This is a genomic window from Methylophilus sp. Leaf408 (assembly GCF_916856905.1).
Classification (GTDB): domain Bacteria; phylum Pseudomonadota; class Gammaproteobacteria; order Burkholderiales; family Methylophilaceae; genus Methylophilus.
Map to the genome: position 1 here is coordinate 1,785,778 of NZ_CAKASK010000001.1, position 56,216 is coordinate 1,841,993.

Here is a 56,216-nt window from a genome sequence, read left to right on the forward strand (position 1 = left end):
AACCACTACCAGCCGCCTGTTTTTGAATTCGCATTCAAAAACACGTTACGGCCAATAGACCACGGTCAGTATTGGGGTGCCAGCTACATGCCATCTAAGGCGGGCACCGAAAAGTCCAACATTATACAACTAAAAAAACGCTTGTGACAAGCGCTTTTCCAGTTATATTTGAAGCCTTACTTAGCTTCGATTTTGCTTACTACCCAAGACTTAGTCTTGGAGTATGGGCGTGATTCAGTAATTGTGACTAAATCGCCTTCTTGACATGCATTACTTTCGTCATGTGCATGAAATTTGTTCGATTTAGAAACCACTTTACCAATCAGAGGGTGTTTTACTTTACGCTCGACAAGCACAGTCACGGTTTTATCCATCTTGTTGCTTACCACGCGACCAGTCAAACTGCGTACAACTTTCGCCTTTTCAGTCATCATGCTTGTTTCGCCTTCTCAGCCAGCACGGTTTTAACGCGAGCTACATCTTTACGCACTTTACCCAGCTGATCTGCTTTGTTCAATTGTTGAGTCGCCAGTTGCATGCGCAGTGAAAACTGTGCGCGACGCAATTCAACCAACTCGGTATTCAGCTCTTCAGCTGATTTTGCTCGAAATTCTGAAGCTTTCATTTCACTACTCCTTAACTACCGATTTGACGGGTCATGAATGTAGTTTCAATTGGCAACTTAGCAGCAGCCAGTTTGAAAGCTTCGCGAGCCAACTCTTCGCTCACGCCATCCATCTCGTACAACATTTTGCCTGGCTGAATTTGAGCGATGTAGTAATCAACACTACCTTTACCATTACCCATACGCACTTCAGCAGGTTTTTTAGAAATTGGCTGATCAGGGAATACGCGGATCCAGACGCGGCCACCACGCTTAATGTGACGAGTCATCACACGACGCGCAGCTTCGATCTGACGTGCGGTCAAACGACCGCGACCAATCGCTTTTAAACCAAATTCACCAAAGCTTACCTTGTTACCAGTAGTCGCAATACCTTTATTGCGACCCTTTTGCATCTTGCGGTATTTCTGTCTAGCTGGTTGCAGCATCTTTAGCCCTCGGCTTTCTTACTTTTTTCTCTGGTTCAGCATCAGCAACAGCAGCATTAGCCGCGTTATCACCGAAAATCTCACCTTTGAATACCCAAACTTTAATCCCGATAATACCGTAGGTGGTAGAAGCCTCTGCCACACCATAGTCGATATCAGCACGCAGTGTATGGAGAGGCACACGGCCTTCGCGATACCACTCGGTACGTGCAATTTCGATACCATTCAAACGACCGGAACTCATAATCTTGATGCCTTGTGCACCCAAACGCATTGCATTTTGCATTGCGCGTTTCATGGCACGACGGAACATCACACGCTTTTCCAATTGCTGAGCAATGGATTGCGCAATCAACGTGGCGTCCAGCTCAGGCTTACGCACTTCTTCAATGTTCAGATGAACTGGAACGCCCATCAAACCTTGCAGAGAAGAACGCAAAGACTCAATGTCTTCACCTTTTTTACCAATCACCACACCTGGACGGGCGCTGTGAATAGTAATTTTTGCATTTTTAGCTGGGCGCTCGATAATGATTTTGCTTACAGCAGCGCTCGCCAGTTTCTTGTTCAGGAACTCGCGCACTTTGATGTCGCCTTGCAACATCGCAGGGAAGTTCTGGCTATTTGAGTACCAACGTGACGCCCAGTTTTTCTGGACGCTCAAACGGAACCCAATTGGATGAATTTTCTGTCCCATATTATTCCTTTGAGTCACCGACTGTCACATGAATATGACATGTTGGTTTCGTAATACGACCAGCGCGACCTTTTGCACGTGCACGGATACGTTTCATGACAATGCCTTTATCAACGTAAATTGAAGTCACCTTCAATGCGTCAATATCAGCCCCATTGTTATGCTCGGCATTGGCAATCGCAGACAGAACCACTTTTTTGATGATCTCGGCACCACGCTTAGGCGTGAATTCAAGAATATTCAAAGCGTGATCTACTTTTTTGCCACGCACCAAGTCGGCCACCAGACGCGCTTTTTGCGGAGAAAGGTGTACGCCTTTTAAAACTGCAGTAACTTGCATATCAGCCCCTTACTTCTTCGCTTTTTTATCAGCCGCGTGCCCTTTGAATGTGCGGGTTAACGCAAATTCGCCAAGCTTGTGACCAACCATGTTTTCAGAAATCAGCACAGGCACATGTTGTCTACCGTTGTGCACTGCGATGGTTAAACCAATAAAGTCAGGCAATACAGTCGAACGACGAGACCAAGTTTTGATTGGCTTTCTATCGCGGTTCGCTGACGCAGTTTCGACTTTCTTAGCCAAGTGAGCGTCCACAAATGGACCTTTTTTAACAGAACGTGCCATAGCGATTACCTTACATTTCTCGGACGACGACTTACGCGCATGTTATCAGTACGCTTATTCTTACGTGTACGATAACCCTTAGTTTTCTGACCCCATGGTGAAACCGGGTTCATACCTGCAGCAGTACGGCCTTCACCACCACCGTGCGGGTGATCAACCGGGTTCATCACCACACCGCGAACGGTTGGGCGAATACCACGCCAGCGCATAGCACCAGCTTTACCGATAGAACGCAGTGAATGCTCTTCGTTACCCACTTCACCCAAAGTTGCTTTGCAGTCAACGTGCACACGGCGAACTTCACCGGAACGCAAACGCAACTGAGCGTAAGCACCTTCACGTGCCAGCAACTGAACAGAAGTACCGGCTGAACGTGCAATCTGCGCGCCTTTGCCTGGCTGGATTTCGATACAATGAATCGTGCTACCGACAGGAATGTTGCGTAATGGCAATGCATTACCAGCACGGATAGGCGCTTCAGAACCGCTCACCAGTTGTGCACCGGCAGCAATGCCACGTGGGGCAATGATGTAACGACGCTCGCCATCTGCGTAGCACAGCAACGCAATGTTAGCTGTACGGTTTGGATCGTATTCGATACGCTCTACAGTCGCAGGAATACCATCTTTGTTACGACGGAAGTCGATCACACGGTAATGCTGCTTATGACCGCCACCTTGGTGACGGGTTGTGATGCGGCCGTTGTTATTACGACCAGCATTTTTACTTTGACTTTCCAACAGCGGCGCGTAAGGCTTGCCTTTGTGCAAATCAGGTGTAACAACCTTCAATACACCACGACGACCGGGGGAAGTTGGTTTGACTTTAACTAATGCCATGTCTTCTCTCCTTATTCGCCAGCTGCAAAATTAATTTCTTGACCTGGCTTCAGGCTAACATAAGCCTTTTTCCAGTCACTACGCTTACCCGTACGACGGCCAGCACGCTTTACTTTACCTGCGACGTTAATCACAGACACAGAAGCCACTTCAACCTTGAACACCAATTCAACTGCCGCCTTGATTTCTGGCTTGGTTGCATCAGTACGTACTTTAAAAGCGATTTGCTGATGTTTGTCAGCAATGAAAGTCGCCTTCTCGGTAATTTGTGGTGCCAAAATCACTTGCAATAAACGATCTTGAGTTTTGGTTGCTGCGGTAATCATGCCAAGATCTCCTCTAGTTTCTTCACTGCGCCAGCAGTTACTAAAACGTTAGGGAAACGCACTAGGCTAACTGGATCAGCAAACTGCGCTTCAACTACCAATACATTTGGCAGGTTACGGGAAGACAAGTACAAGTTCTCATCAAAACCGTCAATCAACAGCAATACACCGCCGTCAACGCCCAGAGCATTGATTTTTTGTACCAGTTGTTTTGTTTTTGGCGTATCAACAGTAAATGTGTCTACAACCTTCAAACGATCCTGACGCACCAACTCAGACAAAATAGTCTGCATACCAGCACGGTAAGCCTTGCGGTTTACTTTGTGGCTGTAGTTTTCGTTAGGGCTATTAGGGAATGCACGACCACCTCCGCGCCAGATCGGGCTGGAAGTCATACCAGCACGAGCGTTACCAGTACCCTTTTGCGCATATGGCTTGTGGGTAGTATGGGCAACGGTAGCACGTGTTTTTTGTGCACGGGTTGCTGTACGGGCATTCGCCATGTAAGCAACGACAACTTCGTGCACCAGGGACTCGTTAAACTCACGACCAAAAGTTACGTCAGACGCATCAACGCCTTTTTTAGCAACCTTGCCGTTCAGATCAATCAGTTTTAATTCCATTATGCAGCCCCTTTCGCTTTGATGGCTGGACGTACAACAACATTGCCACCTTTGGAGCCAGGTACGGAACCTTTAATCAATAACAGATTACGCTCAACGTCTACACGAACGATTTCTAGGTTTTGGGTAGTAACTTTAATGTCACCCAAATGACCAGGCATGCGCTTACCAGGGAATACTCGACCCGGATCCTGCGCCATACCGATAGAACCAGGTACGTTATGTGAACGTGAGTTACCGTGAGAAGCACGGTTAGAGGAGAAGTTATGACGTTTAATCGCACCGGCAAAACCTTTACCGATGGATGTACCTGTCACGTCTACCAATTGACCAACAGAGAAAATATCAACAGTGACATTTCCGCCTACTTGGAAATTGGCCAGAACATCTTCAGCCACATTGAATTCTTTGATACCAGCACCGGCAGTTACGCCAGCTTTGGCAAAGTGCCCAGTCAACGCCTTGTTGATACGACTAGCACGACGCTCGCCGTATGCAACTTGCAGGCCTGTATAGCCATCAGTTGCAACTGTCTTTACTTGTGTCACGCGGTTAGGGATCACTTCCAGCACTGTTACAGGAACGCTTGCGCCTTCATCTGTAAAAATGCGGGTCATGCCCACCTTGCGACCAATAAGCCCTAAGCTCATGATCAGTTCCTTATAATAGTTTAAAGCGGACGATTACAATTGACCGTCCACCGAAGAGCGCGGATTATACCGAACTATTCTTGGTTTGACAACAGCCTTTTGTTTTAAAAGGCCATTCCCAGAATAACAACTTTAGAATTAAAGCTTGATTTCTACATCCACACCAGCTGGTAGATCCAGCTTCATCAATGCATCCACTGTTTTATCAGTAGGGTCAACGATGTCCATCAAACGTTGATGGGTACGGATTTCGAATTGGTCACGTGAAGTTTTGTTCACGTGTGGGGAACGCAGAATATCAAAGCGCTCAATACGCGTCGGCAATGGTACCGGACCTTTTACTACAGCACCCGTACGTTTCGCAGTTTCAACGATTTCCAGAGCAGATTGATCGATCAGACGATAATCAAAAGCTTTAAGACGGATACGAATTTTTTGAGCTGCCATGTTTTTTCCTTTAAAGAGCAAAAGCGGCAGGAAATTCCTGCCGCCTGTATAAATTAATTACTCGATGATTTTAGCGACGACGCCAGCACCAACGGTACGACCACCTTCACGGATAGCGAAGCGCAAGCCGTCTTCCATCGCGATTGGCGCAATCAGCGCTACCGAGATAGAAACGTTATCACCTGGCATCACCATTTCGGTACCTGCTGGCAATTCAACTGCACCAGTCACGTCAGTCGTACGGAAGTAGAACTGTGGACGGTAGCCGTTGAAGAATGGTGTATGACGACCACCTTCATCTTTACCCAACACGTAGATCTCTGCTGTGAATTTAGTGTGTGGCTTGATTGAACCTGATTTTGACAATACTTGACCACGTTCGATATCTTCACGTTTTGTACCACGCAGCAATACACCTACGTTGTCGCCTGCCTGACCTTGGTCCAGCAGTTTACGGAACATTTCAACACCGGTACATGTCGTCTTAACAGTTGGTTTGATACCAACGATTTCGATTTCGTCACCGACTTTAACAATACCACGCTCGATACGGCCTGTTACTACAGTACCACGGCCTGAGATAGAGAATACATCTTCTACTGGCATCAGGAAGGTACCGTCGATGGCACGCTCTGGCATTGGGATGTAGCTGTCTAAAGCTTCAGCCAGTCTGAAGATGGCTGGTTCGCCGATCTCTGATTGGTCGCCTTCCAAAGCCAGCTTAGCTGAACCGTGGATGATTGGTGTGTCATCACCTGGGAAGTCGTATTTGCTTAGCAATTCACGCACTTCCATTTCAACCAACTCTAACAATTCAGCATCATCAACCATGTCTGCTTTGTTCAGGAACACGATGATGTATGGAACACCAACTTGGCGTGCCAACAGGATGTGCTCACGTGTTTGTGGCATCGGGCCGTCAGCAGCTGAACATACCAGGATTGCACCGTCCATCTGGGCAGCACCGGTAATCATGTTTTTTACATAGTCGGCGTGACCTGGACAGTCAACGTGGGCGTAGTGACGGTTAGCTGTCTCGTACTCAACGTGCGCTGTGTTGATGGTAATACCACGTGCTTTTTCTTCTGGCGCCGCGTCAATCTGATCGTAAGCCTTCGCTTCACCACCAAATTTCTTAGTCAATACAGTGGTGATAGCCGCTGTCAATGTTGTCTTACCGTGGTCAACGTGACCAATCGTACCAACGTTCACGTGTGGCTTGGTACGTTCGAATTTGCCTTTTGCCATGATGTTTTCCTTTTATTTAATACTTTAATTTAATCAATTATTTTTTGTTGATGATTGCTTCAGCAACGTTTTTCGGTGCGTCAGAGTAGTGCTTGAATTCCATGCTGTATGTGGCACGACCTTGTGACAAGGAACGTACTACAGTGGAATAACCAAACATCTCAGACAATGGCACTTCTGCTTTAATCGCTTTACCGCCACCAGGCATGTCATCCATACCCTGGATGATGCCGCGACGGGATGACAAGTCACCCATCACATCACCCATGTAGTCTTCAGGCGTTTCAACTTCAACCGCCATCATTGGCTCAAGCAACACTGGATCCGCTTTACGCATACCGTCTTTGAAACCAATAGAAGCCGCCATTTTAAATGCGTTTTCGTTGGAGTCAACGTCATGGTATGAACCATCAAACAAGGTAACTTTTACGTCAACTACCGGGAAACCAGCCAGGATACCTGCAGGAATGGTTTCACGCAGACCTTTTTCAACCGCCGGAATAAATTCACGCGGCACAGTACCACCTTTGATCTGGTCAATGAACTCAAAGCCTTTACCAGCTTCGTTAGGTTCCATTTTGAGCCATACGTGACCGTATTGACCCTTACCACCGGATTGCTTAACGAATTTACCTTCAACTTCAACTGATTTGCGAATCGCTTCACGGTAAGCCACTTGTGGCGCACCCACGTTAGCCTCAACATTGAATTCACGACGCATACGGTCTACCAGAATTTCCAGGTGTAACTCACCCATACCGGAAATAATTGTCTGGCCAGACTCTTCATCTGAACGCACGCGGAATGAAGGATCCTCTTGTGCCAAACGGCCCAACGCCAAGCCCATTTTTTCCTGGTCACTTTTGGTTTTTGGTTCAACAGCCACGTGAATCACTGGCTCTGGGAATACCATACGCTCAAGAATGATAGGCTTGTCTGGCGAACATAAAGATTCACCAGTGGTTACATCTTTCAAGCCGATACAGGCGGCGATGTCACCAGCCAACACCTCTTCAACCTCTTCACGGTTGTTAGCGTGCATCTGAACGATACGGCCGATACGCTCTTTTTTATTCTTGATAGAGTTAAGAACTGTATCACCCTTGTTCAAAACGCCAGAGTAAACACGGATAAACGTCAATTGACCAACGAACGGATCCGTCATCAACTTAAATGCCAGTGCAGAGAAGCCTTCTTTGTCGTCAGCTTTACGGCTTGCAGGCTTACCGTAGTCATCCTCACCGGTCACATCATCAATATCAATCGGTGATGGCAAGAAATCAACAACCGCGTCCAACATACGTTGCACACCTTTGTTTTTAAATGCTGAGCCACACAACATAGGCTGAATTTCGCCAGCAATGGTACGTGTACGCAGACCTAAAACGATTTCTTTCTCTTCCAGCTCACCGTTTTCCAGGTATTTGTTCATCAGGTCTTCGCTAGCTTCAGCAGCTGACTCAACCATTTGCTCACGCCATTTATTAGCAGTCTCAACCAAATCAGCAGGAATGTCACCGTATGTGAATTTCATGCCTTGAGAAGCCTCATCCCAGATGATGGCTTTCATTTTAAGCAGGTCAACCACACCAGTGAATGTATCTTCGCGACCAATAGGAATCACCACCGGCACAGGGTTAGCGCGCAGGCGCGTTTTCATTTGCTCTACGACTTTGAAGAAATCGGCACCGGAACGGTCCATTTTATTGACAAAGGCCAGACGAGGCACTTTGTACTTGTTGGCCTGACGCCATACAGTTTCTGATTGTGGCTGTACGCCACCTACTGCACAGTAAACCATGCAGGCACCATCCAGCACACGCATGGAACGCTCTACCTCAATGGTAAAGTCCACGTGCCCCGGGGTATCAATAATGTTGAATCGATGCTCAGGCAATGAAAGGTCCATGCCTTTCCAGAAACAGGTTGTCGCAGCTGAAGTAATGGTAATACCACGCTCCTGCTCTTGTTCCATCCAGTCCATGGTGGCTGCACCATCGTGCACCTCACCAATTTTATGGTTTACACCTGTATAGAACAGAATACGTTCTGTAGTGGTTGTTTTACCAGCATCAATGTGCGCTGAAATACCAATATTACGGTAGCGTTCAATAGGGGTTTTGCGTGCCACGGTAGTTTACCTTTGCTATCAATTCAACTAATTATTAAAGAACGAGTCGTTTAATTAAAAACGGAAGTGTGAGAACGCTTTGTTAGCTTCTGCCATACGGTGAACTTCTTCACGCTTCTTCATTGCTGAACCACGGCCTTCAGAGGCCTCGATCAACTCAGCAGCCAAACGCAGGCCCATAGATTTTTCGCCACGCTTACGCGCTGCATCGCGCAACCAACGCATTGCCAACGCACTGCGACGGCTTGGGCGCACTTCTACTGGCACCTGATAGTTTGCACCACCAACACGGCGGCTCTTAACTTCAACAACAGGACGCAGATTATTCAACGCTGTGGTGAATAATTCCAGCGGGTCCTTACCGCTCTTGCTGGCCACCTGATCAAAGGCACCGTAAATGATACGTTCAGCAACAGATTTCTTACCACCTGTCATCAGCACATTTACAAACTTGGACACTTCCTGGCTACCAAATTTTGGATCCGGCAAGATAATACGTTTGGGGACTTCTCTACGTCTTGGCATAACATTCTCTTTTCAATTAAATTTTTGCTAGCAATTACACTCGCAAGGCATTTCAGCCGCTATAAAAAATGGAAATAACTTGAGCAAGCTTAAAAATTAAGCTTTAGCTTCTTTAGGACGCTTAGCACCGTATTTGGAACGTGACTGTTTACGGTCTTTAACACCAGCCGTATCCAAGCTACCACGCACCATATGGTAACGCACACCTGGCAAGTCTTTTACACGACCACCGCGCAGCAATACCACGCTATGCTCTTGCAGGTTATGGCCTTCACCACCGATATAGCTAATGACTTCGTAACCATTGGTCAAACGAACCTTAGCAACCTTACGCAAGGCGGAGTTTGGTTTTTTTGGTGTTGTGGTGTACACACGAGTACATACACCACGCTTTTGTGGGCAAGCTTCCAAAGCTGGAACCTTGCTCTTGGTAACCACTTTAACGCGTGGCTTACGTACTAACTGATTAATGGTTGGCATTGCCTTAACCTCTTCACCTTTTTTTAAGAACCACCATTTGAGCAGGAAGACTCAGGTATGGTGGCATATCAACAACAATGCCTTATTGAGACAATAAGGCCATTCTGAGAAACCCAGCATTTTAGTAAATGAGTCAAGGGGTGTCAAGCATTATTCATGCGAGACACCCCTTGAGAACAGGGACAACAGTGATCGAATTACTCGGCCGCGCTATCGTCTGCAGCAGTCTCTTCTACCGCCACTTCAGGTGCAAACATCGCTTCAGCCGCCAACATGGCTTGTGAAGGTTCTGCCACGTTTGGTGTCAGTGATGCAATCGCTGCACGCTTGCGGGACTCATGATAAGCCAAGCCCGTACCTGCAGGAATCAGACGACCCACAATGACGTTTTCCTTCAAGCCACGCAGATCATCGCGTTTGCCCAGGATTGCTGCTTCCGTCAACACGCGTGTGGTTTCCTGGAAGGAAGCTGCCGAGATGAATGAATCTGTAGACAACGAAGCTTTAGTAATACCCAGCAAAACGTACTCGAAAGTTGCCGGACGTTTATCTTCAGCCACTACGCGTTCATTTTCTGTCAGCAGATCAGCGCGCTCAACTTGCTCACCCGTAATGAAACCGGTATCAGCAGCATCCGTCACTCTGACACGACGCAACATCTGACGCACAATTACTTCGATGTGCTTGTCGTTAATCTTCACGCCTTGCAAGCGGTAAACGTCTTGCACCTCGTCGATGATGTAACGTGCCAGTGCTTCACGACCTTGCAGGCGCAAGATATCTTGCGGATCTGCCGGGCCGTCAACAATTGACTCACCTTTAGTGACCACTTGACCGTCATGCGCGGTTACGTGCTTGTCTTTAGCAATCAGGAATTCGCTGGTAATACCATCAAGATCAGTAATCACCAGGCGTTGTTTACCTTTGGTATCTTTACCGAACGAAACAGTACCAGTCACCTCAGCCAGCATGCCGGCATCTTTCGGTGAACGTGCTTCGAACAGTTCAGCTACGCGTGGCAGACCACCGGTAATATCACGGGTTTTGGAAGATTCTTGCGGGATACGTGCCAGCACTTCACCCACGCCAACTTCCTGACCATCTTTGACCGTAATAATGCAACCCAGCTGGAAAGTCACGTTAACTGGCGTATCAGTACCAGCAACTTTCACTTCCACACCGTTAGCATCCAGCAATTTAACTTGTGGACGCAGGCCTTTTGACGAACCAGCACGCTGCTTAGGATCGATAACCACCAGTGATGACAAACCGGTTACTTCATCCACCTGTTTGGCAACGGTCACACCCTCTTCAACGTTCTCGAACTTCACATGACCAGCGTACTCGGTAATAATCGGGCGGGTATGTGGATCCCATGTCGCCAATGCCTGGCCGGCTTTCACTGTTTTACCATCAGTGATGGTCAGTGTCGCACCGTAAGGCACTTTATGGCGTTCACGTTCACGGCCATTGTCTTCAGAAATCACCACTTCACCGTTACGAGAAATCACGATTTGCTCGTTACGTGAGTTAGTCACATAGCGCATGGTTGACGTAAAGCCAGCCACACCATTCGACTTACTCTCAACCTGTGACACTGAAGCCGCACGTGATACCGCACCACCGATGTGGAAGGTACGCATAGTCAACTGAGTACCTGGCTCACCGATAGATTGCGCTGCGATCACACCAACGGATTCACCGATGCTGATCAGCTTGCCGCGACCCAGGTCACGACCGTAACACTTGGCACAAATACCGTAACGTGTGTCGCAAGTCAGTGCTGTACGTACTTTGACTTCGTCGATACCCAGGGCATCGATTTTTTCAACTTCGTCTTCACCCAGCAATGTACCGGCTGCGTAAACCACTTCCTGCGTTTCAGGATGCAATACATCCAGCGCTGCAGTACGGCCCAGGATACGGTCATGCAATGGCTCAACGACTTCACCGCCTTTAACCAGCGCTTTTGTCACCAAGCCATCAACGGTGCCGCAATCGATCTGTGTGACTACCAGATCTTGTGTCACGTCTACCAGACGACGGGTCAGGTAACCTGAGTTCGCTGTTTTCAATGCCGTATCAGCCAAACCTTTACGGGCACCATGGGTAGAAATAAAATACTGCAACACGTTCAGGCCATCACGGAAGTTCGCCTTAATTGGCGTTTCAATGATAGAGCCATCAGGTTTCGCCATCAGGCCACGCATACCAGCCAGCTGGCGTACCTGCGCCGCAGAACCACGGGCACCGGAGTCGGCCATCATGTAAATCGCGTTAAATGATTCCTGACGGACAACTTTGCCGTCTTTCTTCACTACGTTACCGTCAGCGTCTTTCACATCTTCTTCGCGTAGCTGTTTCATCATGGCATCAGCCACTTTGTCACCGGCACGGCCCCAAATATCAACCACCTTGTTGTAACGCTCGCCTTGGGTTACCAGACCGGAAACATACTGGTCTTCAATTTCCTTCACTTCAGCGTCAGCAGCAGCAATCAATTGCTCTTTCTCTGGCGGCACCAACATATCGTTAATGCTGATAGAAATACCTGCTTTAGTCGCGTAGGAATAACCTGTGTACATCAGTTTGTCAGCAAAAATGACTGTCTCGCGGATGCCCACTTTACGGAAGCTGGCGTTGATCAGGCGTGAAATCTCTTTCTTTTTCAGTGCCTTGTCAATGTAGCTGTATGGCAAGCCAGGCGGCAGGATTTCAGACAGCAATGCACGACCAACCGTGGTATTGTAACGATTGATTTTTTCGGTTTTTTCACCGGCAACATCCAGCTCAAACTCTTTAATACGCACAGTCACCTTGGCATGCAGATCAATCAGACCCTGGTCGTACACACGTTGTACTTCCTTGATATCACTGAAGATCATGCCTTCGCCACGAGCAGCCACTTTTTCGCGGGTCATGTAGTACAGACCCAACACGATATCCTGTGACGGCACAATGATTGGTTCACCGTTGGCTGGAGACAGCACGTTGTTAGATGCCAGCATCAATGTGCGTGCTTCCATTTGCGCTTCCAGGCTCAATGGTACGTGGACAGCCATCTGGTCACCGTCAAAGTCGGCGTTAAAGGCTGAACACACCAATGGGTGCAGCTGGATCGCTTTACCTTCGATCAATACCGGCTCAAATGCCTGGATACCCAGACGGTGCAGAGTAGGCGCACGGTTCAACAGCACCGGATGTTCGCGAATCACGTCTTCAAGGATATCCCAGACTTCTGGTCCTTCCTCTTCAACTTTCTTCTTCGCCGCTTTAATCGTTGTCGCTAAACCTAGCACTTCCAGTTTGTGGAAGATGAATGGTTTGAACAGTTCCAGCGCCATTTTCTTAGGCAAACCGCATTGGTGCAATTTCAACTGTGGACCAACCACAATCACGGAACGACCGGAGTAGTCCACGCGTTTGCCCAGCAAGTTTTGACGGAAACGACCGCCCTTACCTTTGATCATGTCAGCCAGTGATTTCAGCGGACGCTTGTTAGCACCCGTCATCACTTTACCGCGACGGCCGTTGTCCAGCAGTGAATCCACCGCTTCTTGCAACATACGTTTTTCGTTACGCACGATGATTTCCGGCGCTTTCAGCTCCAGCAGGCGTTTCAAACGGTTGTTACGGTTAATCACGCGACGATACAGGTCATTCAGGTCAGACGTAGCGAAACGGCCACCATCCAGCGGTACCAACGGACGCAATTCTGGCGGCAATACCGGCAGGATTTCCAGGATCATCCACTCTGGCTTGATGCCGGATTTCTGGAACGCTTCCAGCACTTTCAGGCGCTTGGCGATTTTCTTGATCTTGGCTTCAGAGCCAGTCGCAGACAATTCGCTACGCAGGGTTTCGATTTCACGGTTGATGTCCATCGTGCGCAACAGCTCACGAATCGCTTCAGCACCCATTACGGCGTTGAATTCGTCGCCGTATTCTTCCACCTTGGCGATATAGTCATCTTCTGTCAGCAATTGACCACGTGTCAGCGGTGTCATGCCTGGGTCGATCACGATGAATGCTTCAAAGTACAATACACGCTCGATATCACGCAGGGCAATATCCAGCACCATACCCAAGCGGCTAGGCAAGGATTTCAGGAACCAGATATGCGCGACTGGTGAAGCCAGCTCAATATGGCCCATACGCTCACGACGTACTTTGCTCAAGGTGACTTCAACACCACACTTCTCGCAAATCACACCACGGTGTTTCAGGCGTTTGTACTTACCGCACAAGCACTCGTAATCCTTGATAGGACCAAAGATTTTGGAGCAGAACAAACCGTCCCGCTCAGGTTTGAAGGTACGGTAGTTGATAGTTTCTGGCTTTTTAACCTCGCCATAGGACCATGAACGGATTTTTTCAGGTGAAGCTAACGCGATCTTGATCGCATCGAACTCTTCTTCTTGCGTAACCTGTTTAAATAAATCTAATAACGCTTTCATAGAGACTCTCCTTAATGGCGGGATTAATTACGGTCTAAATCGATATCAATGGCCAGTGAACGAATTTCTTTCACCAACACATTGAATGATTCAGGCATACCCGCATCAATTTTGTGCTCACCCTTGACGATGTTTTCGTACACTTTAGTACGACCATTCACGTCATCCGATTTCACAGTCAACATCTCTTGCAAGGTGTATGACGCACCATACGCTTCCAGTGCCCAAACCTCCATCTCACCGAAACGTTGGCCACCGAATTGCGCTTTACCGCCCAATGGCTGCTGTGTGACCAGGCTGTAAGGTCCAGTAGAACGTGCATGCATTTTGTCATCAACCAAGTGATGCAGTTTCAGCACGTGCATGTAACCCACAGTGACCGGACGCTCGAAAGCATCACCGGTACGGCCATCAAACAATTTGACCTGTGTTTTGCCAGCATGGAATTGCAGTTTCTTGGTGTGCTCGTCTTCATCCGGGAAAGCCAGATCCAGCATGGCACGAATATCAGACTCTGCTGCACCGTCAAATACCGGGGTTGCAAATGGCACGCCGTGTTTCAGGTTAGTAGCCAGGTCGATTACTTCCACATCTGTCAGGCCAGCAATATCTTCTTTCTTGCCAGTGCTGCTGTTGTAGATCTTATCGAGGAAGCTACGGATTTCGGCCACTTTCGCTTCAGCTTGCAACATGTCACCCAGGCGTTTGCCCAGACCTTTAGCAGCCCAACCCAAGTGGGTTTCCAGAATCTGGCCAATGTTCATACGTGAAGGAACGCCTAGTGGGTTCAACACGATATCCAATGGGGTACCGTCAGCCATGTGCGGCATATCTTCAACCGGACAAATTTTGGAGATCACGCCCTTGTTACCGTGACGACCCGCCATTTTGTCACCAGGCTGAATACGACGCTTCACTGCCAGATAGACTTTAACCATTTTCTGTACGCCTGGTGGCAATTCGTCACCCTGCGTCAGTTTACGTTTTTTCTCTTCGAACTTGTTATCAAATTCGACACGCGCCTGGCTCAAGCTGTCTTTCAACTGCTCCAGCTGACGTGCGGCTTCTTCGTCGCTCAGGCGGATATCAAACCAGTCATAACGGCCAACTGTTTCCAGGTATTCAGCAGTCACGCTGTCGCCTTTTTTCAGTTTGTTAGGACCACCGGTAGCCGCTTTGCCATTTAACAAACGGCTGATACGGCCAAAGGTATCGTCTTCCACAATACGCATCTGGTCGCCCAGATCTTTTTTGTAGTGAGACAGTTGGTCATCAATAATCTGCTGTGCACGGGTATCACGGTCAATACCTTCACGTGTGAATACCTGAACGTCGATCACCGTACCGGTCATGCCTGAAGGCACGCGCAGTGAAGTGTCTTTTACGTCAGAAGCTTTTTCACCGAAAATCGCACGCAGCAATTTTTCTTCTGGGGTTAAAGTGGTTTCACCTTTAGGTGTCACTTTACCAACCAGCACGTCACCGGCTTCGACTTCAGCACCGATATAGATAATACCGGAGTCATCCAAACGACCCAGCATACGCTCGGACAGGTTTGAAATATCACGGGTAATCTCTTCAGGTCCCAGTTTGGTATCACGAGCCACTACTGACAACTCTTCAATGTGAATTGAAGTGTAACGGTCATCAGCCACCACGCGCTCGGAAATCAAAATCGAGTCTTCGTAGTTATAACCGTTCCAAGGCATAAAGCCTACCAGCATGTTTTGACCTAAAGCCAATTCACCCATGTCAGTTGAAGCACCATCTGCCACCACGTCACCGCGAGAGATAACATCACCGACTTTAACCAACGGACGCTGGTTGATATTGGTGTTCTGGTTAGAACGTGTGTATTTGGTCAGGTTGTAGATATCGACACCGACTTCATCCGCTTGCGCTTCAGCATCGTGTACACGAATCACAATACGGCCTGAATCTACATAATCGACGATACCGCCACGACGGGAAGTAACTACAGTACCCGAGTCAATCGCAACCGTACGTTCAATACCGGTACCAACCACTGCTTTTTCAGCACGCAGGCAAGGAACAGCCTGGCGTTGCATGTTGGCGCCCATCAATGCACGGTTCGCGTCATCGTGTTCCAGGAATGGAATCAGTGAAGCCGCCACAGATACAATCTGTCCTGGCGCCACGTCCATGTACTGTACGCGCTCCGGCTGCGTCATCGTAAATTCATTGTGGAAACGCGCAGAGATCAGGTCTTCTTTGAAGCTGCCATCTTTTGCCACTTCAGTGTTTGCCTGGGCAATCACATATTGGCTTTCTTCAATCGCAGACAGGAAGTTGATCTGATCACTGACTTTGTTGCCTTCAACCAAACGGTACGGTGTCTCAAGGAAACCATAGTCATTGGTACGTGCATACAAAGCCAAAGAGTTGATCAAACCAATGTTTGGACCTTCTGGCGTTTCAATAGGACATACACGGCCATAATGGGTGGTATGTACGTCACGCACCTCGAAACCTGCACGTTCACGGGTCAAACCGCCTGGGCCCAGGGCTGAGATACGGCGCTTATGCGTGATCTCGGACAATGGGTTGGTCTGGTCCATAAATTGTGACAACTGGCTGGAACCAAAGAACTCACGGATCGCGCTAGACACTGGTTTAGCGTTGATCAAGTCATGCGGCATCAGGTTTTCAGATTCCGCTTGTGACAAACGCTCCTTAACAGCACGTTCAACACGCACCAGACCGGCACGGAACTGGTTTTCAGCCAGTTCACCCACTGAACGGATACGACGGTTACCCAGGTGATCAATATCGTCAATCTCGCCACGACCATTGCGCAACTCAATCAATACACCAATCACTGCCAGGATGTCTTCGTTTGACAACACATTGGCACCAGTGTCACCTTGTGGACCTACTTTTTCATAGAAACGGCGGATCCAGGCAGCAGAGCGATCTTCCAGCTTGGTTGGGTAAGCACGACGGTTAAATTTCATGCGGCCAACGACAGAAAGGTCGTAACGATCTTCAGAGAAGAACAAACCGTTAAACAAGGCTTGAACTGCATCTTCGGTCGGTGGTTCACCAGGACGCATCATGCGGTAAATCGCTACACGGGCGCTGTACTGATCTGGGATTTCATCACTACGCAAAGTTTGCGAAATGAAATCACCGTGATCCAGGTCATTAGTGTAAATGGTATCAACCTCACTGATTTTGGCAGCCACCAGTTTTTCCAGCAAAGCCGGAGTGATTTCATCATTTGCGTTAGCAATCAATTCACCACTGTCTGTATCGATAATATTTCTGGCAATCGCACGACCCATAATGAAGTCAGTCGGCACAGCCATCGCTTTAATGCCGGCTTTTTCAATGTCGCGTATATGTTTAACTGTTACGCGCTTGTCTTTAGCGACCAGCACGTTACCGTCTTTATCAGCGATATCAAATTTAGCCATTTCGCCACGCAGACGATCAGCTACCAACTCAAATTCCAGGCCTTTAGGACCAATATGGAAAGTGTCAGTATCGTGGAATGTTTCCAGGATTTGTTCAGGGTTGTAACCCAATGCTTTCAGCAGAATCGTCACTGGCATTTTGCGGCGACGGTCAACGCGGAAATACAGGTAATCTTTAGGGTCAAACTCAAAGTCTAACCATGAACCACGGTAAGGAATAATACGTGCCGAGAACAGCAGTTTACCGGAGCTGTGTGTTTTACCACGGTCATGTTCAAAGAACACACCCGGGCTACGGTGCAATTGGGACACGATGACCCGCTCAGTACCGTTAATGACAAAAGAACCGTTTTCGGTCATGAGTGGCAATTCACCCATGTACACTTCTTGCTCTTTCACTTCTTTCACCGTTGGTTTGGAAGCTTCGCGGTCCATGATGGTCAAACGGACTTTAACGCGCAATGGCACGGCATAAGTCAGGCCGCGTTGTTGACATTCTTTGACGTCAAACGGCTCTGCACCCAACTGGTAGCTCACATAATCCAGACGTGCATTCTCTGAATGGCTGACGATAGGGAAAATGGAACGGAAAGTCGATTCCAGACCTTGGTCTTTACGTTGGTCTACTGCGACATTTTCTTGCAGGAATGATTTGTAAGATTCCAGCTGCATAGCCAGCAAGTACGGAACCTCTTGAACACTGTCGCGCTTAGCAAAGCTTTTGCGGATGCGTTTCTTTTCGGTAAAGGAATAGCTCATAGCGTCTCCTGAGATTTTGAGGGTAGAAGACAAAACACTTTTCATCCACTGCAATGTTTTGACATCTAACTTCGCATTTAAAAACAGCCACTTAATTAACTACGCTAGCTTAACTATATGCGGCCACATCACTACTTTTACAACACCTGTACTGACAATGACAGCTATTAATAATCTGTAACGCCAGAAACGGCGAAGGCCGACGGTTGCCCGTCAGCCCTGCCAGTAGCACAATGATGAATTATTTCAATTCAGCAGTCGCGCCAGCTTCGATCAATTTCTTAACAGCAGCTTCAGCGTCAGCTTTGCTTACGCCTTCTTTAACTGCTTTAGGTGCGCCGTCAACTACGTCTTTAGCTTCTTTCAAGCCCAGACCAGTCAATTCACGAACCGCTTTAATCACGCTAACTTTGTTGTCGCCAGCGCTGTTCAAGATAACATTGAATTCAGTTTGCTCAGCAGCAGCAGGTGCAGCAGCACCGGCAGCAGCGCCACCAGCAACTGCAACAGCAGCAGCAGAAACACCAAACTTCTCTTCGATTTCTTTAATGAATGCGGTCAGTTCTAATACGGTTTTGTTACCGATTGCATCCAAAATATCAGCATTTGAAATTGCCATGATAATAATTTCCTAAAATAAATTTGATTAAAATTAAGCCGCTTGCTTTTCTTTGTCGTCGCGTACTGCTGCAACGGCACGAGCAAACTTGGTTGGGATTTCGTTGAGCATACCAGCCAGTTTGGACAGCAACTCTTCGCGGCTCAATGTAGACGCTAATGCTTGCACACCGGCAGCATCCAGACGCTCATTAGGCATCGCACCTGCTACTAGCTTGAACTGATCATTGCTTTTGGCAAAGTTGCTCATCACTTTAGCAGCGGCCACGGCGTCTGCAGAAATACCATAGACGAGTGGACCAACCATGTCGTCAGCCAATGCTGCAAAAGGTGACCCTTCTACCGCACGACGAACCAGGGTATTTTTCAACACACGCAGATATACACCTGCATCACGCGCATCTGCACGCAGTTTCGTCATATTGGCAACGCCAATACCACGATACTCGGCAAGTACGATTGACTGTGCATTCGCCACTTGTGCGATTACCTCGGCAACGACTTCTTTTTTCTCTGTAAGATTAAGACTCAAGGTCTGTTCTCCTTCCGTTAATGAAAGCCCGACTCACATCGAGCCACTCACGGCGTCCTTGTTCAGGGCATGGATATATCCTGTTTCGGGGATCGCCATCTGCGTTGGCTTTTAAATACCTGTCAGCAGAGGATTTCTCACCCACTCACAACGCATTTATCAATTAAGTAAAACACCAACGGTCTTTGATGCTCTTGAGTCCGCATTAAATTCAATGATGACTCAAGCCCAAAGTACTTGCCTGATCCGTGATGGATCAGGACTTGATTCTTAAGCTGCTACTGAAGTTTGATCTACACGAACGCCAGGACCCATAGTGCTGGAAACGGAGAGTTTTTTCAGGTATACACCTTTGGAGCTTGTTGGCTTAGCTTTGTTCAATGCATCCAGCAATGCTGCCAGATTGCCTTGCAACTGTTCAACAGTGAATGAAGCACGGCCAATAGTGCAGTGAACGATACCACCTTTGTCTGTACGGTATTGTACTTGACCAGCTTTAGCATTTTTAACTGCAGTCGCTGCATCAGGTGTCACGGTACCTACTTTTGGGTTTGGCATCAAACCACGTGGACCCAACACTTGACCCAGAGCACCCACGATACGCATCGCATCAGGGGTTGCAATCGCTACATCAAAGTCCAGCATGCCGCCTTTAACTTGCTCAGCCAGGTCTTCAAAACCAACGATGTCCGCACCAGCTGCTTTAGCCGCTTCCGCTTGTGCGCCTTGTGCAAACACAGCAACGCGTACAGACTTACCGGTACCGTTAGGCAATACAATCGCGCCACGAACTAGCTGATCAGATTTACGTGGGTCAATACCCAGGTTTACTACTGCATCAACAGATTCGTTAAATTTGGCAGCAGCGCCTTCTTTAACCAGATTCAGTGCATCACTTACTGGATACAGTTTGTTGCGGTCAATTTTCGCGCGCAACGCATCAATTCTTTTACCCATGTTATACACCCTCCACTTCGATACCCATACTGCGTGCGCTACCAGCGATGGTACGTACAGCAGCATCCATGTCAGACGCTGTCAGGTCAGGCATTTTTGTTTTAGCAATTTCTTCAGCTTGCGCACGAGTGATTTTGCCAACCTTGTCTGTATGAGGACGTGCAGAACCTTTTTCCAGCTTGGCGGCTTTTTTAATCAGCACCGTTGCTGGCGGGGTTTTCATGATAAAAGTAAAGCTCTTGTCAGCAAACGCAGTAATCACGACTGGTACTGGCAGACCTGGTTCAACGCCTTGAGTGGCAGCGTTAAACGCTTTACAGAATTCCATGATGTTCAAACCACGTTGGCCCAGTGCTGGACCGACTGGTGGGCTTGGGTTGGCTTTACCTGCAGGGATCTGCAGCTTGATGTAGCCAATGACTTTCTTTGCCATTTTTGACTCCTTAAATGGGTACAAGCGCTCTTTTGAGCTCCCCGTTGAAAATTACTACTAAACGTTTACTACTAAACTGTTGCTAATCAATGTCTTAGATTTCTTTTTCGACCTGCGCAAAATCCAGTTCAACCGGTGTCGCACGCCCAAAAATCACTACAGAAACGCGTACTTTGTTTTTGTCGTAATTGATCTCTTCGACACTACCTGAGAAATCCTTAAATGGACCGTCGATCACGCGCACGCTCTCGCCTTTTTCGAAGGTCATTTTCTGTGTCGGATTTGACTTACTGTCATCCATACGACGCAGAATAATCTCAACTTCTTTATCTTTAATAGGAGTAGGACGTTGCGCTGAGCCACCAATGAAAGAAGTTACACGTGGTGTGCTTTTTACCAAATGCCAGCTCTGGTCTGTCATTTCCATCTGCACCAGTACATAACCCGGGTACAGGCGACGCTCTGAGATGGTCTTTTGACCACCCTTCATCTCAACAACCTCTTCAACCGGCACCAGAATGTCACCAAATTGATCTTGTAAGTTAGCCCTTACAATACGCTCTTCCAAACCGGCTTTAACGGATTTTTCCATGCCGGAGAACGCTTGAACTGCATACCAACGCATTGATGACATTAAGCACCTCGACCCATAATCCATTGCACCATGTAAGCAAAACCGATATCTACCAACGCCAGGAATGCAGCCATAATCATTACCAGCACAATCACTGCCAGTGTGGTTTGCATGGTTTCCTGACGCGTTGGCCAAACAACACGTTTTGCTTCCGCAATCGACTCATTAAAAAAGCTAAGCGCCTGTTTTCCTTGCGGGGCAGTCCATGCCACCGCTACAGACGCGACAATACCTGCCAGGACGGCAAGTATTCTAACAACCATTGCTTTATCTTCTAAAAGATAAAAACCGGCAATCCCCACAGCCAGCAACAACAGGGACAAAGCCAGTTTGATTTTATCGATCATAACCTTAACTTTATATTTTTCACACTCTATCACTGGATATCAGCTACTAGGTGTTTGGCAGGCCAAGAGGGTCTCGAACCCCCAACCCTCGGTTTTGGAGACCGATACTCTACCAATTGAGCTATTGGCCTGTACTCTTTAATGTAAAACCTGCACGGGTTGTAGTGCAGGTTTTACTCGATTAAATCTAATTACTCGATGATTTTAGCGACGACGCCAGCACCAACGGTACGGCCACCTTCACGGATAGCAAAGCGCAAGCCGTCTTCCATCGCGATTGGCGCAATCAGCGCTACCGAGATAGAAACGTTATCACCTGGCATCACCATTTCGGTACCTGCTGGCAATTCAACTGCACCAGTCACGTCAGTCGTACGGAAGTAGAACTGTGGACGGTAGCCGTTGAAGAATGGTGTATGACGACCACCTTCATCTTTACCCAACACGTAGATCTCTGCTGTGAATTTAGTGTGTGGCTTGATTGAACCTGATTTTGACAATACTTGACCACGTTCGATATCTTCACGTTTTGTACCACGCAGCAATACACCTACGTTGTCGCCTGCCTGACCTTGATCCAGCAGTTTACGGAACATTTCAACACCGGTACATGTCGTCTTAACCGTTGGCTTGATACCAACGATTTCGATTTCGTCACCAACTTTAACAATACCACGCTCGATACGGCCTGTTACTACAGTACCACGGCCTGAGATAGAGAATACATCTTCTACTGGCATCAGGAAGGTACCGTCGATGGCACGCTCTGGCATTGGGATGTAGCTGTCTAAAGCTTCAGCCAGTCTGAAGATGGCTGGTTCGCCGATCTCTGATTGGTCGCCTTCCAAAGCCAGCTTAGCTGAACCGTGGATGATTGGTGTGTCATCACCCGGGAAGTCGTATTTGCTTAGCAATTCACGCACTTCCATTTCAACCAGCTCTAACAACTCAGCATCATCAACCATGTCTGCTTTGTTCAGGAACACGATGATGTATGGAACACCAACTTGGCGTGCCAACAGGATGTGCTCACGTGTTTGTGGCATCGGGCCGTCAGCAGCTGAACATACCAGGATTGCGCCGTCCATCTGGGCAGCACCGGTAATCATGTTTTTTACATAGTCGGCGTGACCTGGACAGTCAACGTGGGCGTAGTGACGGTTAGCTGTCTCGTACTCAACGTGCGCTGTGTTAATGGTAATACCACGTGCTTTTTCTTCTGGCGCCGCGTCAATCTGATCGTAAGCCTTCGCTTCACCACCAAATTTCTTAGTCAATACAGTGGTGATAGCCGCTGTCAATGTTGTCTTACCGTGGTCAACGTGACCAATCGTACCAACGTTCACGTGTGGCTTGGTACGTTCGAATTTGCCTTTTGCCATGATGTTTTCCTTTATTGATACTGAAATGCCAATAAATAATTGTGTTATTCACAAATTACGCGACGCGGATGACACCATCCTGAAACGCCACTACTTAACCACAGATGCTATTAAGCCCTATGTTACGAAGCCTATGTCTTCATAGAGCAAAACTGGTGCCCATGGCGGGAATCGGACCCGCGACCTCTCCCTTACCAAGGGAGTGCTCTACCACTGAGCCACATGGGCGCTTCATGCAATCATTGCTGTTGGAGCGGGCGACGAGGTTCGAACTCGCGACATCTTGCTTGGAAGGCAAGTGCTCTACCAACTGAGCTACACCCGCAATATGCAGAACACCCAAGGAAGGCTCTCACCATCCCGCTTTTACTCAAAGCCCACAGACAGTAATTTGGTGGAGGGGGCTGGATTCGAACCAGCGTACTCTGAGAGAACGGATTTACAGTCCGTCGCCTTTAACCACTCGGCCACCCCTCCAAAATCGACCGCGATTATCGCGGCTAATTCAATCAGCGTCAATGCTAACTGTATTTAAATCTATGGTGCCGGGTATCGGAATCGAACTGATGACCTTCGCATTACAAGTGCGCTGCTCTACCAACTGAGCTAACCCGGCATTTCGGAAAGGCGCAACTATAGCACTTTTTTATTAGTTTTATCTAGTGCTTTGAGAAATTTTTTATTCTCGGCCAAAAAGATTGTGCATCATCAATGTGCCATTATTGTGATGGCAGGTTTTTTACAAATACGTAAACTTACTTGACGACTTTAAGGTGGGATTTTTTTGGAGTACCAGGCTCGGATGTTTCAGGCTTGGGCAGTTCTGCGCTTCTTGATGGCTCAGGCGCATTGCCATCTGCAACTTCAAAGAACATGCCCTGACTGTTTTCCCGGGCAAATACGCCTGCTACACGCCCAATCGGCACATAAATATGCTGGGCGACGCCACTGAAACGCGCTGAAAACACCACCGCATCATTATCAATATGCAGATCTTTCACTGCGGTGTAGTTAATATTCAGTACGATTTCACCATTTTTCACAAACGCCATTGGCACACGCGTATGCGCGTCCACCTTCACCAACAGATGTGGCGTCAATGCATTATCGACACACCATTCATGTATCGCGCGTATTAAATAGGCAGTGGTTGGAATCAATGTGCTCATACTGACTTTTCCTTGGAAAAACAGCGCGGGAAAATATCACCGCGCTGTGTATATGCGAACTAAAAATTACTTGCGCATGGCCTTTTCAGAAGGGGTCATTGCTTCGGCATACATAGGGCGGGAGAACAAACGCTCTGCATATTTCAGCAATGGTGCAGCCTGGTTAGGCAATTCAATGCCGTAATGACCCAAGCGCCATAACAATGGTGTAATGGCGACATCCAGCATGGAGTATTCATCACCCATCAAGTAGTTTTGCTTGCTGAAAATCGGCACCAGTTGTGTCAGATTATCGCGTATCACTTTGCGTGCGCGCTCAACTCTTTCATCTTCGCCAGATTCGATATCTTTAATGTGGTTAAACAGATCTTTTTCAAAGTTATAAAGATACAAACGTGCACGGGCGCGCATAACCGGGTCAGCCGGCATCAGTTGCGGATGCGGAAAGCGTTCGTCTATGTACTCATTAATAATATTGGCTTCTGACAATACCAGGTCACGCTCTACCAGCACCGGCACTTCGCCGTAAGGATTCAGTATGGCGAGGTCTTCAGTTTTGTTGGTGAGGTCAACATCAATGACTTCAAAGTCCATACCCTTTTCAAACAGCACGATACGGCAACGGTGGCTGTAAGGATCGACAGTGCCCGAATACAATCTCATCATAATCATTTTTCCCTATAAAAAAAGACACCAAGGCCAAGGCCCTGGTGTCGGACTTGGTTGCTGCTTACCGTATGTCTTTCCAGTATTCAGCTTTGATTTTCTTCACCAAGACTAACAGCACAGACAAGAACAGCAGCACCGCTACACCAAGCCACAGACGGGATTGTTTAGCAGGCTCAGCCATAAATGCCATAAAGTTGGTTAAATCACCTGCAAACTGGTCGTATTCTTCAGGACTCAATTTACCGGCTTTTTCCAGTTTCAGTGTATGTGTTTCATGATCCAGCACTTGCACACCCTGCAGCTCATACAACACGTGTGGCATTGCCACTTTATCAAACACCAGGTTATTCCAGCCGGTCGGACGGCTGTCATCCTTGTAGAAACTGCGCAAGTAGGCATACACCCAGTCAGCACCACGTGCGCGCACTTCCACACTTAAATCCGGAGGTGCAGCACCAAACCATTTTTTGGCATCTTTCGGGTTCATGCTGACACGCATGGTCTCGCCAACCTTCTCACCGGCAAACAGCAAGTTATCCTTGATCTGCTTGTCGGTCAGGCCAATGTCCTGCAAACGGTTGTAACGCATGTAATTGGCACTATGGCAGTTGAGGCAGTAGTTCACAAAAATCTTGGCCCCACGCTGCAAAGAGGCTTTATCACTCATGTTAATCGGTGCCGTTACATCAATATGCACCTCATTTGCTAAAGCAACGCCTGAAACCAGCAATGCCACACTGGCAAATGCCTGAATAAATAATTTCTTTATCATTTGTATGTCACCCTTTCCGGCACTGGTTTGGTTTTGTCCTTTTTGGTGTACCAGGGCATTAATACAAAATATGCAAAGTAAATCACCATACAAATACGGGCAACCACGGTCGCACGATCTGCGCGTCCCAGCCATGGCCCGAATTGACCCCAGACATCGCCAGGAACCGTTCCCAGGTAACCCAGAATGACAAAGCTAATGACGAAAGCAGTCAACCAGCGCTTGTACAATGCGCCACGGTAGCGAATCGACTTGACCGGACTTCTATCCAACCAGGGCAGGAAAGCGAATGCAACAACTGACAAGCCCATCGCCACTACCCCAGGGAATTGTGAAATACCGATAGGCGGCACCGCACGCAAGATGGAGTAATAAGGTGTGAAGTACCAGACCGGTGCAATGTGTGCCGGTGTTTTCAGCGGATCAGCAGGAATGAAGTTATTAGCCTCTAGGAAGTAACCACCCATTTCCGGCATAAAAAACACGATAGCGAAGAACACCATCAGGAACACCACCACACCCACCAGATCTTTCACTGAGTAGTATGGATGGAAAGGAATGCCATCCAGTGGAATACCGGTTTCCTTGTCTTTATGCTTTTTGATCTCCACGCCGTCAGGGTTGTTGGAACCGACTTCATGCAAAGCCACAATATGCACCGCTACCAGACCCAACAGCACCAATGGCAGCGCAATTACGTGGAATGCAAAGAAGCGGTTCAATGTCGCATCTGACACCAGGTAGTCACCACGCAACCATTCTGATAAATCCGGACCGATAAACGGCACGGTAGAGAACAGGTTCACAATCACCTGCGCGCCCCAGTAGGACATTTGCCCCCATGGCAGCAGGTAGCCGAAGAACGCCTCACCCATCAATACCAGGAAAATACCTACACCAAACAGCCAGATCAGTTCGCGTGGCGTTCTGTATGAACCATAGATAATGCCACGGAACATATGCAGGTAAACCACCACAAAAAACATGGAGGCGCCAGTCGAGTGCATATAACGAATAATGTTTCCGCCAAACACGTCCCGCATGATGTATTCCACCGAAGCAAATGCCAATTCAGCATCCGGTTTGTAGTTCATGGTCAGGAAAATACCGGTGACGATTTGCAGCACCAATACTAATAAAGCCAATGAACCGAAGAAATACCAGAAGTTGAAATTTTTTGGTGCGTAATACTCGGTAAGGTGTCCTTTGATAGTACTGGTCAGTGGGAATCTGGCATCAACCCAGTCCAGCAAACCAGCGGCAATTGTATTTTTATTAGTTGCCATGATATTTAAGCCTCCGCCTTTTTGTCATCACCAATCAAAATGGTGGTTTCTGTCAGATATTGGTGTGGCGGAACAACCAGATTGGTTGGTGCTGGCGAGCCTTTGAATACCCGGCCAGTCAGGTCAAACTTGGACCCGTGGCATGGACATACAAAACCACCCGGCCAGTCTGCTGTTTGCGCAAAATTGTCATTAGGCGAACAACCCAGATGCGTACATGTACCCAACATCACCGCAAACTCTGGTTTAATCGCGCGCGCCTTGTTTTTACAATATTCAGGCTGCTGTGGCACTTCCATATTAGGATCAGACAAATCCCCATCATGCTTGTCCAATATGGCCATCATTTCAGGCGAGCGGCGCACAATCCACACCGGCTGACCGCGCCATTCGGCCGTCATTTTTTCGCCTGGTTTCAGCTTGCTGATATCTACTTCAACTGGTGCACCAGCGGCTTTGGCACGCTCACTAGGCAACATACTGCCGACAAATGGCACCGCCACAGCAGCGACACCGACAGCACCGGTGGCAGCAGTTGCTTTCACCAAAAAGTCGCGTTTTTGCAAATCCACCTCAGATGGCGCGCAAAACGACAAACAGTTGCTGTCAATTTTGTTTTCTGACATTGGCTTCCTTAATCTACCCTTGTGAGGTAACAGTGTGATCAAAACTTGAGTCGCGATTATACATTTTCCGCATACACAAGCCAAATTTAATTCAATAAGTGATTGATATTAATAAATTAAATAGGGTTTTCGACTTCAATGAAAATGTGCTCAATTGCGTAATTTTCTGCCAACCATTGCCCTAATGCCTGAATTCCGTAGCGTTCTGTGGCATGGTGTCCGGCTGCAATATACGCGGTGCCGGTTTCCTGCACAGTATGCCAGGTAGGCTCGGAAACTTCACCACTGAGGAACACATCAATATTGGCTGTCACTGCTTGCTGAATATAGGACTGCGCTGCGCCAGTGCACCAGGCAACTGTGCGCACTTGCCGGTCAGGCTCGCCCAGGAGTTGCGCCTGGCGGTTTAACTGCTTGCTGACATGATTGCTTAGTTGTTGCAGCGAAATATCGTCAGGCAACACTGTCATCGGCAGCATGTTTTTATCATCAAGGTAGCGCACTATCGGCCAGCCCAACACTTTACCCAGCTGCACATTGTTGCCAACGTCGGTGTGCGCATCCAAAGGCAAATGGTAAGCGAGCAAGCTGATGTCGTGAGTCAATAACTGCTTGAGACGGTTTCGCTTCATTCCTGTGATTTCAGCAGGCTCGCCGCGCCAGAAATAACCATGATGCACTAGGATTGCATCTGCGTCCGCTTCAATCGCAGCATCAATCAATGCCTGGCTGGCCGTGACGCCGGTGACGATGCGCCGCACTTCTCGCCGCCCTTCCACCTGCAATCCATTCGGGCAATAGTCCTGAAATCTGACAACTTGCAAAAAATTAGCTAATTCACTAACAAGACGATTCAATTCCATCTCTGACTCTCATATACTAATCAACTATTAAGACAACCTTTTTCTGGCCGCCATGCGACAACTCTGGACTATCTTCTCACAAGCAGTCACCGTCTGCCTCGGTATTCTGTTTGTGATGAAATTATTTTATCCTAACCTGCTGATGCAGCCGAGCAATCAGAAGGTCATCATTAAAGAATCCAACTCCGGCATTCAAACCGCAGCCATCGCAAAAGCAGGCTATCGCAGCGCAGTAAGCAAAGCGACACCTTCTGTGGTCAATATCTTCACCACTGCACGTATCAGCCAGGATCCGCACCGCGCTTTAAAAAATGATCCCTTGTTCCGCCATTTTTTCGGGGAAGAAATGGAAGAAGAAGATGAACAGCCTGAAAACAGCTTAGGCAGTGGCGTGATTGTGAGTGCTGATGGGCTGATTCTTACCAATAATCATGTGATCAGTTCGGCGGACCAGATCGAAGTGGCCTTAAGTGATGGCAGCAAGTCTTCCGCCACAGTGGTTGGTACAGATCCTGAGACTGATGTCGCCGTGCTAAAAATCGACCGTAAGAACTTACCTGCGATTACATTCAGCAATAGCGAACAAATGAAGGTTGGCGATGTGGTGCTGGCGATTGGCAATCCGTTCGGCGTTGGTCAAACGGTCACCCAAGGGATTATCAGCGCACTTGGCCGCAACCATCTAGGCATTAATACGTTTGAGAATTTTATCCAGACGGATGCTTCTATCAACCCTGGTAACTCCGGTGGCGCCTTGATTGATATCAACGGCAACCTGATCGGCATCAACAGTGCCATTTATTCGCGCAATGGCGGCAGCATGGGCATAGGCTTTGCGATTCCGGTCAGCATCGCCCAGCAAGTCATGGAACAAATTACTTCCAGTGGATCGGTGACACGAGGCTGGATAGGCATTGAGGCGCAGGACATTACACCTGAGCTTGCCGAATCGTTTAATTTAAAAAATATTGATGGCTCTCTGATTGCGGGTGTGTTGCTTGATAGCCCAGCGGATAAAGCCGGCTTACGTCCTGGCGACATCCTCACAGCCATCGACAAAAAACCGGTGACCGATAGTCAGTCGATGTTGAATATTATCGCTATGCTCAAACCACGGGAGAAAGCGACTTTATCTATTCTGCGTACGGGTAAAAAAATGGATATCGACCTTGTCGTGGGTAAACGCCCACTTCCGAATAAGATACCGAAATAACTTATACAGAAGTTGGATCGCTGGTTCTCGGTGGCAACCAGCGCACTACCAGCAATCCAGATTCGTATAGTATCCATAATGGAATGGCGAGCATAAACTGGGAAACAATATCCGGTGGTGTAAAGATCGCTCCCACCACAAAGGCACCGACAACCACATAGCCGCGCGCCTCTTTCAGTTGCTCCAGTGTAACCCAACCCATCAATGCCATCAGCACAACAGCGACCGGCACTTCAAATGCAAAACCAAAAGCCATAAATAGGCCGATGACAAAATCCAGGTACTCCGCAATATCGGTCATCACCGCCACGCCTTGTGGTGCACTGCCGATTAAAAATCCGAATACCACTGGGAAAACCGCGAAATAGGCGAATGCCATGCCAATAAAAAACAGGAACAGCGATGCAACCAGCAAAGGCAGCATCATGCGCTTTTCGTGCGCATATAAACCTGGTGCCACGAATGCCCAGCACTGGTAAAGAATCCAAGGCAAAGCAACCAAGAACGCCGCCAGCATGGTCACTTTCATTGGCACAAAGAATGGTGTAGTGACAGCCGTGGCAATCATTTGCGCCCCCTGTGGCAATTTAGCCAGAAGTGGCGCGGCCAATAGGCTATATAACTTATCGGCAAACGGAAACAGGCCGACAAATATAAGCAGCAAACCGATCACGGCACGCAACAGACGGTTGCGCAATTCAATCAGGTGGGAGATAAAGTTTTCGGTAGGCGTCATGAATGAACAATTACTTAAGATTTATGTTCATCGGTAAACATATCGGCAGTATCAGCAGTAGCTTTCGGCTTTGTTTTGCGTGGACGAGGAACACCTGCACTACCAGGTGCCAAACTTTCTGGAGTAGCACTACCTTCTGAAGTAGCACCTTCCACAGTGGCTGACTGATTAAGCTCATCTGCCGCTTTAGAACGCCGAGGTGGTTTGATGACAGCTTGTTCTGATGTTAAATTCTTTACTTTCGCCTGACGGGGTTTGCGCGGCTTTTTTACGCCCTGCACCGAGGCTGGCTCGTTCACTTGTGATGTTGGCGGCAGAATACTTTGCTCAATATCGGCATAATTTTGCTGCAGGCTGGACTGCACCTCCTCCTGCAATTTCTGCAATTCTGCAAAGCGCGATTCACGATTCACTTCGTCTTTAACTTGCGTCACAAAGCGCTGCAAGCGCCCAAAAAAAGCGCCCGCAGTGCGGGCGACTTTTGGCAGTTTTTCCGGCCCGATCACTATCAATGCGACAATAGCAATCACCACCATTTCGGAAAAAGAAATATCAAACACAATGAATCGCTGTCGTTATTTATTTCTGTCAGACAACTCGTCGGGCTTGGATTCGCCTTTACCGTCATTCACGGCTTTTTTGAACTCATTCACCGCGCCACCTACATCACTACCAATATTGCGCAGTTTCTTAGTACCAAATACCAGTACCACAATCAGCAACACGATCAACCAATGCCATAAACTAAAGCTTCCCATCACAATCTCCTCTAACCAGGTAGCGCTTACGCCGCTGCACCGCCACCATAGACATGCAAATGAATATGGAACACTTCCTGCCCACCTTCACGGCCCACATTCATCAACGTTTTGTATCCTACCAAGCCTTGATCCGCCGCCAGTTTTGGCGCCAGCAACATCATTCCGCCCAGCAAATCCTGATCTTCAACAGTACAGTCTTTCAATGTTTCGATATGCTTTTTCGGCACAATCAAAAAATGCGTTTTAGCCATGGGACGGATGTCATGAAACGCAATGACATTACCGTCCTCATAAATAGTTTTTGAAGGAATGTTACCAGCCACGATCTTGCAAAAAATACAGTCTGCATTCATTCTGACCTGCTCGCTTTCTCCGCAATACCCGACAAACCTTCGCGACGTGCCAGTTCATTCAGTACATCCTGCGCGCTCAAACCGACATGGCTCAGCATCACCAATGTATGGAACCACAAATCTGCGGTTTCATAAACGATTTCATCAGCATTGCCACCTTTAGCAGCAATCACAGTTTCGGTCGCTTCCTCACCAATTTTCTTCAGGATACTGTCCAGGCCTTTGGCATACAGTCTGGCCACATATGAAGATGCAGGATCAGAAGATTTGCGCTGCTCCATTAATTCAGACAGCCGATCTAGTACATCACTCATGATAAATCGCTTTCGGGTCTTTAATGACAGGCTCAACCGTCACCCAATCATCGCCTTGCAACTGTTGGAAAAAGCAATTGTGTCTTCCTGTATGACAGGCGATACCACCCTGTTGTTCAACCGTGAGCAAAACCACATCATTGTCGCAATCAAGGCGGATATCGTGCACGATTTGCGTATGCCCGGACTCTTCACCTTTGTGCCAGAGTTTGTTGCGCGAGCGCGAGAAATACACGGCATGACCAGTCTCGCGCGTCAGCTGTAAAGCTTCGCGGTTCATCCAGGCAAACATCAGAATCTTGCCTGAAGACTGTTCCTGTGCAATCACGGGCACAAGACCATCGTCAGTCCAGGCCACTTGATCAATCCAGTTCATCGCACTTCCAACCCGTGTTGACGCATATAGTCTTTCGCTTGCTGCACCGTGTATTCACCATAGTGAAAAATGCTGGCGGCCAGTACCGCATCCGCACCGCCCAGTGTCACACCATCCACCAAATGCTGAAGGTTACCCACACCACCGGATGCAATTAATGGCACCGCTACTGCATCACTAATCGCTCTGTTAAGTGGATTATTAAAACCGATCTTGGTACCGTCGCGGTCCATGCTGGTGACCAATAATTCGCCTGCACCCAGGTTGACCATCTTGCGAGCCCATTCAACAGCATCTAATCCGGTAGCATTACGGCCACCGTGGGTAAACACTTCCCACTCAAATGGCTTGTTATCCACTTTTTTGGCATCGATGGCAACAACGATACATTGTGAACCATAACGGCTCGCAGCATCTTCAACCACTTGGGGATTCAGCACTGCAGTTGTATTGATACTGACTTTGTCCGCACCGGCATTCAATAAACGCCTGACGTCTTCAACTTTGCGCACACCACCACCGACAGTGAGCGGAATAAATACTTTTTCTGCCACACGCTCGATAATATGCAGAATCAGGTCGCGGTCATCAGAACTGGCGGTGATATCGAGAAAGGTCAGTTCATCTGCCCCTTGCTCGTTGTAGCGCTGGGCAATTTCTACCGGGTCTCCGGCATCGCGCAGCTCAAGAAAGTTAACACCTTTAACCACACGGCCATTGGTGACATCCAGGCAGGGAATGATGCGTTTAGCACATCCCATTACGCGCTAAGCTCATCGGCCAAGGTCTGGGCTGCTGAGAAATCCAAAGTGCCTTCATAAATTGCACGACCGGTAATCGTCCCGATAATACCTTCAGCCTGCACCGCGCATAATTTGCGCACATCATCAAGATTGGTAACACCACCACTGGCAATCACTGGAATGGTCAAGGCTTGCGCCAAAGCGACAGTCGCTTCAATATTCACGCCATTGAGCATGCCGTCCCGGCCAATATCAGTGTAGACGATGCTTTCCACACCGTAATCTTCAAATTTCTTTGCCAGGTCAATCACATCGTGACCAGTCAATTTTGACCAACCATCTACTGCAACTTTACCGTCTTTAGCATCGAGGCCAACCATGATCTGGCCAGGAAATGCATAACACGCTTCATGCAGGAAACCCGGATTCTTGACGGCAGCGGTTCCAATAATGATATAACTGATGCCGTCATCCAGATAACGCTCTATCGTATCCAGATCACGAATACCACCGCCAAGCTGGATAGGAATATCCCCTCCCACTGCAGCCACTATAGATTTAATCGCATTTTCATTAATCGGTTTACCGGCAAATGCGCCATTCAAATCAACCAGGTGCAAGCGTTTGCCGCCCTGATCTACCCAATGCCTGGCCATCGCCGCTGGGTCTTCAGAAAATACGGTGGACTCTTCCATCAGCCCCTGCTTCAAACGTACGCAGTGACCATCTTTTAAATCAATTGCCGGGATAATTAACATGCTGTTTTAATGTAGATATGTAACGGGTTTGGACAAAATTTAGGGAAACGCACTTATGGTTTCCAGTTTACAAAATTACGTAAAAGTTGCAAGCCTGATTCTGCACTCTTTTCCGGGTGGAATTGCACGGCAAACACATTGTCACGTGCAATCGCACATGTATAGTCAAACGGATAAGCCGTTGTCGCTGCGGTTAGCGCCGCTTCGGCAGGGTCTACATAATAACTATGCACGTAATAAAAGCGCGCCTGGTCAGGAATATCTTGCCACATGGCATGCTCATCGACTTGGTGCACCTGGCTCCAACCCATGTGCGGCACTTTTAATTTGGCACCCTGGATATCCACCATTTTATCGGCAGGGAAACGTTTCACTTCGCCTGGATAAATACCCAGACCAGGCACGCCGCCTTCTTCAGAATGCTCAAACAGCATTTGCAAACCGATACAAATACCAAAAAATGGCTTTTCACGGGTAGCTTCAACCACTGCCTGGCGTAAACCACGCATATCCAGCTCACGTATACAGTCAGGCATCGCGCCTTGCCCGGGAAACACTACACGCTCAGCTGCAGCAATTAATTCCGGGTCACTGGTGATCTCTATACTCACCTCTGGCGCCACCGCCTTCAAGGCATTCGCCACGGATCTTAAATTACCCATGCCGTAATCAACAACGGCCACTTGCAAACGATTCATGGTTTGACTATCAACTTTTTAACGAGCGTCTTTGTAAGAAGCGATTTTATAACGAGCCTTTGGTGGATGGCATCATACCGGCCATGCGCAAATCAGGCGTGATTGCCATGCGCAATGCACGGCCAAATGCCTTGAAAATGGTTTCGGCCTGGTGATGCGCATTGTGACCTTTAAGGTTATCAATGTGCAGTGTGATCAGTGAGTGATTGACGAAGCCCTGAAAAAACTCGTAGAACAGGTCGGCATCGAACTCACCTATCATTGCGCGCACAAACTTGCAGTCAAACTCCAGTCCCGGACGGCCGGATAAATCCAGCACCACGCGGCTTAATGCTTCATCCAATGGCACATAGCTATGACCATAGCGCGTAATCCCTTTTTTATCACCTAGCGCCTTTGAAAAAGCCTGACCGAGGGTGATACCGATATCTTCCACAGTGTGGTGACCGTCAATATGCAAATCACCTTTGGCGTGCACTTTCAAGTCGATCATGCCATGACGGGCAATTTGATCAAGCATGTGGTCCAGAAAGCCCAATCCACTTTTTAAGTCCGACTGACCTGTACCGTCCAGGTTGATCGCAACAGTAATTTGGGTTTCGAGAGTATTGCGCGTAACTTCAGCTTGGCGTGACATAGTGGGAAAAGGTAATCACAGGGATTTAGCAAATAATACAGGCATTTTACAGCAAGTCTTAACGGCCTGGCAAAATCTGTGGTGTAAAAACAAAAAAGCAGTCCGCAAGGACTGCTTTTTAATCTGATTACTATCCGGAGATAGTAAGGAGATTAGTTAGTTGCAGCTGGAGCTTCTGCAGCAGGTGCAGCTTCTTCAGTTGTTGCAGCTGGAGCAGCTTCTTCAGTGACTGGCGCTTCGGCAGCAGGCGCTTCAGCAGCTGGAGCAGCTTCTTCAGTGACTGGAGTTTCAGCAGCAGGTGCAGCTTCTTCAGATTTTTTGCCCAACAAAGAAAATACCAATACTGCAGCAACCGCAGCGATGATCCATGGCAGCAATTTGTTACCGCCTTTTGCAGAAGTACTAGCACCATGAGCGATCTTAGTGATTTCTGAAGCAGCAGCAGCAGGATCAGCAGCACCATAGATAGCAGCACCAGCAACAACGATGTCAGCACCAGCGTCAACTACTTGTTTAGTCGTTGCAGCTTTAACACCACCAGCAACAGATACTTTAGCACCTGTTTTCAAGCCTGAAACCAGGCCCAGGTCAGCAAATGGAGTGTGGCCAGCAGCTTGTTGATCCAAACCTGTATGCACGCCAATGATGTGTGCACCCAGTTTAACAACTTCCAAAGTGCGGGCTTTTTTGTCTTTAACGTTGATCAGGTCGATTTGTGCTTCTTTGCCATATTTGTTAGCAGCATCGATTACACCTTTGATCGTACCAGCATCAGCAGTACCCAAAACGGTACAAATGTCAGCACCTGCTTTGTAGAATGGCTCAGCTTCGTAGAAGCCAGCATCCATGGTTTTCAGGTCAACCAAAATCTTGTTGTTAGGGAATTTAGTACGCAATGCTTTCAACAGTTCGATACCGTTATGCTTGATACAAGGTGTACCAATTTCCAGGATATCAACATGTGGCGCTACTTTAGCCGCCAAAGCGATTGTTGCGTCAAAATCCAATGAGTCTAATGCCATCTGGGTTTGTGCCATTTTTCTTCCTCCGAGTTTGCTCTATTTTAAATCCAATGAACTTTTGCGCAGCAATGATGCAAACGCAACCCTCACTGCACATTATGTACAATAGCGTGCATCATAACCGTATTTCAAACAAAATGACAATATTGCGACACATTTTTTTGTACCGCGATAGAATCATTTAAGCGATGTTAGCGGTTAGATTGATGCTGATACTTTGATTTTAGCGACATCAGATACTTAAAAATGATTTCAATGCCTGTATCAATGCGTCAATTTGCATGTTATTCCCTACCGTGATTCGCAAAAAGTCTGCAATTCTGGCAGGTTTTTTGAAATGCCTGACGAGCACGGCATGTTCGCGCAATTTTGCAGCGATTTCTTCACCCGCCTGTTGAGAATGACGTGCAAAGATAAAATTTGCACCTGATGGCAAGATATCAAAGCCCAGTGATTGCATTTGCGTGATTAATTGTTCGCGCGAAGCAATTACCTGTTGTCGTGTTTGCTGGAAATAAGCTTCATCTTGTAAAGCAGCAACTGCTCCGGCTTCAGCGAACCTATCAATAGGATAAGAGTTGAAACTATCTTTCACCCTTATCAAGGCTTCAATCAAATTTGCATCGCCCACAGCGTACCCCACTCTAAGGCCGGCTAATGAGCGGGATTTTGAATATGTATGCGTTACCAACAAATTGGGATAGCTTTTTATTAACGCTACCGCTGATTCAGTGCCAAAATCGACATAAGCTTCATCAACTACAACTACCGAGTCTTTATTGGCTTGCAGTAAACGTTCAATCTCAGCCAAGGGCAGTGGAATGCCTGTTGGCGCATTCGGATTCGGGAAAATAATGCCGCCGTTTGGGCGGGAATAATCGTCAATATCAATTTCAAACTGGTCGTTCAGCGGAACGGTTTCATACTGAATGCCATACAAACCACAATACACCGGATAAAAACTGTAAGTGATATCAGGAAACAGCAACGGCGAATCGTGCTTAAGCAAAGCCTGGAACACATGCGCCAATACTTCATCGGAACCATTACCGACAAATACTTGATTGACTTGCAAGCCATGATATTCAGCAATCGCGGCTTTCATACGGCTGGAATCCGGATCAGGATAAAGGCGCAAGCTATCCGCCGCTTCAGCCTGCAATGCTGCAATCACCTTGGGGCTCGGCCCGTACGGATTCTCGTTGGTGTTCAGCTTGATCAGGTTTTGAATCTTGGGTTGCTCACCTGGCACATAGGGTGTCAGGGTATGCACGATCGGGCTCCACAATTTACTCATCTGCCAGCCTTATTTCAAACGGTACTCAGCGCTGCGTGCGTGCGCTTGCAAGCCTTCGCCGTATGCTAACGTCGCTGCGACCTTACCTAGAGTTTGCGCGCCTTCGCTAGAAACCATAATCAGGCTTGAGCGCTTCTGGAAATCATAAACACCTAATGGAGAACTGAAGCGTGCCGTACGTGAAGTCGGCAACACGTGGTTTGGCCCGGCACAATAATCACCCAGGGCTTCGCAGGTATCACGGCCCATGAAAATGGCACCGGCGTGCTTCACCTTTTTACTATAAGCGAGTGCGTCATCCATTGATAACTCCAAGTGCTCCGGCGCAATGAAGTTACAAATGTCGGCAGCCTCTTCCAAATCTTTTACCTGGATCAATGCACCGCGGTTTTGCAGCGAAGTGCGGATAATTTCCTGACGTGGCATGTCAGTGACTTGCCGCTCTATGCTCGCCTGCACCTGATCCAAAAATTCAGCACTCGGGGAAAGCAGAATTGCTTGTGCCAACTCATCGTGCTCGGCTTGGCTGAACAAATCCATCGCTGTCCAGTCCGGGTTACTTTTACCATCACTGATCACCAGAATCTCTGACGGCCCAGCGACCATATCAATACCGACCACGCCAAATACGCGGCGTTTGGCCGCGGCTACATAAGCATTTCCCGGGCCGACAATTTTATCCACTTGCGGCACCGTCTCTGTACCATAAGCCAGGGCGCCAACCGCTTGCGCACCACCGATACAAAATACGCGAGTCACTCCGCATACGGCTGCGGCCGCCAATACCAATGGATTTTTCTCACCGTTAGGCGTTGGCACCACCATAATCAACTCCTGTACACCGGCCACCTTCGCTGGAATGGCGTTCATCAGCACAGAAGATGGATACGCTGCTTTACCGCCTGGCACATACAAGCCTACGCGATCCAGTGACGTCACTTGCTGACCCAGCAAAGTGCCATCCGGCTCGGTGTATTGCCAGGATTGCACGACTTGTTTCTCGTGGTAGCTACGCACGCGGTTCGCTGCCGTTTGCAATGCTTCACGCTGTTCAGCTGGCAAACCATCTAGCGCAGCTTGCAATTCGGACTGCGGGATTTCCAGTTGCGTCAGGCTATCCGCATTGGTTTTATCAAAACGGTTAGTGTATTCCAGCACCGCGGCATCACCGCGTGCTTTAACATCCTTGAGGATATTGGCAACCACCTGGTCGATGTTATCGTCCTGAGCGGTTTCAAATGCCAGCAAGGCTTTCAACTCGCTCTGGAAATCAGCAGATTGGGTAGATAAACGTTTAATCTTCATATCTTTAAATATGTCGTAATGACATTAGTCTTTCGTGATCGCACTGGCAAAACTGTCGATAATTGGTTGCAACGAAGGGCGACTCACCTTGTAAGAAGCCTGATTTACAACCAGGCGCGAACTGATCGCACCGATCTCCTCCACCGCCTTAAGCTTGTTGGCACGCAAGGTACCACCGGTGCTGACTAAATCCACGATCGCATCCGCCAACCCTACCAAAGGACCCAACTCCATTGAGCCATACAACTTAATCAGGTCGACATGCATGCCTTTGGCGGCAAAATGCTCACGTGCCGTTTTGACATATTTGGTGACCACTTTCAGGCGTGCACCCTGGCGGATACTGGCTTCATAATCAAAGTCTTCGCGCACGGCTACCATCATCTTGCATCTGGCTATATTCAAATCCAGCGGCTGGTACAAGCCTTCACCGCCATGCTCATCCAGCACATCCTTACCGGCAATACCGATATCAGCCGCACCATATTGCACATAGGTTGGCACATCCGTGGCGCGGACAATAATCAATCGCACGTCTTCACGATTGGTTGGCAAGATCAGCTTGCGTGAAGATTCCGGATCTTCCAGTGACTGTATGCCTGCAGCAGTCAGCAATGGTGTGGTTTCTTCAAAAATTCGCCCTTTACTGAGCGCGATAGTAATCATGATTTATTTAACCTGCGTATCATTTAATGTGGACTGTGGGGTTGGTTTAACCTAATTCGACCTGCGGACTTTAGCGCCCAATTGATTGAGCTTTTCTTCCAGCCGTTCGTAACCTCGGTCAAGGTGGTAGATGCGGTCAATCACCGTCTCACCATCTGCCACCAATCCTGCCAGCACCAGTCCTGCAGAGGCACGTAAGTCAGTCGCCATGACATTGGCACCTTCGAGTGCAGAAATACCTTTTACTACTGCGGTATTACCCTGCACTTCAATATTGGCACCCATGCGCTGCAACTCTTGCACATGCATAAAGCGGTTTTCAAAAATGGTTTCCACCACCGTAGATACGCCATCAGCGATGGTATTCATCGCCATAAACTGCGCCTGCATATCTGTAGGGAAAGCCGGATGCGGTGCAGTGCGAATATTAATCGCTTTCAACTGACCGTTACTCCTGACCGTAATACTGTTGGGATCACTGCTGATCTCTGCCCCAGCTTCACGCAGTTTTTCGATGACTGCTTCCAGTAAATCTGGTCGCGCATTTTTCAATGTCACTTCACCGCCGGTCATCGCGGCGGCAACCATGTAAGTGCCCGCTTCAATCCGGTCGCAAACAATGTGGTGCTCGGCACCCGTCAGTCGTTCCACGCCCTCGATGGTGATGGTATCTGTTCCAGCGCCACTGATTTTTGCACCCATCTTGTTCAGGCATTCTGCCAGATCCACCACTTCTGGCTCTTTGGCAGCATTTTCCAACACAGTTGTGCCTTGTGCCAGTGCCGCAGCCATCATCAGATTTTCAGTGCCGGTGACGGTGACCATATCCATATAATAAGTGGCACCCTGCAAGCGGCGATTTGGCAGATGCAATGTGCTGGCCTGGATATAGCCATGCGTAATATGCATGGCAGCGCCCATGGCTTGCAAACCCTTGATATGCAAATCTACCGGACGCGAGCCAATGGCACAGCCGCCTGGCAATGAAACGCGGGCAGTGCCGAAACGTGCCAGCAATGGGCCAAGTACCAGTATAGAGGCACGCATGGTTTTCACCATTTCGTAAGTTGCTTCAAACGAAGCTACATCACTGGCATCCAGCGTAACTCGGTCATTGTCTTTTCCGACGTTCACGCCCATGGTGTCTAGCAACTTAAGCGTAGAAGCTACGTCCCGTAATTCGGGAACACCGGTCAATACCAGCGGCGTTTCAGCCAGTAACCCTGCACATAAAATCGGTAACGCAGCATTCTTTGCGCCGGAAATCACAACTTCGCCGCGCAAAGGCACGCCGCCTTCAATAATCAGTTTGTCCAAGATTATGCTTCCGACAACAGCGTTTGCAACTCACCGCTCTGGTACATGCTACGCATAATGTCGGCACCGCCGATAAACTCACCTTTTACGTACAATTGTGGAATCGTAGGCCAGTTAGCATATTGCTTGATGCCTTCACGGATATCCATGTCCTGCAAAACATCAATGGCGACGAATTCAGCGCCACAGGCATCCAGGATCTGAGTCGCCACATTTGAAAAACCACACTGTGGGAATTTCGGGCTACCTTTCATATACAGCACCACTTTGTTATTGGTTACTGTGTCTTTAATTTTTGCTTGCGCGTCCATATTTTCTCCAATCAATTCCGTTAAAACACCGCTTATGCTTGCTGCATTTGCTGCCACTGTGTCGGCGTATATGTTTGCAAGGCCAGCGCATGAATCTCCGCACGCATACGGTCACCCAATGCGGCGTACACCATTTGATGCTGCTGTACCATGCGTTTACCTTCAAATAAAGAGCTGACGACCACCGCATCAAAATGCGTTCCGTCGTCTCCGTTGACCTTTATATAATCGCATTCCAACCCACTCAGGATATACGATTGCAATTGAGCTGCTGTTAACACAAAACCTCGCTTTTATTTCAATTCGGCCAGGGATCAAATGCAAGGCTTGCGCCTGCTTTACACCTTTGCCTGAGCCAGTTAACTACGTAATTTATAACCGGATTTTAACATCTTTAGGCAACCCCACGCTAATGCCAGCAGAAACACGCCTACAACGCTGACGCTTAGCCATGGCGAGACATCGCCCTGCCCAAAAAACCCGTACCTGAACCCATCAATCATGTAGAAAAACGGGTTAAGTTGCGAGACGGCTTGCCAGAATGGCGGCAAGGAATGGATAGAGTAAAATACCCCGGATAAAAACGTCAGCGGCATAATCACAAAGTTCTGGAAAGCTGCCATCTGGTCAAACTTATCCGCCCAGATACCGGCAATGACACCAAAAGTCCCCAGTAGCGCACTGCCCAGCAAAGCAAATGTAATGATCCACCATGGGTGCACAGTAGGCACATCCACAAAACACAGCGCCACCAGATAAATGCTAAAACCGACTACGAGACCACGAATCATTGACGCCGCCAGGAACGCTACAAAAAATTCCATATAAGTCAGCGGCGTAAGCATCAGGAAGATAATATTGCCCATCACTTTCGACTGGATCAGGCTCGACGAGCTATTAGCAAAAGCATTCTGCAGCAGAGACATCATCATTAGCCCCGGCACCAGAAAAGCCGTGTAGCTGACTTGGTCGTAGACTTTCACATGTGATTCCAGCACATGTGAAAAAATCAGCAGGTACAGCAATGCTGTCATGATAGGTGATGCAATGGTTTGAAAAGCCACCCGCCAGAAGCGCAGCATCTCTTTTTTGAACAAAGTATAGACGCCACGCCTGCGCGAGCTGATATGGTTGTCCAGCCAGTAGAAAGGGTTTAGCCAAGTTAAAAGTGATTTCATTATGCCTGACCTCCATGACTACCCACCAGATTCAGGAACACATCTTCTAAATCCACTTCTTGCAATTGCATATCCTTTACCGTAACTTGCGCCTGGCGCAGGGCAGATAAAATCGTTTCAACCTGTGCAATTTCTGATAAATTGAAAATAACCAAATCTTCCTTCTGGTGCTTGATGAAAGTATGCAGATGCGCCGGCACCGTGCCTTCGAGACGCAATATCAGCTGCTTGGCAGCATGGCTACGTAACAACTGCTGCGTAGTATCCAGTGCCACAATCTTGCCACTCTTCATCATCGCGATGCGCTCACAGAGTGTTTCCGCCTCTTCCAGATAATGCGTGGTCAGGATAATGGTATGGCCCTGCTGGTTAAGCTTCTGGATAAATCCCCAGAGCATTTGGCGCAACTCAACATCGACTCCCGCAGTTGGCTCATCAAGCACGATGACAGGCGGTTTATGTGCAAGTGCCTGCGCAATAAGGGCACGGCGTTTCATACCACCGGACAGTTGACGCATATTGGTATGTGCTTTATCGGTGAGCCCCAAACCTTCAATCACTTCATCCACCCAGGCATCGTTTTCCGGGCCACAGCCAAAATATCCCGCCTGGAAACGCATCATTTCGCGAACATTAAAAAATGGGTCAAACACCAGCTCCTGCGGTACAACGCCTAATGCCATCCGCGCTTGCTGATACGATGTTTGCACATCGTGGCCCATGATGCTGATCTGGCCACTAGTTGGCTTGATCAGACCGGACAGCAGATTGATGAGTGTCGATTTACCGGCACCATTCGGGCCTAACAAAGCGAAGAATTCCCCCGGCTCTATGGTCAGGTCGATGCCACGCAATGCTTCAAACGCACCAAAATGCTTGGTTATTCCTTGAATTTTTACGGCTGCCACCACGGTGTTGCCTTTCACTATCCTAAAAAAACGAAACCCCACCTCTATACAGAGCTGGGGTTTTCTGACTTGAGTGTTTGGTTAATTTAACAAGAAACTATCCACACCATATAACTGCATCAAACTACGCAGGTTGTCAGGCACCCCCACCACCGAGACTGACCCGGCCTGAGCGTGCTCATGATGAAACTGTCGCTGAATCTCGAAGATCAGGCTAACGGCCACCGTATCCACCTCTTCCACTTTGGAAAAATCCAAAGTCAATGGCGGATCAAGGCGTAACTTCTGCAACTGAGCCAAAGCATCATTGATATTATTGATCAACAAATCTCCACTAAAGCTCAATGTATTCTCTTGTTGCGTAATAGTTGCCACGATGACCCTTTGAGATAATTATTTACCAGTAGCGGCTTTGTTTTTTTCAGCCAGTTTTTTGTTCAAACTGTCCAAACCGTTCTGGCGGATTTCTTGTGCGAACTGGCTGCGATAGTTTGTCACCAGGCTGACACTTTCGATCACGATATCGAACACTTTCCAGTCTTCGCCTTTTTTACTCAAAGTGTAGTCGACAGAGATCGGCTCGCCACCTGGTTGCTGAATAGCTGTTTTCACAGTTGCGGTTTCTGCGCCAGCTTCCTGACGGAAAGGCTTGTATTCGATGGTCTGGTTTTTATATTTGGACAAAGCAGTCGCATAAGTACGCAGCAACAGCGTCTTAAACTCAGCCTGGAAAGCTGATTGTTGCTCAGGTGTCGCTTTTGTCCAGTTTTTACCCAAAACTAAACGTGATACTTTATCAAAGTCAAAGTTTGGCAGAATTTTTTCTTCAGCCAAGGCAAAAATCTTTTGCTGGTTGCCAGCCTGGATATCCTTGTCAGACTTGATGACATCAATCACATCGTCCGCAGTTTTCTTCACCAGTTGATCCGGTGCCAAACCCGCAAATGCAACACCAGTTACCAACCACATGGCACAAGCCATCCACCATTTTTTCATCGAATTCCCTTTATCAAGCATTTAAATTACTTACCAATTTTGTCCAATGGACTTGCATCTAACGCATCAGCACCAGTTTCGGTTGATGTCGCAGCGGTATTCGCCGGTTTGTCATCATTTTCAGTGGCTTTGCTATACAAAAACTGACTGATCAATTTTTCCAGGACCACGGCGTCTTGTGTCTGAATAATTTTATCGCCATTTTTCAAGCTGTTTTCATCGCCACCAGCTTCCAGACCTACGTATTGCTCACCCAATAAACCCGCAGTGTAAATATTCGCGAAAGTATCTTTAGGGAAGCTGAAGCGTTTGTCGATGTTGAGACTCACAACGGCTTCATAAGTTTTAGGATCCAGCTTAATTCCTTCAACACGGCCCACCACTACGCCAGCGCTTTTAATTGGCGCACGTGGTTTAAGACCACCAATATTCTCAAAGTTCGCCGTGACCATATAAGTTTCACCAATATTAGTGGTCGTCAGGTTGCCTACTTTCATGGCCAGTCCCAGCAAAGCTGCAAAACCCATTGCCACAAAAATCCCCACCCATAAATCAATTGTTGTTTTTTCCATTGCTGCTCCTCACGAATGCTCTTGATCTAGTATTTTTCTAGCCAAGCATGAACGCCGTTAATATAAAATCCAGTGCCAATACTGCCAGTGACGATGTGACCACCGTACGTGTCGTTGCCCGGCTGACGCCTTCTGCCGTTGGCGGAGCGTCGTAGCCTTCAAACAAGGCAATCATCGTACATGCCACACCAAATACCACGCTTTTGAAAACGCCATTCAGAATGTCATATTCCCAATCTACGTTGGCCTGCATCTGCGACCAGAAAGAACCGGCATCCACGCCGATCAAGGGCACGGCAACCATATAGCCACCAAGAATACCCATCATGGTAAATAACGTGGCAAGGATAGGCATGGCGATCACTCCCGCCCAGAATCTGGGGGCGATCACGCGCGCAATCGGGCTGACCGCCATCATCTCCATTGCAGAAAGCTGCTCAGTCGCTTTCATTAAGCCGATTTCAGCCGTAATGGCAGTACCGGCGCGACCGGCGAATAGCAGTGCAGTCACCACCGGGCCAAGTTCACGCACCAAAGCCAGTGCAACCAATACACCGATGGCTTCTGATGAACCGTATTTTTGCAGTGTGTGGTAGCCTTGCAAAGCCAGCACCATACCGACGAAGAATGCCGATACCAGAATGATGATTAGCGACAACACGCCGGTGAAATAGACTTCGCGTATCGTTAAGCGGAACCGGCGGAAACTTTCCCCGGAAGAAACCAGTGTTAACCCAAACAGTCTGGCACCAGCGCCAAACCGCCACATCTTGTTAATAAAGCCTGCGCCAAGATTCTTGAGCAGCCGTTCGATCTTACGCATTAACGTGCCCCTCTCAACAAACTGGCATGATATTCAGGCGCCGCGTAGTGGAATGGTACCGGACCATCTTTTTCGCCATGCACAAACTGGTGTACAAACGGCATTTCGGACTTGCGCAAATCTTCAGGCGTACCTTCAGCGGCAACGACGCCATTGGCCACAAAATATACATAGTCCGCAAACTGGAAGGTTTCTTCCACATCATGCGTGACGATGATAGAAGTTGCGCCCAAGGCATCATTAAGGCTGCGGATCAAATCACAGATCACTGCCATCGAAATCGGATCCAGTCCGGCAAAGGGCTCGTCATACATGATAATGCTGGGATCCAGCGCAATCGCCCTGGCCAAAGCCACACGTCGCGCCATCCCGCCAGACAACTCTGTCGGGCGTAACGCATGCGCGCCGCGCAAGCCCACGGCATTCAGCTTCATCAGTACCAGGTCGCGAATCATGCTTTCCGGTAAATCGGTATGTTCACGAATCGGAAATGCGACATTTTCAAACACGGACAAATCGGTGAACAGAGCCCCATGCTGAAACAGCATGCCCATTTTCCTGCGCAAACGGTAAATACCGTCACGGTCTTGTTTGTGTACTATTTCGCCACTTACTTGCACCTCACCTTTGGTCGGTTTAAGTTGACCGCCTATCAGGCGCAACAAAGTGGTTTTACCACTACCGCTACCTCCCATAATCGCAATCACCTTACCTTTAGGAAAGGTCATATTGATGCCGTGATGCAGCAATTTACCTTTGTAACCAAAGGAAAGATCTTTTATTTCTACGATTGATTGGGCCATGTGGTTGGATTCTTTTGCAAGCGGCTCTCATTCTAAATCAGAAACCGTTGAGAATTCTGTATGTAAAACGTATAAAACAAAAAGCCCGTAAAACAGGCTTTTTGCGTTAAAGATGTGTTGTATTCTACACTAAAAACTCATGCAAACTAAGTAGGGCGTGGCTGGTTGCGGTGTTGCCTCACCCACTCCTTGTGTACCATTGACCAATATCCTCATCACGCCAGTATTACCGGCACCATCATCCAGCATGGTGTCGAGCTGAGTGGCATATCTGCCAAGAATTCCGTCCGAACACATGGCATGCGCGCTGTTAAAAGTATTCGCGCTGACCGCACCTAAAGCATCAACACTAGTGACACCCACCCTGCCACCTTCACTGTTGCGCGGAATATATTGCGTACTGCCCGTGTCAGTAGCACCAGTGGCCAATCCACCTAAGCGCAAATGTTGCCACAACAAGAAAGACTCATCAGTGGCAGTATCCGAATTCCAGGCGCCTTGTATCAAACCGTTTTGTGTTTGACCGGCAGTGGTGGCGCTAGTACCGCCATTTAAATGGGTGCCGGCGGCATGATCATCACCCGGCAAAACGCGAAACCGGTCCTGGTAGCCATAAAAGTAAGTTGGGATATTCCTGAAATCGCTAGCCAGACTCTTCACTTTTGCATTGGCGATTAACTCCTGCCCACGCATCACGCCTGCCAGCAACAAACCTGCAATTACCAGAACAATTGCCAATTCAATCAAACTAAACCCGTGTTGCCTCTTCATTTGAATTCTCCTGTCATTTATTTTTAAAAGCATTTATATGCTGAATCGAGCTTTCATAAACGATTCAACGCTCAAAATATTAACATTTATTAAATAAAATAAACATTAGTTAATTTTAAGCTTTGCTTTTTTGGAGTATTCAAACAAAAAGGGCAAGCGTTCACGCCTGCCCTTCTTTAGAATTACTTTTTAAAATTTTATCTTTGATAAGTTTTCTATCCCCAAACTTTCACACTATAAAGTGCCGTATGAATGCAATCCACTCAGGAACATATTCACACCAAGGAAAGCAAAGGTTGTAACCAGCAAGCCAACCAACGCCCACCAGGCCAATACGGTTCCGCGCAAGCCTTTCATCAGGCGCAAGTGTAACCAGGCTGCATAGTTAAGCCAGACGATTAGCGCCCAAGTCTCTTTGGGATCCCAGGACCAATAACCGCCCCAGGCCTCTGCCGCCCACATCGCACCCAGAATAGTGGCAATGGTAAAGAAGGCAAAGCCGATGGCAATCGCTTTGTACATCAGGTCATCCAGCACGTGAAGTGCAGGTAAACGGCTGGCCAGCACACCCTTTTTAACCAGCAAATAAGCGCCCGCAACCATGGCTGCTAATGAGAAAGCACCGTAACCGATAAAATTAGCCGGGACGTGGATTTTCATCCAGTAACTTTGTAATGCCGGCACCAAAGGCTGGATTTCATTCGCATGACGATCAAAGGTATACCAGAGGATAAAACCAACGGCGGCGTTGATCACCACCAGCACAAAACCACCCAGCTGACGGGTTTTGAATAGCTGCTCATAATGCAAATAAAGCAAGGCAGTAATCAGGCAAAACAGGATAAATACTTCGTACAAATTGCTGATAGGTATATGGCCAATATCAGGTGCGATCAAATAAGACTCATACCAGCGCACCATCAGCCCGACAAAGCCAAACAAGGTTGCCGACCAGGTTAAGGCCGAAGCCACTTTTGCAGTAAATTCCGAGCGCTGAAACAGTGCCAGCCAGTAAGTCACCATTGCGAGTACGAACAATACATTCATCCACATCACTGCCGATTGGCTGGAAAGCAAGAACTTGAGCAGGAAACGTTGTCCGCCATTCGCAAGGTCACCCTGATAAGTGTAAACACCCAGCAAACTGATAATCGCAACACCAAGTACCAGCCTGGCAATCGCCGACCAGCGCCAGCCCAGGTAGCTGAAAACGCCAACAGCTCCAAACAAGAAGCCAACCTCGTAAATATCCATGTAGCCAGCGTAACGCTGGTAAGAAAACAATCCGCCTGCCAGTAACAACAACGCGTATAACCAGTCATACGTGGTCAGCGTTTGCCAGAACGAAGGTTGTTTAGTCCATGATGGTGATGTGTTCATCGCATTCCCCTTTATGTACGGACAAGCAGTTAAGCCGCCTGCCCTGTTTGCAACAACGTGGTAAGTTGCTGTTGCATGCGTGCAAAATCCTGGTCCAGATCCATATTTTTACGGTTGGATGACATTGCCAGCAAAACTTCTTGCTGTGTTGGTTTGATTAGTAACCAGACACGTCGTTCCCTGATATAAAACATAGAAAAAATACCCAGTACCAGCATCACAGAGCCCAGATATACCCAATTCTGCCCCGGCGAACGCGTCAACTGAAAACCACTTGCCTGTTTAAGCGTGTAATCTTTTAACTGGAAATAATAAGGTGTGCCATAGAAAAACAGGTCGTTCATGGCATTTAAACTATCTTGAACAAATATCGCGGTCGCTTGATCTTGTGGCGCCGGCGCCAGATTTCGCTGCGCACGGCTGATCTGGTAAGCCTGCAATGCAGCCGTATTCAATAATTTCAAATAAGTTTGCGCAGCTTGTTCGCGCTGGTCTTTAGGTACTGCTTTCTCAATAATATTAGAAAGCTCACTGTAGCCACCGCGTTTGAACGTAAGCAACAACTGCTGCAAGCTTTGCTCAAACTGCACTTTCAACTGCGCATTGCCACTAGGCATCTGCTTCGCCACCTGGCTGGCAATGTCGCGGATTGATTGCTCATTACGCATGGTCTGGCGCAAAGCCATAAAACCGGTGATTTCAAGTTCATCATCTGCCGGCACCCGCAAATACTTGAATTCATCCTGAACGGTTTCGCGCATACCGGAAACAAAATAGGCACGACCGTCCAGTTGCAATGGCTGCATGTAATTCACATACTCGCGAGCTTGGCCGCTGGCATTACGTAACTTCAAGGTGGTATTCGGCCCGACATTATGTGGCTTGCCTTTACCATCTTTGGATAAATTCAGGATATTAAACTGGCGGAACTCGTTGAATTCCACACTCAGTTTATCCGCCCCTTCTCCCAGTGACCCTTTTTGCAGGATCACGCCATCCACATCAAAACTATCCTGATTAGCTACCGCCAGATTCCACAGTTTGAATTTGAGTTGCGAACCGCCATCCTGAAAATCGGACTGATAAATGGCAATCCCTTTATGAATATATGGGTGATTGACTCGTACAGTCGCTTCAATCGGCTTGGTCAGCTCCGGGTCAGTAATGACAATATCGCTCTCAAACGATTTCGGCATGCCGGTAGGATAATGTTCAATGCGGAAATCTTTCAGTGCTACGGTGAATGGCAAATCCTGCACCAGGTAACCATCACGTATGCGCACAAAAGCCACATTATCGCGCTCTCCTTCAGGCAAGGTCATGTTGGCACGAAACGACAGATTATTCACACCCAGCCGACTTTCTTCAGGTACTTTGCGCGAAGCGATATCCCGCGTTTCAATTTTCTTGAACCCCAGTAGTTCCTGCACTTTTAAAGGCAAATTGCCATCCAGCAAACCACCAAAACAAATCACGACAATTGCGGTATGCGTAAAAATATAGCCCAGGCGCTGATGCGTACCCAAGCGTGCCGCCATCAGCACATCACCGTTATCCTGTTGCCTGCTTTTAAAGGTATAGCGCTCAGCGGATAAAAAATCACTCAGTCTTGATTGCGTCTCTGCAACAGGTTGCGCAGCAGTTAAACTCGTCTGGTGGCTAAACAAGCGCAAGGATTTCTCGGTAGCATTTTCCTTGTAGGCTTTCCACTCCTTGAGCATCACCGGTGTATTGCGAAAAACGCACAGCGTGGTCGAAATCACCAGAAACAATAAAATCAGCAAAAACCAGGCTGCATGGTAAACATCCAGCAGGCCCAGTAACTCAAACAGCTCAAACCAGAACTGGCCGAACTTGATGATGTAGTTTTGATAAGGCTCGTTTTGCTTAAGAACAGTACCAATAATCGAAGCCACGCCGAGCAATGTCAGCAAGCTCACGGCAAAGCGCATGGAACTCATCAGTTCGTAAATACGCTGGGATAAAGGAACGGACGCTTTCAATATACTCTCTTCAGGTTTGGCTTAGGTGATTAGCAGAGGGAAATTATGACGTACAACGTTGCACCCGCATGGGTGGACGACATTGCCGATAAAAGGTTGCATGATTGCTTACGTTTTTGCAAAACCCGATCTGCCAGCATTTAGCAAAAAAGGTGGCCGTGGCCACCTTTATCCATCTTGCGCAGATTAACGCAGACCTTGAATGTAATCTGCCACAGCCTGCATTTCAGCATCACTCATTTTGGCAGCAATCGTCATCATCATCGGCGCATTGGCACGCTCACCGGTGCGGAAAGTGCGCAACTGCTGCACGGTGTAATCGGTATGCTGGCCTGCCAGGCGCGGGAACTGTTTAGGCAAACCGGCACCAGTCACACCATGGCAAGCCGCACAGGCCGGCACTTTATTCGCCGCGATACCGCCACGGTAAATTTTCTCACCAAGTGAGCCCTTACCGTTTTCTTTCGCTTTCGCCAGCTTGATGCTTTGATTGGAGAAGTATTTAGCAATACCTTCCATGTCTTCCTGGCTCAAGGCACTTGCCATGCCAGACATCACCGCGTTAGCACGCGAGCCATCTTTAAAGTTAGACAATTGCTTGACTAAATACTCGGGATGCTGACCCGCCAGTTTCGGGTTGGTCGTAATCACGCTATTGCCGTCTGCGCCATGACAGGCAGCGCACACATTTTGCACCACTTTATCCGGACTATTCACTTCAGGTGCGGCTTCGGTAGTAGCCGCTTCTTCCGCAAATGCAGGCTGAATGGCTATAGTCATACTAATCGCCAGCAGTGCACACAATCCTGCTTTAAAACTCTTCAACATAATTCAATGCCCCAACATTTTATTTGGCGCCATTTTATCAAACAAACCCTGTTCGTGATAGCATTCATGGCTGAATAGTCCATAAAACCTTGAGGCAACTCAACCCCACCATGCCAGTTTTCCAAAACGCCCGCTTTCACATCTCGGCACATCATTTACGTGACCTCCCGCCTGCAAGCGGCATTGAAGTTGCATTTGCGGGACGCTCGAACGCCGGAAAATCCAGCGCACTGAATACATTGGCTAACCATAATCGCCTGGCATTTGTCAGTAAACAACCTGGCCGTACACAATTAATAAACTTCTTCACGCTTGGTGATGACAAGCACCTGGTGGATTTACCTGGCTACGGCTATGCGAAAGTGCCGGAAGCCATGCGCACGCACTGGCAAAATGTACTTTCCCGTTACCTGAGCGAACGCAGAAGCCTTGCCGGTTTGGTATTGGTGATGGATAGCCGCCATCCACTGACGCCGCTGGATAAACAAATGCTGGACTGGTTTTGCCCGACCGGCAAACCGGTGCATGTGTTGCTGACCAAAAGTGACAAACTGTCACGCGGCGAATCAACCATCACCTTGAATAAAGTGCGCAAGGAACTTAAAGACACCTGGGGTGAAGAAATCAGCGTGCAATTATTTTCCAGCCTGAAAAAACAAGGTGTGGATGAAGCAGAAAAAGTGTTGGGAGAATGGTTTTCAACTGCTGAAACAGACCCCGCAGCAGAACAACCTTTACCTGATTAGAAGCTGCAGTTTCCAACATTTACCATCGCTGTTAACCAATACGTTTAAACACCAAATCCCATACACCATGGCCAAGCTTCAGGCCACGATTCTCAAACTTGGTTAGTGGTCTGTAGGCTGGTTTCTCAGCATAATCCACCGCCGTATTTTGCAATAGTGGTTCAGCTCGCAAAACTTCCAAGACCCATTCAGCATATTCTTGCCAGTCAGTGGCTACGTGAATGTAAGCGCCCGCTTTCAGTTTTGAACATAGCAACTGCACAAACTCGGCTTGTATCAAGCGGCGTTTGTGATGGCGCTTTTTGTGCCAAGGGTCAGGGAAGAATATATGCACGCCATCCAGTGAGGCATCAGCCAGCATATTCTGTAAAACTTCCACCGCGTCGTGTTGCAGAATACGGATATTGGAAATATCGCCTTCCTGCATCAACTTAAGCAAACCACCCACGCCAGGCGTGTGCACTTCGACTGCCAGAAAATCACTGTCCGGCAAAGTCTGGGCAATTTTTGCAGTTGCATCACCCATCCCGAAACCAATTTCAAGGATTTTCGGGCTGTTGTCACGGCCAAAAGTTTTAGCTAGATCCAGGGATTGCTCGGCATATTCAATACCGAATTGCGGCCAGGCAGATTCCAGTGCGCGCTCTTGACCTTTGGTCAAACGACCTTGGCGCAGGACAAAACTGCGGATGCGGCGTTGATAAGGAGCTTCAGAAGATTCAAGTGACTGGTCGATTTCGTTCATGGGCGCATTATACTTTAGAGCGTGAATTTCCTTAGCATTTGGGAGAATAGATGATTTCTTGTAGAGAATTAGTCTTAGGGTGGGGGATTAAGCGTTCTTTTTCGCCTCTAGGCGAAAGAAAATGCCGAAACAGAGCACCAACCATCCAAAGAGTTACTGATTAGAACGTCACAGCAGATGCAACAAAGCTAAACATGAACATTGTCTAAATTCCAGCCTCCGCCGCAATTAAAGTATATTGAAGTGAGCAACAGCTTTTCATACACGTAAGGTACTGAGTAGTTAAAAAGCATGCTCTGAGAACAGCAATCACAACTGATGCCGCTTATCCCCCTGCAAAAACCCCACCAACGGCAATTCCAACCCCTTACCCAATGCCAATACCTTAAACAACTCGCCCATCTCTGCCGGGGAGAGCAACTTCTGCACCGCCGCCACCGCAGGTAAATAACGCCCATTGTCTTCCGGCGATACTGCTTCCAGCATCTGCAAAATGCCACAGTTAATTAAAAACTGTGCCTGCGGGGTGTAGCCTGCACAACTCAAGCCATGCGCAAGTGCCGTTTCAGCCATGGCCGTAAAATTCACATGCGCAGTGATGTCTTGCAAACCGGGATAGATAAACGGATCATCATGCGCATAATGCTGGAAGTGGCACATGACTGTGCCCTGGCTGCGTTGCGGGTGATAATACTCGCGTGCTGCAAAACCGTAATCAATCTGCACAATCAACCCTCGCTGCAACATTGCCGCCAAACTGGCGATCAGGCCTTGCGCGGCCGGGCATACTTCGGTGACATAATCGCCTGGTAGCTGGTCGCTATCTATATGTTGAACCAGCGACAAATCTTGTAGCGGGCGATCCTGCCAAATTAATCCTTGGTTATAAGTTACACCACGTTCCAGCCACTGCCCACTTCTCCAGCACACAATATGCACCGGAATCGCATCCAGCACTTCATTGCCTAACACGACACCAGTCATTGTTTCCGGCAAAGTATCCAGCCAGCGCACGCGGGAAAAAACCGCTTCAGGCAAGGATTGCTGCAAGTTTTGCTGCTGCCTCTCACGCAAGCTGGCGCTTACATCCAGGATGTAATAATGATCAGGCAATTGCCCAAGTACATTCAACTGTTGCAATATGCCGATCGCCAGCTTGCCGGTCCCGGCGCCCAACTCCAAAACATCACCACCGGAATCACTGAGCACCTGGCTAATCTGGTTTGCCACAGCGCTAGCAAATAAAGGTGAAATCTCTGGGGCGGTGACAAAGTCTCCTGCCCGGCCAAACTTGTTGGCGTCACCACTGTAATAGCCTAGCTGCGGTGTATATAGAGCCATCTGCATATAGTCCGCAAAGGTGATCCAGCCGCCTTGCTGATCTATCTGCTGCTGGATATGCGCGACGACGGCCTCGCTATGTTGTTGAGCACTAGCATCCAGTGCGGGCAATCTTGAAGAAATGGTTTGCGCAGTCATTCAGCCATTATAATGTGAGCAGTCCAGAATAAAGAGTGTGCCGTGAATTCCAATCCTGCAGCCCAGCAATCATCCAAGGTAGTGTTAATCACTGGCGGAGCCAAACGTGTGGGTGCCGCGATTACGCGTGAACTTCACAGCCACGGCGCGAATATTCTGCTGCATTACAACACCAGTGCAGCGGAAGCGCTGGCCTTGCAAGCCGAGCTTAATGCAGTGCGCGCGGACAGTGTCATTATCCAGCAAAGTAACCTGCTTGAAACGGCTAATTTGCCGGCATTGATCAAAGCCACCCTGGAACACTTTGGCAAACTGGATGCACTGATTAACAATGCTTCCAGTTATTATCCGACTATCCTGGGCACCATTCAGCCGGAACAGTGGGAAGACCTGATGGGCAGCAATCTTAAAGCACCATTATTCTTGAGCCAGGCCGCGGCTGATGCGCTGGAAACTAGTCAGGGCTGCATAGTCAATATTACCGATATGCATATTGAGCGCCCCAAAAAGAATTACCTTGTTTATAGCGCTGCCAAAGCGGGCTTGGTCAGTTTAACCAAATCCCTGGCGCAGGAACTTGCTCCAAAGGTAAGAGTCAACGCAGTCGCACCCGGGCCTGTGTTATGGCCGGATGATAATCAGGAGTTTGATGAGGCGTATCGCCAGCAAGTGGTTAACCAGACACTGCTTAAACGTACCGGCGAACCCTCAGATATCGCCAAGGCAGTGAAGTTTCTGATTTATGACGCGCCTTTTGTGACCGGCCATGTATTGGCAGTGGATGGCGGCCGCCACTTGAGTACTTGAGCAATCCACATAAAAGTTTGGCGAATCATTTGCTAAATCTTTATAAAAATAATTGTCTGCCTGTTCATTTGAATTAAATGATTCAGCAGTCATGGGAGATTTAAATCAACCAGATTAATCAAAGACTTAGCGTGACTTTACATCGCTATCCGCTATAATGCGCGCCTATGAAGATCAAACACTACCCTGAGGGCGTTAGCCAAAACTTTCTAAAACTGCGCAATCAGTTGATCAGCGCTACCGGTAAAGCCATTGGCGATTACAACATGATTGAAGATGGTGACACTGTGCTAGTCTGCATGAGCGGTGGCAAGGACAGCCATGCCATGCTGATGATTTTGCTGGCCTTGCAAGAGCGTGCGCCTATTAATTTCAAACTGATTGCGATGAACCTGGACCAGAAACAGCCAGGTTTCCCGGCGGACATTTTACCGGCCTACTTTGAGAAACTGGGTGTGGATTTCCGTATTGTCGAGGCGGACACTTACTCTATTGTCAAAGAGAAAATCCCCGAGGGTAAAACCACTTGCAGCCTGTGTTCACGCTTGCGTCGCGGCATTATCTATACCACTGCACAGCAATTGGGTGCGACCAAAATTGCACTGGGGCATCACAGGGATGACATTGTACAGACCTTGTTCCTGAATATGTTTTATGGCGCAAAAATGAAGGCAATGCCGCCAAAACTCGCGACCAACCGTGGCGAATTTATGGTGATCCGTCCGCTGGCATATTGTGCGGAAAAAGATATTGCAGCCTATGCCCGCGGCATGCAGTTTCCTATCATTCCGTGCGACTTGTGCGGTAGCCAGGAAAATCTGCAACGGCAAAAAATCAAGGATATGCTGAACAACTGGGAACGCGAGCAGCCAGGGCGCATCAACAATATTTTTCGCGCGATAGGCAATGTAGAACCTTCGCATCTGGCCGACTTTGATTTGTATGATTTCAAGCATTTGAGCCAGTCCAGGGAAGAAGATGAAGACCCGATGTTTGATCATCAAAAGTTTGAACAGGAAAAGTTTGCGGCTAGTGAGATGGCACTGACCATTGCCACCCAGGATGAAAAACGCATTGAATTTGCG

Annotated in this window: 64 protein-coding genes and 5 tRNA genes (1 of these 69 running past the window's edge); 4 read left to right on the forward strand and 65 right to left on the reverse strand. The window is 48.2% G+C overall.

Translation table 11 applies throughout. From position 1 onward, the window contains the following. Window positions 1-176: 176 nt before the first annotated feature. The 35 genes from rpsQ to LPA26_RS08535 all read right to left on the reverse strand — a co-directional run bounded on the left by rpsQ (window position 177) and on the right by LPA26_RS08535 (window position 28,585). On the reverse strand, window positions 177-434 hold the full coding sequence (gene rpsQ / locus LPA26_RS08365) for a 30S ribosomal protein S17 (protein WP_082488120.1): 258 nt from the start codon (window positions 432-434) through the stop codon (window positions 177-179). Continuing rightward, a complete protein-coding gene (rpmC, locus tag LPA26_RS08370) occupies window positions 431-625 on the reverse strand; it encodes a 50S ribosomal protein L29 (protein WP_055827124.1) in 195 nt (64 codons plus the stop codon). The genes rpsQ and rpmC overlap by 4 nt, the downstream gene beginning before the upstream one ends. A gap of 11 nt (window positions 626-636) precedes the next feature. Next, window positions 637-1,053 carry a 50S ribosomal protein L16 gene (gene rplP, locus LPA26_RS08375; protein ID WP_055827127.1) on the reverse strand — a complete coding sequence of 139 codons (417 nt, stop codon included), beginning with the start codon at window positions 1,051-1,053 and terminating at the stop codon, window positions 637-639. After that, window positions 1,037-1,750: a 30S ribosomal protein S3 gene (gene rpsC, locus LPA26_RS08380; protein WP_055827131.1), complete on the reverse strand. Its 714-nt coding sequence runs from the start codon at window positions 1,748-1,750 to the stop codon at window positions 1,037-1,039. Before rpsC ends, rplP begins: the two co-directional genes overlap by 17 nt. Before the next feature lies 1 nt (window position 1,751). Further along, window positions 1,752-2,090, reverse strand: a complete 339-nt coding sequence (rplV, locus tag LPA26_RS08385) for a 50S ribosomal protein L22 (protein ID WP_055827133.1) — start codon at window positions 2,088-2,090, stop codon at window positions 1,752-1,754. A 9-nt stretch (window positions 2,091-2,099) separates the two neighbouring features. Next, window positions 2,100-2,375 carry a 30S ribosomal protein S19 gene (gene rpsS, locus LPA26_RS08390; protein WP_055827137.1) on the reverse strand — a complete coding sequence of 92 codons (276 nt, stop codon included), beginning with the start codon at window positions 2,373-2,375 and terminating at the stop codon, window positions 2,100-2,102. A gap of 5 nt (window positions 2,376-2,380) precedes the next feature. Further along, entirely contained in the window at window positions 2,381-3,214 is an 834-nt protein-coding gene (gene rplB / locus LPA26_RS08395; RefSeq protein ID WP_055827140.1) for a 50S ribosomal protein L2, read from the reverse strand. 11 nt (window positions 3,215-3,225) lie between these two features. Continuing rightward, a complete protein-coding gene (rplW, locus tag LPA26_RS08400; protein WP_055827143.1) occupies window positions 3,226-3,540 on the reverse strand; it encodes a 50S ribosomal protein L23 in 315 nt (104 codons plus the stop codon). After that, window positions 3,537-4,163 carry a 50S ribosomal protein L4 gene (gene rplD / locus LPA26_RS08405; protein ID WP_055827144.1) on the reverse strand — a complete coding sequence of 209 codons (627 nt, stop codon included), beginning with the start codon at window positions 4,161-4,163 and terminating at the stop codon, window positions 3,537-3,539. Before rplD ends, rplW begins: the two co-directional genes overlap by 4 nt. After that, the gene (rplC, locus tag LPA26_RS08410) at window positions 4,163-4,813 is read right to left on the reverse strand and encodes a 50S ribosomal protein L3 (protein WP_055827147.1); all 651 of its coding nucleotides are present in this window, start codon (window positions 4,811-4,813) and stop codon (window positions 4,163-4,165) included. The genes rplD and rplC overlap by 1 nt, the downstream gene beginning before the upstream one ends. 138 nt (window positions 4,814-4,951) lie before the next feature. After that, on the reverse strand, window positions 4,952-5,260 hold the full coding sequence (gene rpsJ, locus LPA26_RS08415) for a 30S ribosomal protein S10 (protein WP_011478646.1): 309 nt from the start codon (window positions 5,258-5,260) through the stop codon (window positions 4,952-4,954). Window positions 5,261-5,317: 57 nt separating this feature from the next. Next, complete coding sequence (gene tuf, locus LPA26_RS08420) at window positions 5,318-6,508, reverse strand: elongation factor Tu (RefSeq protein ID WP_229007977.1); 1,191 nt, start codon at window positions 6,506-6,508, stop codon at window positions 5,318-5,320. A 37-nt stretch (window positions 6,509-6,545) separates the two neighbouring features. Beyond that, window positions 6,546-8,639: an elongation factor G gene (gene fusA, locus LPA26_RS08425; protein ID WP_229007978.1), complete on the reverse strand. Its 2,094-nt coding sequence runs from the start codon at window positions 8,637-8,639 to the stop codon at window positions 6,546-6,548. 54 nt (window positions 8,640-8,693) lie between these two features. Next, window positions 8,694-9,164 (reverse strand): 30S ribosomal protein S7, encoded by a 471-nt coding sequence (rpsG, locus tag LPA26_RS08430; protein WP_019881216.1) that lies wholly within the window; start codon window positions 9,162-9,164, stop codon window positions 8,694-8,696. A gap of 96 nt (window positions 9,165-9,260) precedes the next feature. After that, entirely contained in the window at window positions 9,261-9,644 is a 384-nt protein-coding gene (gene rpsL / locus LPA26_RS08435; protein WP_018987692.1) for a 30S ribosomal protein S12, read from the reverse strand. Between the two features lie 197 nt (window positions 9,645-9,841). Then, window positions 9,842-14,101: a DNA-directed RNA polymerase subunit beta' gene (rpoC, locus tag LPA26_RS08440; RefSeq protein WP_055872283.1), complete on the reverse strand. Its 4,260-nt coding sequence runs from the start codon at window positions 14,099-14,101 to the stop codon at window positions 9,842-9,844. 23 nt (window positions 14,102-14,124) lie between these two features. Then, window positions 14,125-18,297: a DNA-directed RNA polymerase subunit beta gene (gene rpoB / locus LPA26_RS08445; RefSeq protein WP_229007979.1), complete on the reverse strand. Its 4,173-nt coding sequence runs from the start codon at window positions 18,295-18,297 to the stop codon at window positions 14,125-14,127. 241 nt (window positions 18,298-18,538) lie between these two features. Beyond that, window positions 18,539-18,916, reverse strand: a complete 378-nt coding sequence (rplL, locus tag LPA26_RS08450; RefSeq protein ID WP_055831503.1) for a 50S ribosomal protein L7/L12 — start codon at window positions 18,914-18,916, stop codon at window positions 18,539-18,541. 33 nt (window positions 18,917-18,949) lie between these two features. Further along, window positions 18,950-19,447 carry a 50S ribosomal protein L10 gene (gene rplJ / locus LPA26_RS08455; RefSeq protein WP_055831501.1) on the reverse strand — a complete coding sequence of 166 codons (498 nt, stop codon included), beginning with the start codon at window positions 19,445-19,447 and terminating at the stop codon, window positions 18,950-18,952. A 270-nt stretch (window positions 19,448-19,717) separates the two neighbouring features. Continuing rightward, a complete protein-coding gene (gene rplA, locus LPA26_RS08460; protein ID WP_055831499.1) occupies window positions 19,718-20,404 on the reverse strand; it encodes a 50S ribosomal protein L1 in 687 nt (228 codons plus the stop codon). Window position 20,405: 1 nt separating this feature from the next. After that, window positions 20,406-20,837, reverse strand: coding sequence for a 50S ribosomal protein L11 (rplK, locus tag LPA26_RS08465; protein ID WP_055831497.1), 432 nt, complete (start codon window positions 20,835-20,837; stop codon window positions 20,406-20,408). A gap of 94 nt (window positions 20,838-20,931) precedes the next feature. Continuing rightward, window positions 20,932-21,471 carry a transcription termination/antitermination protein NusG gene (gene nusG / locus LPA26_RS08470; RefSeq protein WP_055831496.1) on the reverse strand — a complete coding sequence of 180 codons (540 nt, stop codon included), beginning with the start codon at window positions 21,469-21,471 and terminating at the stop codon, window positions 20,932-20,934. Continuing rightward, window positions 21,471-21,818, reverse strand: a complete 348-nt coding sequence (gene secE, locus LPA26_RS08475) for a preprotein translocase subunit SecE (RefSeq protein WP_055831494.1) — start codon at window positions 21,816-21,818, stop codon at window positions 21,471-21,473. Before secE ends, nusG begins: the two co-directional genes overlap by 1 nt. A 55-nt stretch (window positions 21,819-21,873) precedes the next feature. Further along, window positions 21,874-21,949 (reverse strand) — tRNA-Trp (locus LPA26_RS08480). 60 nt (window positions 21,950-22,009) lie between these two features. Beyond that, on the reverse strand, window positions 22,010-23,200 hold the full coding sequence (tuf, locus tag LPA26_RS08485) for an elongation factor Tu (protein WP_229007977.1): 1,191 nt from the start codon (window positions 23,198-23,200) through the stop codon (window positions 22,010-22,012). A 153-nt stretch (window positions 23,201-23,353) separates the two neighbouring features. Continuing rightward, window positions 23,354-23,428: transfer RNA gene (locus LPA26_RS08490), tRNA-Thr, on the reverse strand. Between the two features lie 21 nt (window positions 23,429-23,449). Further along, window positions 23,450-23,525, reverse strand: a tRNA-Gly gene (locus tag LPA26_RS08495). A 67-nt stretch (window positions 23,526-23,592) separates the two neighbouring features. Then, window positions 23,593-23,677, reverse strand: a tRNA-Tyr gene (locus LPA26_RS08500). 63 nt (window positions 23,678-23,740) lie between these two features. Then, window positions 23,741-23,816: transfer RNA gene (locus LPA26_RS08505), tRNA-Thr, on the reverse strand. Window positions 23,817-23,955: 139 nt separating this feature from the next. Next, the gene (locus LPA26_RS08510; RefSeq protein WP_229007980.1) at window positions 23,956-24,369 is read right to left on the reverse strand and encodes a ClpXP protease specificity-enhancing factor; all 414 of its coding nucleotides are present in this window, start codon (window positions 24,367-24,369) and stop codon (window positions 23,956-23,958) included. A gap of 66 nt (window positions 24,370-24,435) precedes the next feature. Continuing rightward, window positions 24,436-25,035: a glutathione S-transferase N-terminal domain-containing protein gene (locus LPA26_RS08515; protein WP_055830862.1), complete on the reverse strand. Its 600-nt coding sequence runs from the start codon at window positions 25,033-25,035 to the stop codon at window positions 24,436-24,438. A gap of 64 nt (window positions 25,036-25,099) precedes the next feature. Then, window positions 25,100-25,810: a cytochrome c1 gene (locus tag LPA26_RS08520; protein WP_229007981.1), complete on the reverse strand. Its 711-nt coding sequence runs from the start codon at window positions 25,808-25,810 to the stop codon at window positions 25,100-25,102. Then, window positions 25,807-27,096 carry a cytochrome bc complex cytochrome b subunit gene (locus LPA26_RS08525; protein WP_055830051.1) on the reverse strand — a complete coding sequence of 430 codons (1,290 nt, stop codon included), beginning with the start codon at window positions 27,094-27,096 and terminating at the stop codon, window positions 25,807-25,809. Before LPA26_RS08525 ends, LPA26_RS08520 begins: the two co-directional genes overlap by 4 nt. 5 nt (window positions 27,097-27,101) lie before the next feature. Continuing rightward, window positions 27,102-27,722 carry a ubiquinol-cytochrome c reductase iron-sulfur subunit gene (petA, locus tag LPA26_RS08530; protein WP_055830053.1) on the reverse strand — a complete coding sequence of 207 codons (621 nt, stop codon included), beginning with the start codon at window positions 27,720-27,722 and terminating at the stop codon, window positions 27,102-27,104. 116 nt (window positions 27,723-27,838) lie between these two features. Continuing rightward, window positions 27,839-28,585 carry a Nif3-like dinuclear metal center hexameric protein gene (locus LPA26_RS08535; RefSeq protein WP_229007982.1) on the reverse strand — a complete coding sequence of 249 codons (747 nt, stop codon included), beginning with the start codon at window positions 28,583-28,585 and terminating at the stop codon, window positions 27,839-27,841. A gap of 52 nt (window positions 28,586-28,637) precedes the next feature. Here LPA26_RS08535 and LPA26_RS08540 point away from each other — a divergent pair, with 52 nt between their 5' ends. Continuing rightward, window positions 28,638-29,798 (forward strand): S1C family serine protease, encoded by a 1,161-nt coding sequence (locus LPA26_RS08540; RefSeq protein ID WP_229007983.1) that lies wholly within the window; start codon window positions 28,638-28,640, stop codon window positions 29,796-29,798. Between the two features lies 1 nt (window position 29,799). Here the strand turns inward: LPA26_RS08540 and tatC are convergent, their stop codons facing one another. The 28 genes from tatC to LPA26_RS08680 form a co-directional block, all read right to left on the reverse strand. Next, on the reverse strand, window positions 29,800-30,534 hold the full coding sequence (tatC, locus tag LPA26_RS08545) for a twin-arginine translocase subunit TatC (protein ID WP_229007984.1): 735 nt from the start codon (window positions 30,532-30,534) through the stop codon (window positions 29,800-29,802). A gap of 14 nt (window positions 30,535-30,548) precedes the next feature. Next, the gene (gene tatB, locus LPA26_RS08550) at window positions 30,549-31,094 is read right to left on the reverse strand and encodes a Sec-independent protein translocase protein TatB (RefSeq protein WP_229007985.1); all 546 of its coding nucleotides are present in this window, start codon (window positions 31,092-31,094) and stop codon (window positions 30,549-30,551) included. Between the two features lie 15 nt (window positions 31,095-31,109). Beyond that, window positions 31,110-31,292 (reverse strand): Sec-independent protein translocase subunit TatA, encoded by a 183-nt coding sequence (gene tatA / locus LPA26_RS08555; protein ID WP_055830061.1) that lies wholly within the window; start codon window positions 31,290-31,292, stop codon window positions 31,110-31,112. A gap of 26 nt (window positions 31,293-31,318) precedes the next feature. Continuing rightward, window positions 31,319-31,648, reverse strand: coding sequence for a histidine triad nucleotide-binding protein (locus LPA26_RS08560; RefSeq protein ID WP_229007986.1), 330 nt, complete (start codon window positions 31,646-31,648; stop codon window positions 31,319-31,321). After that, a complete protein-coding gene (locus tag LPA26_RS08565) occupies window positions 31,645-31,962 on the reverse strand; it encodes a phosphoribosyl-ATP diphosphatase (RefSeq protein WP_229007987.1) in 318 nt (105 codons plus the stop codon). Before LPA26_RS08565 ends, LPA26_RS08560 begins: the two co-directional genes overlap by 4 nt. After that, window positions 31,955-32,338 carry a phosphoribosyl-AMP cyclohydrolase gene (hisI, locus tag LPA26_RS08570; protein ID WP_229007988.1) on the reverse strand — a complete coding sequence of 128 codons (384 nt, stop codon included), beginning with the start codon at window positions 32,336-32,338 and terminating at the stop codon, window positions 31,955-31,957. Before hisI ends, LPA26_RS08565 begins: the two co-directional genes overlap by 8 nt. Next, window positions 32,335-33,099: an imidazole glycerol phosphate synthase subunit HisF gene (gene hisF / locus LPA26_RS08575; RefSeq protein ID WP_229007989.1), complete on the reverse strand. Its 765-nt coding sequence runs from the start codon at window positions 33,097-33,099 to the stop codon at window positions 32,335-32,337. Before hisF ends, hisI begins: the two co-directional genes overlap by 4 nt. After that, the gene (gene hisA / locus LPA26_RS08580; protein ID WP_229007990.1) at window positions 33,099-33,839 is read right to left on the reverse strand and encodes a 1-(5-phosphoribosyl)-5-[(5-phosphoribosylamino)methylideneamino]imidazole-4-carboxamide isomerase; all 741 of its coding nucleotides are present in this window, start codon (window positions 33,837-33,839) and stop codon (window positions 33,099-33,101) included. The genes hisF and hisA overlap by 1 nt, the downstream gene beginning before the upstream one ends. A gap of 53 nt (window positions 33,840-33,892) precedes the next feature. Beyond that, window positions 33,893-34,537: an imidazole glycerol phosphate synthase subunit HisH gene (hisH, locus tag LPA26_RS08585; protein ID WP_229007991.1), complete on the reverse strand. Its 645-nt coding sequence runs from the start codon at window positions 34,535-34,537 to the stop codon at window positions 33,893-33,895. Window positions 34,538-34,583: 46 nt separating this feature from the next. After that, window positions 34,584-35,174: an imidazoleglycerol-phosphate dehydratase HisB gene (hisB, locus tag LPA26_RS08590; protein WP_055830074.1), complete on the reverse strand. Its 591-nt coding sequence runs from the start codon at window positions 35,172-35,174 to the stop codon at window positions 34,584-34,586. Window positions 35,175-35,326: 152 nt separating this feature from the next. Beyond that, entirely contained in the window at window positions 35,327-36,211 is an 885-nt protein-coding gene (gene hxlA, locus LPA26_RS08595) for a 3-hexulose-6-phosphate synthase (RefSeq protein WP_229007992.1), read from the reverse strand. Window positions 36,212-36,428: 217 nt separating this feature from the next. After that, complete coding sequence (hisC, locus tag LPA26_RS08600; RefSeq protein WP_229007993.1) at window positions 36,429-37,493, reverse strand: histidinol-phosphate transaminase; 1,065 nt, start codon at window positions 37,491-37,493, stop codon at window positions 36,429-36,431. Window positions 37,494-37,502: 9 nt separating this feature from the next. Further along, complete coding sequence (gene hisD, locus LPA26_RS08605; protein WP_229007994.1) at window positions 37,503-38,798, reverse strand: histidinol dehydrogenase; 1,296 nt, start codon at window positions 38,796-38,798, stop codon at window positions 37,503-37,505. 24 nt (window positions 38,799-38,822) lie between these two features. Beyond that, complete coding sequence (hisG, locus tag LPA26_RS08610) at window positions 38,823-39,464, reverse strand: ATP phosphoribosyltransferase (protein WP_229007995.1); 642 nt, start codon at window positions 39,462-39,464, stop codon at window positions 38,823-38,825. A gap of 51 nt (window positions 39,465-39,515) precedes the next feature. Continuing rightward, the gene (murA, locus tag LPA26_RS08615) at window positions 39,516-40,781 is read right to left on the reverse strand and encodes a UDP-N-acetylglucosamine 1-carboxyvinyltransferase (protein ID WP_229007996.1); all 1,266 of its coding nucleotides are present in this window, start codon (window positions 40,779-40,781) and stop codon (window positions 39,516-39,518) included. Between the two features lie 2 nt (window positions 40,782-40,783). Continuing rightward, window positions 40,784-41,092 (reverse strand): Grx4 family monothiol glutaredoxin, encoded by a 309-nt coding sequence (gene grxD / locus LPA26_RS08620; RefSeq protein WP_055868977.1) that lies wholly within the window; start codon window positions 41,090-41,092, stop codon window positions 40,784-40,786. Between the two features lie 32 nt (window positions 41,093-41,124). Continuing rightward, window positions 41,125-41,373, reverse strand: a complete 249-nt coding sequence (locus tag LPA26_RS08625; protein WP_055830088.1) for a BolA family protein — start codon at window positions 41,371-41,373, stop codon at window positions 41,125-41,127. A gap of 78 nt (window positions 41,374-41,451) precedes the next feature. After that, window positions 41,452-42,270, reverse strand: a complete 819-nt coding sequence (locus LPA26_RS08630) for an ABC transporter permease (protein ID WP_055868976.1) — start codon at window positions 42,268-42,270, stop codon at window positions 41,452-41,454. Then, a complete protein-coding gene (locus tag LPA26_RS08635) occupies window positions 42,270-43,181 on the reverse strand; it encodes an ABC transporter ATP-binding protein (RefSeq protein ID WP_200934441.1) in 912 nt (303 codons plus the stop codon). The genes LPA26_RS08630 and LPA26_RS08635 overlap by 1 nt, the downstream gene beginning before the upstream one ends. Window positions 43,182-43,259: 78 nt before the next feature. Beyond that, window positions 43,260-43,553, reverse strand: coding sequence for a lipid asymmetry maintenance protein MlaB (locus LPA26_RS08640; RefSeq protein ID WP_088178521.1), 294 nt, complete (start codon window positions 43,551-43,553; stop codon window positions 43,260-43,262). 18 nt (window positions 43,554-43,571) lie between these two features. Further along, complete coding sequence (locus tag LPA26_RS08645) at window positions 43,572-44,174, reverse strand: phospholipid-binding protein MlaC (protein ID WP_200934442.1); 603 nt, start codon at window positions 44,172-44,174, stop codon at window positions 43,572-43,574. 26 nt (window positions 44,175-44,200) lie between these two features. After that, a complete protein-coding gene (gene mlaD, locus LPA26_RS08650) occupies window positions 44,201-44,746 on the reverse strand; it encodes an outer membrane lipid asymmetry maintenance protein MlaD (protein ID WP_055830103.1) in 546 nt (181 codons plus the stop codon). 37 nt (window positions 44,747-44,783) lie between these two features. After that, entirely contained in the window at window positions 44,784-45,569 is a 786-nt protein-coding gene (gene mlaE, locus LPA26_RS08655) for a lipid asymmetry maintenance ABC transporter permease subunit MlaE (RefSeq protein WP_055868975.1), read from the reverse strand. Next, window positions 45,569-46,372 (reverse strand): ABC transporter ATP-binding protein, encoded by an 804-nt coding sequence (locus LPA26_RS08660; protein WP_055830106.1) that lies wholly within the window; start codon window positions 46,370-46,372, stop codon window positions 45,569-45,571. Before LPA26_RS08660 ends, mlaE begins: the two co-directional genes overlap by 1 nt. A 129-nt stretch (window positions 46,373-46,501) precedes the next feature. Further along, window positions 46,502-47,143: a type II secretion system protein gene (locus tag LPA26_RS08665; protein ID WP_055830107.1), complete on the reverse strand. Its 642-nt coding sequence runs from the start codon at window positions 47,141-47,143 to the stop codon at window positions 46,502-46,504. 234 nt (window positions 47,144-47,377) lie between these two features. Beyond that, a complete protein-coding gene (gene ccsB, locus LPA26_RS08670) occupies window positions 47,378-48,523 on the reverse strand; it encodes a c-type cytochrome biogenesis protein CcsB (protein WP_229007997.1) in 1,146 nt (381 codons plus the stop codon). Window positions 48,524-48,552: 29 nt separating this feature from the next. Next, window positions 48,553-50,475, reverse strand: coding sequence for a cytochrome c biogenesis protein ResB (locus LPA26_RS08675; RefSeq protein ID WP_229008347.1), 1,923 nt, complete (start codon window positions 50,473-50,475; stop codon window positions 48,553-48,555). 237 nt (window positions 50,476-50,712) lie between these two features. After that, complete coding sequence (locus LPA26_RS08680; protein WP_369814165.1) at window positions 50,713-51,306, reverse strand: cytochrome c; 594 nt, start codon at window positions 51,304-51,306, stop codon at window positions 50,713-50,715. A 158-nt stretch (window positions 51,307-51,464) separates the two neighbouring features. Here LPA26_RS08680 and yihA point away from each other — a divergent pair, with 158 nt between their 5' ends. Then, entirely contained in the window at window positions 51,465-52,100 is a 636-nt protein-coding gene (gene yihA / locus LPA26_RS08685) for a ribosome biogenesis GTP-binding protein YihA/YsxC (protein WP_055830110.1), read from the forward strand. A 31-nt stretch (window positions 52,101-52,131) separates the two neighbouring features. Here the strand turns inward: yihA and trmB are convergent, their stop codons facing one another. Both trmB and LPA26_RS08695 read right to left on the reverse strand, forming a co-directional pair. Beyond that, window positions 52,132-52,845 carry a tRNA (guanosine(46)-N7)-methyltransferase TrmB gene (gene trmB, locus LPA26_RS08690; protein ID WP_229007998.1) on the reverse strand — a complete coding sequence of 238 codons (714 nt, stop codon included), beginning with the start codon at window positions 52,843-52,845 and terminating at the stop codon, window positions 52,132-52,134. Between the two features lie 309 nt (window positions 52,846-53,154). Continuing rightward, window positions 53,155-54,324, reverse strand: coding sequence for a class I SAM-dependent methyltransferase (locus tag LPA26_RS08695; RefSeq protein ID WP_229007999.1), 1,170 nt, complete (start codon window positions 54,322-54,324; stop codon window positions 53,155-53,157). Between the two features lie 42 nt (window positions 54,325-54,366). On the opposite strand from LPA26_RS08695, the gene LPA26_RS08700 reads away from it, so the two are divergent. After that, window positions 54,367-55,131: a pteridine reductase gene (locus LPA26_RS08700; RefSeq protein WP_229008000.1), complete on the forward strand. Its 765-nt coding sequence runs from the start codon at window positions 54,367-54,369 to the stop codon at window positions 55,129-55,131. A gap of 167 nt (window positions 55,132-55,298) precedes the next feature. Next, a protein-coding gene (ttcA, locus tag LPA26_RS08705) for a tRNA 2-thiocytidine(32) synthetase TtcA (RefSeq protein WP_229008001.1) crosses the window boundary here: on the forward strand, window positions 55,299-56,216 show its 5' portion. 39 nt of this gene lie beyond the right edge of the window; 918 of the gene's 957 nt are visible here — the first part of the coding sequence; it begins with the start codon at window positions 55,299-55,301; the stop codon falls past the right edge of the window.

What these genes read in the sequence shown, in the direction of transcription:
- hisG (WP_229007995.1), bottom strand. Translation starts at nt 39,464, where the DNA reads ATGATTACTATCGCGCTCAGTAAAGGGCGAATTTTTGAAGAAACCACA.
- tatC (WP_229007984.1), bottom strand. Translation starts at nt 30,534, where the DNA reads ATGACGCCTACCGAAAACTTTATCTCCCACCTGATTGAATTGCGCAAC.
- tatA (WP_055830061.1), bottom strand. Translation starts at nt 31,292, where the DNA reads ATGGGAAGCTTTAGTTTATGGCATTGGTTGATCGTGTTGCTGATTGTG.
- hxlA (WP_229007992.1), bottom strand. Translation starts at nt 36,211, where the DNA reads ATGGCACAAACCCAGATGGCATTAGACTCATTGGATTTTGACGCAACA.
- rpsJ (WP_011478646.1), bottom strand. Translation starts at nt 5,260, where the DNA reads ATGGCAGCTCAAAAAATTCGTATCCGTCTTAAAGCTTTTGATTATCGT.
- LPA26_RS08540 (WP_229007983.1), top strand. Translation starts at nt 28,638, where the DNA reads ATGCGACAACTCTGGACTATCTTCTCACAAGCAGTCACCGTCTGCCTC.
- mlaE (WP_055868975.1), bottom strand. Translation starts at nt 45,569, where the DNA reads ATGCGTAAGATCGAACGGCTGCTCAAGAATCTTGGCGCAGGCTTTATT.
- LPA26_RS08695 (WP_229007999.1), bottom strand. Translation starts at nt 54,324, where the DNA reads ATGACTGCGCAAACCATTTCTTCAAGATTGCCCGCACTGGATGCTAGT.
- petA (WP_055830053.1), bottom strand. Translation starts at nt 27,722, where the DNA reads ATGTCAGAAAACAAAATTGACAGCAACTGTTTGTCGTTTTGCGCGCCA.
- mlaD (WP_055830103.1), bottom strand. Translation starts at nt 44,746, where the DNA reads ATGGAAAAAACAACAATTGATTTATGGGTGGGGATTTTTGTGGCAATG.
- rpoB (WP_229007979.1), bottom strand. Translation starts at nt 18,297, where the DNA reads ATGAGCTATTCCTTTACCGAAAAGAAACGCATCCGCAAAAGCTTTGCT.
- LPA26_RS08520 (WP_229007981.1), bottom strand. Translation starts at nt 25,810, where the DNA reads ATGATAAAGAAATTATTTATTCAGGCATTTGCCAGTGTGGCATTGCTG.
- LPA26_RS08535 (WP_229007982.1), bottom strand. Translation starts at nt 28,585, where the DNA reads ATGGAATTGAATCGTCTTGTTAGTGAATTAGCTAATTTTTTGCAAGTT.
- tuf (WP_229007977.1), bottom strand. Translation starts at nt 6,508, where the DNA reads ATGGCAAAAGGCAAATTCGAACGTACCAAGCCACACGTGAACGTTGGT.
- LPA26_RS08565 (WP_229007987.1), bottom strand. Translation starts at nt 31,962, where the DNA reads ATGAGTGATGTACTAGATCGGCTGTCTGAATTAATGGAGCAGCGCAAA.
- rpsQ (WP_082488120.1), bottom strand. Translation starts at nt 434, where the DNA reads ATGATGACTGAAAAGGCGAAAGTTGTACGCAGTTTGACTGGTCGCGTG.
- rpsG (WP_019881216.1), bottom strand. Translation starts at nt 9,164, where the DNA reads ATGCCAAGACGTAGAGAAGTCCCCAAACGTATTATCTTGCCGGATCCA.
- rplL (WP_055831503.1), bottom strand. Translation starts at nt 18,916, where the DNA reads ATGGCAATTTCAAATGCTGATATTTTGGATGCAATCGGTAACAAAACC.
- LPA26_RS08645 (WP_200934442.1), bottom strand. Translation starts at nt 44,174, where the DNA reads ATGAAAAAATGGTGGATGGCTTGTGCCATGTGGTTGGTAACTGGTGTT.
- yihA (WP_055830110.1), top strand. Translation starts at nt 51,465, where the DNA reads ATGCCAGTTTTCCAAAACGCCCGCTTTCACATCTCGGCACATCATTTA.
- rplV (WP_055827133.1), bottom strand. Translation starts at nt 2,090, where the DNA reads ATGCAAGTTACTGCAGTTTTAAAAGGCGTACACCTTTCTCCGCAAAAA.
- LPA26_RS08510 (WP_229007980.1), bottom strand. Translation starts at nt 24,369, where the DNA reads ATGAGCACATTGATTCCAACCACTGCCTATTTAATACGCGCGATACAT.
- trmB (WP_229007998.1), bottom strand. Translation starts at nt 52,845, where the DNA reads ATGAACGAAATCGACCAGTCACTTGAATCTTCTGAAGCTCCTTATCAA.
- tuf (WP_229007977.1), bottom strand. Translation starts at nt 23,200, where the DNA reads ATGGCAAAAGGCAAATTCGAACGTACCAAGCCACACGTGAACGTTGGT.
- rpsC (WP_055827131.1), bottom strand. Translation starts at nt 1,750, where the DNA reads ATGGGACAGAAAATTCATCCAATTGGGTTCCGTTTGAGCGTCCAGAAA.
- grxD (WP_055868977.1), bottom strand. Translation starts at nt 41,092, where the DNA reads ATGGACGCGCAAGCAAAAATTAAAGACACAGTAACCAATAACAAAGTG.
- hisI (WP_229007988.1), bottom strand. Translation starts at nt 32,338, where the DNA reads ATGAACTGGATTGATCAAGTGGCCTGGACTGACGATGGTCTTGTGCCC.
- rpsL (WP_018987692.1), bottom strand. Translation starts at nt 9,644, where the DNA reads ATGCCAACCATTAATCAGTTAGTACGTAAGCCACGCGTTAAAGTGGTT.
- hisC (WP_229007993.1), bottom strand. Translation starts at nt 37,493, where the DNA reads ATGAGTAAATTGTGGAGCCCGATCGTGCATACCCTGACACCCTATGTG.
- hisF (WP_229007989.1), bottom strand. Translation starts at nt 33,099, where the DNA reads ATGGGATGTGCTAAACGCATCATTCCCTGCCTGGATGTCACCAATGGC.
- LPA26_RS08665 (WP_055830107.1), bottom strand. Translation starts at nt 47,143, where the DNA reads ATGAAGAGGCAACACGGGTTTAGTTTGATTGAATTGGCAATTGTTCTG.
- LPA26_RS08630 (WP_055868976.1), bottom strand. Translation starts at nt 42,270, where the DNA reads ATGAAATCACTTTTAACTTGGCTAAACCCTTTCTACTGGCTGGACAAC.
- LPA26_RS08680 (WP_369814165.1), bottom strand. Translation starts at nt 51,306, where the DNA reads ATGACTATAGCCATTCAGCCTGCATTTGCGGAAGAAGCGGCTACTACC.
- LPA26_RS08515 (WP_055830862.1), bottom strand. Translation starts at nt 25,035, where the DNA reads ATGATGAGATTGTATTCGGGCACTGTCGATCCTTACAGCCACCGTTGC.
- rpoC (WP_055872283.1), bottom strand. Translation starts at nt 14,101, where the DNA reads ATGAAAGCGTTATTAGATTTATTTAAACAGGTTACGCAAGAAGAAGAG.
- rplC (WP_055827147.1), bottom strand. Translation starts at nt 4,813, where the DNA reads ATGAGCTTAGGGCTTATTGGTCGCAAGGTGGGCATGACCCGCATTTTT.
- LPA26_RS08675 (WP_229008347.1), bottom strand. Translation starts at nt 50,475, where the DNA reads ATGCGCTTTGCCGTGAGCTTGCTGACATTGCTCGGCGTGGCTTCGATT.
- rplB (WP_055827140.1), bottom strand. Translation starts at nt 3,214, where the DNA reads ATGGCATTAGTTAAAGTCAAACCAACTTCCCCCGGTCGTCGTGGTGTA.
- hisH (WP_229007991.1), bottom strand. Translation starts at nt 34,537, where the DNA reads ATGAATCGTTTGCAAGTGGCCGTTGTTGATTACGGCATGGGTAATTTA.
- rplP (WP_055827127.1), bottom strand. Translation starts at nt 1,053, where the DNA reads ATGCTGCAACCAGCTAGACAGAAATACCGCAAGATGCAAAAGGGTCGC.
- ccsB (WP_229007997.1), bottom strand. Translation starts at nt 48,523, where the DNA reads ATGAACACATCACCATCATGGACTAAACAACCTTCGTTCTGGCAAACG.
- rplD (WP_055827144.1), bottom strand. Translation starts at nt 4,163, where the DNA reads ATGGAATTAAAACTGATTGATCTGAACGGCAAGGTTGCTAAAAAAGGC.
- hisD (WP_229007994.1), bottom strand. Translation starts at nt 38,798, where the DNA reads ATGAAGATTAAACGTTTATCTACCCAATCTGCTGATTTCCAGAGCGAG.
- rplK (WP_055831497.1), bottom strand. Translation starts at nt 20,837, where the DNA reads ATGGCAAAGAAAGTCATTGGCTACATCAAGCTGCAGATCCCTGCAGGT.
- hisA (WP_229007990.1), bottom strand. Translation starts at nt 33,839, where the DNA reads ATGTTAATTATCCCGGCAATTGATTTAAAAGATGGTCACTGCGTACGT.
- rpmC (WP_055827124.1), bottom strand. Translation starts at nt 625, where the DNA reads ATGAAAGCTTCAGAATTTCGAGCAAAATCAGCTGAAGAGCTGAATACC.
- LPA26_RS08560 (WP_229007986.1), bottom strand. Translation starts at nt 31,648, where the DNA reads ATGAATGCAGACTGTATTTTTTGCAAGATCGTGGCTGGTAACATTCCT.
- rpsS (WP_055827137.1), bottom strand. Translation starts at nt 2,375, where the DNA reads ATGGCACGTTCTGTTAAAAAAGGTCCATTTGTGGACGCTCACTTGGCT.
- nusG (WP_055831496.1), bottom strand. Translation starts at nt 21,471, where the DNA reads ATGTCATCAATGCGTTGGTATGCAGTTCAAGCGTTCTCCGGCATGGAA.
- LPA26_RS08525 (WP_055830051.1), bottom strand. Translation starts at nt 27,096, where the DNA reads ATGGCAACTAATAAAAATACAATTGCCGCTGGTTTGCTGGACTGGGTT.
- LPA26_RS08660 (WP_055830106.1), bottom strand. Translation starts at nt 46,372, where the DNA reads ATGGCCCAATCAATCGTAGAAATAAAAGATCTTTCCTTTGGTTACAAA.
- secE (WP_055831494.1), bottom strand. Translation starts at nt 21,818, where the DNA reads ATGATCGATAAAATCAAACTGGCTTTGTCCCTGTTGTTGCTGGCTGTG.
- rplA (WP_055831499.1), bottom strand. Translation starts at nt 20,404, where the DNA reads ATGGGTAAAAGAATTGATGCGTTGCGCGCGAAAATTGACCGCAACAAA.
- hisB (WP_055830074.1), bottom strand. Translation starts at nt 35,174, where the DNA reads ATGTCACGCCAAGCTGAAGTTACGCGCAATACTCTCGAAACCCAAATT.
- rplW (WP_055827143.1), bottom strand. Translation starts at nt 3,540, where the DNA reads ATGATTACCGCAGCAACCAAAACTCAAGATCGTTTATTGCAAGTGATT.